This window comes from Cellulosimicrobium sp. TH-20 (assembly GCF_002105775.1).
Taxonomy (GTDB): domain Bacteria; phylum Actinomycetota; class Actinomycetes; order Actinomycetales; family Cellulomonadaceae; genus Cellulosimicrobium; species Cellulosimicrobium funkei.
In genome coordinates this window covers 2,231,323-2,288,993 of the sequence record NZ_CP020857.1, presented here as the reverse complement: position 1 = coordinate 2,288,993, position 57,671 = coordinate 2,231,323, and the positions used below count along the sequence as shown (strand labels likewise).

Genomic DNA, 57,671 nt, shown 5'->3' with positions numbered 1-57,671 from the left:
GTTCATGCCGAGGGAGATCCCGTTACGCCAGCCCTTGGCACCACGCTCAGTGACGGTTGAGTTGATGATGCTCTTCAAGCCGTCGCTCAGACGCAGCCCCCAGTGGACCTTCTTGACGGGGCAGTTGTTCTGGATGCTGAGCCGATTGTTGGCGTCGACGAACTCGCGGTCAGCCTTGCACTTGATCGAGACTGTCGCCGCGGTCTTCATCGCGGTGACGACACCCCCGCCGCCCTGGGGTGCGCCCGCCTCGCGCAGCGCCGCCCCGACTGTTGTGTCGAGCGCGAGCTGGCTCTCAGCCTCACCGGCGGGCAGCACCTGTGCGGTGGCGTCAGCGTCGAGCATGATCTCAAGGTCGCTCGCCACCTCGTGCTGCTCACGTTCGGTCAGGTCGTTGACGTCGACGACAAGGGTGCTCAGGTCTCCGGGCCCCTCACCGACGTCGATCACTAGGACCTCGGCCTGAGGATCGAGGCCATCAAGCACGGCCACGTCCGTGGTCGGGTCTTGTGTGGCGGTGCTCGATTCCTGCGCGGCAGCCGTGGGAATGGATGCGGCGCAGAGCGCCATCACGGTGACGAGTGCTGTGGTCGAGCGCCTCATCTGCTGCTTCATGCCTGGCGGTCTCCTTCGACTGAAGCGTCTGGCCCCCTGCGGGCCGACGCGCCCCACCGTGGCAGTCACCTCGGCCAGGTGCTCGCCCAGACACAAGATCGAGGACCTTTGTCACCCGTTCGGGGCTGAATGGCCTTCGGGCCGTCTTCCGGCCTCGTACCCCCGCTACGCGCCGCTGGCCGCGGGCTCCTCTCCTCCTCGTCAGGCCCGCGTCGACAACAACACCCTGGAGAACATCCGGGTGCGACGAGATGTGCGGGCTCAGCAGTTGCGTCGCCTACGTCGACGACGCCTTGGCGAGAACCCAATAGAACTGGTGTTCGACTACGATTGTGTCGTGGGTACTCGTCGACGTCCGCCTCCGGGCGGCTGACCGTCCGGCATCGAGACGGTCCCGATGCGCGACCACGCCGATGAAGCGCCCGAGCTCGCGCGGCGCGGCGAGCGGATCGTGCGACCGGCCGAGGGCATCCCGGTGCGCGCGTGGGTCACGCAGCGCCAGAGCGGCGAGGCCCGCGTCGACGGCGAGGCCGTCGCATGGGCGGGCCGCCAGGTCCACGTGCGCTACCTGTTAACCGGCTATCGGATCTGTTTGTGCAGGTCAGGTAGTTGAGTGGAGCCTCGAGTTGCCCGTAGCGACTGCTGCAGAGCCGGGCGGGCCGAGGTATCCCGAGACAAGGAACACGTTCGGGCGTACCGTCCCAGGCACCAGCAGGGGGCTGCAGGAGTTCGCGCACGCTCCCGACGAGAGAGGAGCGTGGAAATGAACGAATCGATCGCTTTGCGTACACGCAAGGGGTTGATCCCCCTTGCCGTGCTGGCAACGATCCTGGTTGCCCTACTTGTCGGCGCTCGCCCGGCAGCCGCAGCAGCGGCGTGCGCAGCTGCTGAGAACGCCCAGGCCGAGGTTGCCCAGCTTCACGTCGCCAGCGAGCTCCAGGGCATCGATGAGCGGGGCGCTGTCGACACTGATGACGGCGGGGTCATCGTCACGCCGCAGGTCATCACCTGGACGCCCTACGACGGTTTCCACATCACGTCGTCTGCGAACTGTCAGTCTCGTATGGCGTACCTGAAGAAGGTGGCACCGGACTTCAAGTCATGGAAGTGCCAGCGGTTCTACGTGCCGGGCTGCCCGACCGGGTACTACTACTGGATGGTCATGGTGGGGACGAACTACTGAGCGCCATCACCGTGATCGAAGGGCTGCAGCCGGGGTCACGAGTGGTGGCCGCCGGACTCCCCATTGTGGTCGAGGGCGAGACAGGCCTCGCCCTCGACCCGGAACATGCGCAGACTGCCCCTTACGACTCGCCATGGACGGTAAGGACCACGTGGCCCGATCCACCCGAGCCCACCCTTCGACCTGACGAGCTGCTGAAGGTGCACGGGATCTGGGACGGCTCCGGCATCGCCGTCTCCCGCGTGACCGTCACGCGCGAGGAACCCAAGCCCCTCCAGCAGAGAGCCTCTGCCGGCAGACCGATCGAGCCATCGCGCTACGCCATCCTGAGAAAGGCGCTCGACGCGCTCACGGCCGCAGACCTGCTCGCCGCAGCGCACACCACGCCAGGGAGCGACCTCGTCGGCGACTTGTGCGTGTTCGACGCCCCCACCGCCCAACGCGTGCTGCGCGCGGAGGGCATACCAATCACCCAGTTCCGGATCGTCCGGTGCCAATGGACCCGAACCGAGCTGGGGACGGCCCGAGGCCTGTACGCGCACGTCCCCGACGAACTGCTCAGCGCCTTCGGCGAAGCGGTAACAGAGCAGGTGCAGCCGCAGGTCCTCCTCGAGGTGAAACTCGTGACACCAGACCTTGCGCGAGCGGTCTCTGATCTTCCAACGGGCCTTGTCAAGGTGACGCCGTACATCCGACCTGATGCCTGAGGGCACGGGCGTGGCACCGACGCATGAGCCCGACGAGGACCGAATAGCCGGGGAATACGTCTCGCGCGAGGGAAGCGAGGGCTGGGCGTGGCTCTGGGCAGACGCCGTCGAGCGCCGCTGAGCCCAGACGCGACGAGCCCCGACCAGCTCAGGGGGTAGCCGGTAGGGGCGTCGCCGTGCGGGAGCGTATCGGCCCCCACCGACAGCGAGCGCCGAGGGCGTAGCGTGTGCGCGTGCGAACCCAGTTCAGCCACCACTACGAGCGGCCCGACGACGACGAGGTCAACACCGCCCTGCGTGAGGCGACGGTCGTGCTCGACACCAACGTGCTGCTCGGCCTCTACCGCGTCTCCCCTGACCCTGCGCGCCACGCGACTCAAGGTACTGAAGGCGATCGGCCCCCGGCTCTTCCTCCCCCACCAGGTGGGCATCGAGTTCCACCGCAACCGTCGCGAGGTCGCGGCCGGGATCGGCACCGCCTACGAGACGGTCCGCGCGGCGGCGGACGCGCTCCAGAAGTCCGTGAAGACCTTCGGCGGCGGCGAAGGCCGCTACGACGAGACGACCACCCGCGTGAAGGAGCTCATCAACCCGCTGGTCAAGGCGATCGTCGACGGACTCGATGAGCTCGAGAAGGACGACCCGCACCGCATCGACCAGAGCGACGACCCTGTCCTCGCCGAGCTCGAAACACTGCTCGACGACGACCAGGTCGGCCGAGCCCCTCGGGCGAAGAAGGTCGCGAAGCGTGCCCGCGACTTCGAGACGGTCCGCGTCCCCTTGCGCCTACCCCCGGGGTTCGACGACGCGCACAAGATCACTGGCCGCGGCGTGTCCGCGGCGGCGGGTGACTACCTGCTGTGGTGCGAGGTGCTCGCCCACGCCAGGAAGAACGGGACCGACGTCGTCCTCATCACCGACGACGCCAAGACGGATTGGTGGCAGAAGGTCCCGGGCGGGCGCGACGTGCCGCACCCGCTCCTGGTGTCGGAGTTCCAGCGCGAGACGGGACAGAGGTACTACCAGCTCTCCACGCGCGAGCTCTTGAGGAAGGCTGACGACGCCCTCGCCATCTCCGTCACGTCCCAGAACCTGGAGGAGGAGGACGAGCTCGCGGCGGCGGTCGAGGCCGAGCGGGCCCTGGAACGGATCACCGACTTCCGGGGCCGTCTCACCGTATCCGCGGCAGCGTCCGCCGTCGAGAACGATCTTCTCCGGACCTATGGCCCCAGTTGGAACCTCTCTGACAGCGACCGGGAGCGTCTGATCGCGGCAGCGAGCCGTGGGTTGAGCTCGCAGATCCACGAGGTGGGTCACCTCTTCGGCAGCCACTACAAGGTGCCGTTGACGCCCGAGATGGCGGAGGCACTCCGGGCGCTGCGCCAACAGCTCACGCACGCAGACTTCATCCGACACGAACGCTCAGAGCAAGAACCACCGCCCGAAGAACCGGATGACGAGGGCACAAGCTGAGCGAGATTCAGCAGCCCTCCAGTACACGCTCGATGGCGTCGGCCTCGGCCGCGGTGACCCACAGGCCGTACGCGCTCTTCACCGCGACCTGCGCAGCGACGTACTCACATCGGTAGCCCTTGGCCGGGGGGAGCCACGTGGCGGCGTCGCCCGCTCCCTTCTGCTGGTTCGTCGGTCCGTCGACCGCACGCAGGTTCAACGGGTCGTTGGCGAACTGCTCGCGGGTCTCAGCACTCCACTTCTGGGCGCCCTTCTGCCATGCGTCGGCGAGGGCGACAACGTGGTCGATCTGGACGGCCGAGGACGTGTCCTGCCCGCGCTCGAAGTTGATCGACTGCCCGGTGTAGGGGTCCTGGAGCGTCCCGCTCAGGACGACGCAGCCGTTCGTGCCCTGCTTGAAGGTGACGGCAGTGAGGTCGCGGCGCAGCACGTCGTTGCGGGTGTCGCATCCGTTGCGGTCGGTGTCGGCCCAGGCAGGCCCGAAGAGGTCTCGGTCGTAGCCGGCCTTGGGCGCGCGGCCCTTGACCTCGAGCTCATCGAGTAGCGCCCGAACCTCCTCGACGTCGACGGAGGGGTCGGGTGATGCGGTGGCGTCCGGCAGTTGCGCGGAGCTGCCCGCCGTCTCGCGGAGTTCGTCGAGCAGGGCTGGGAAGTCGTCGCGCGCCGTGGCGATGCCTGCGCACGCGAGCGCGGCGACGACGAGGGTCGAGATGGTGACGGTTCGTTTCCGTGGCACGCGTCCTCCTAGGGCTTCCCCGTGGGCTCTCGTACCCTGGGTGCGTGCCTGCGACCGCCACCGCGACCCACCGGACGACGCCCGTCGTCCGCCCCGTCGTGCTGCCTGTCGCGGAGTGGGCGGAGCTCGACCGCGCCCACGCCGAGCGCGCGGACGCGCTCACGGCCGGGTGGCGGCACCGCAAGCCGCTCGGGCAGAAGCACGCGATCGAGGACTTCCTCTTCACCTACTACCCCACGCGTCCGGCCCAGCTCCGGCGCTGGCACCCGGGGCCGGGCGTCGTGCTGGCTCCCCCGACCGCCGCGAGCGGTGCGGTACCGGGCACCGACGCGGCGCCCGACCCTTACGCCGACCGCGCCGGATGGCGCTGGTACCGGCGCACGCCCGACGGCCTCGCGCTCGACACCGACGCGTTCCTCGCCGACCGCGGCGACACCGTGCGGTACCTGCGCGCCCTGCTCGACGCCACCGCGTCGCGCCCGGGCCGGTTCGGCTGCTTCGGGCTCCACGAGTGGGCCATGGTCTACCGCGACAAGGCGGCCGGGCGCGACCACCGGCACCCGCTCCCCCTGCGGCTCGGGCACGAGGGGACGGACCGGGTCGTCGAGGACCACCCCGTGCAGTGCTCCCACTTCGACGCGTTCCGCTTCTTCACGCCCGAGGCCGGTCCGCTCAACCGCCTGCGGCCGACGCGCGAGACGCAGCCGGCCCTGGAGCAGCCGGGGTGCCTGCACGCGACGATGGACCTCTACAAGTGGGCGCTCAAGCTCACGCCGGCCGTCCCCGGGGACGTCGTGCTCGACGCCTTCGAGCTCGCGCGCGACGTCCGCGTCGTCGACATGCAGGCGTCGCCCTACGACGTGTCGTCGTACGGGCTGGAGCCGGTGGCGATCGAGACGCCCGAGGGCAAGGCCGAGTACGTGCGGCACCAGCGCGCGTTCGCCGCCCGCGGGGCGGCGCTGCGCGAGCGGCTCGTCGCCGCGTGCGACGCGCTGCTCCCGCCGGACGGCGTGGCCGCCCGCTCTCCCCGCTGACGCGCCGACGCGCAGACGAGACCGGCGTCGCGCCGGCGACGGCTGTGACCGGCGACCGGCCCGCGTGCGAGGATCGCCCGCGTGAGCCGCGCCGAGACCATCGCCGAGATCCCCACGGGCCCCGTGGCCGTCCCCGCCGTCGTCCGCGCGCTCGCGGGGGACGACGCCGTCACCCCGGTCTGGCGCAACACCGTCGGCGGGCTGACGTTCCGTCTCGACCCGCGCGGCGGCGAGGCCGCGCGACCGGTCCGGTACGCGAAGTGGGTCCCGGCGGGCGTCCCGGAGATCGACCTGGCGGGAGAGGCCGAGCGGCTCGCGTGGGTCGGCGACCGGACCCCCGTGCCGCGCGTCCTCGACCAGGGCGCGGACGACGACGGCTCGTGGCTCGTGACGCAGGCCGTCGCGGGGCGGTCGGCGGTCGAGGCGCGCTGGACAGGCGACCCGGCGGTCGCGGCGGTCGCGATCGGCCGCGGGCTGCGCGCGCTGCACGAGGCGCTCCCGGTCGCGTCGTGCCCCTTCACCTGGTCCGTCGCGCAGCGTGTCGCGAACGCCGACGACCGGCTCGCACGGGGGCACGGGCCCGACGAGTGGTTCCCCGAGCACCGCGGTCTGGCCGTCGCCGAGGCGCGCGCCCGGCTCGACGACGCTCCCCCGGTCGACCGCCTCGTCGTGTGCCACGGGGACGCGTGCGTGCCGAACACGCTCCTGCACGACGACGGCACGTTCGCCGCGCACGTCGACCTCGGGTCGCTCGGGGTCGCGGACCGCTGGGCGGACCTCGCCGTCGCGGCGTGGAGCACGGAGTGGAACTACGGCCCCGGGTACGACGGCCACGTCTACGCGGGCTACGGCATCGACCCCGACCCGGAGCGCATCGCGTACTACCGGCTGCTCTGGGACCTGTCCTGACGGCGGGGTGCGGCGCGCCGTGCGCCGTCAGCGACGCGGCTGGTGGGCGGCGACGCCCTGCTCGGCGAGCTCGGCGGTCTCCGCGATCCGGCGCGCCCGGGTGTCGGGCCGCTTCGCCTCGACGATCCAGCCGAGGATCGAGCGCCGCACGCCGGGCGTGAAGGCGTCGAAGCGGGCCCGCGCGTCGGGCCGCTCGCCGAGCGCCGCGGCGAGGTCGTCGGGGACGACGAGCGCCTCCGCGTCGTCGTGCCGGGTCCAGGACCCGTCCGCCCGGGCCGCTTCCACGACGGCGCGCCCCGCGTCCGTGAGGCGCCCGTCCGCCTCGACGCGCGCGACCCGCTCCTTGCTGAGGCGCGTCCACCGGGAGCCGGGGCGGCGGCGCGTGAACCACAGCGCATGCCGGTCCTGGTCGACGGTCGCGGCCTGCCCGTCGATCCAGCCGTAGGACAGCGCCTCCTCGATCCACGGCTCGTACCCGAACGTCGGCCGGCCGCTCTCGCGCCGCCACGTGAGGAGCCAGACCCCGGGCTCGGGGTCGTCGTGGTGCGCGGCGAGCCACGCCCGCCACTCCGCGGGGGTCTGCGCGTGGAACGCGGGCCGGCCCTGGTACTCCTCGGTCACGGTGGCGCCTCCGTCGTCGGTCGGGGCTCCAGCGTGCCCGGTCCGCCGCGGAGGCGCCAGGGTGCCGACCCGGAAGGCGCCCCGTCGGCGCCTCCCGGGTCGGTGGTGCGTCCTGCGGTCAGGAGCAGGACGGGACGGTGACGACCTGCTCGACGGTCTGCGTCCCGTCCGCTCCCGTCGCCGTGACGGTGACGTCCAGGTCGCCCGTCGCGGACCGCGCGGCGAACGACTGGTACGCGCTCGCCCCCGGCGCGACGCCGACGAACGACCTCGTGCCCAGTGACGACGCCAGCTCGACGTCGACGGCCGCGTCGGAGACGTTCACCGCGCGGACCGCGACGTAGGGCTTGCCGGCGAGGCAGCGCGGGCTGACCTCGACCTCGACGAGCACGACGTCGGCCGGCTCCTCCAGGGCGTCGACGGCGCCCTGGAGCGCGAGCCGCGCGTCGTGCAGCGCCTCGTCGGACGCCGCCGCGTCGTCGAGCGTCCCGGTCGCCGCGGCGAGAGCCGTGCGGAAGGCCTGCCAGGACTCGGGGCTGTACCCCTCGTCGGTCAGGGCCTCGGCGCTCGCCACGAGGTTCTCGAGCCGACGGCGCTCGGCGGGCACGAGCTGGTCGGTCGCCAGGCCGAGGCGCCGCGCCCGCTCGTCGGCCTGCGCCTGGGTGGCGCCGGCGTCGGCGAGCACGGACCGTGCCGCCGCGAGCTCGCGTGTGAAGACGCGCGCGTCGATCCGGCCGTACCGCGCGATCTCCGCCTCGGGCGTCCCGGCCGCGTCGACCACCGCCGCGAGCGCCGCGGTGTCGGTCGGCGGGACCTCGACGTCGTACGCGTCGGTGAAGAAGCGCATGCTGTCGAGGTTGGCGACGTACGGGTGGTCGGCGTACGCCTCGGTGGACAGGCGCACCCACACCTGGTGCTTGCCGCGCACCGTGCTCGGCAGGTCGACGACGGCGGTCCCGTCCGTGGTCCAGCTCGACCCGGTGTTCGCCAGCGGGACGGTGACGAACGGCTCGCCCGGGTTGGCCGGGTCGAACGCGTCGAGGTACACCGACAGGGCCGAGTTCTTCCCGGACCGGTTCGCGTTGTGCACGTAGCGCACGGAGAGCTGGTCGAGCGCGGCGGAGCCGAGGTCGATCTCGCCGTAGGCGAGCCAGTCGCCGTCCGCGGTGCCGCCGACGTTCGTCACCGGACCGCTCGTCCACGTCGAGCTCTCGTTCTTCAGCCCGCGGCCGGAGTTCGACGTCCAGGCCTCGGACTCGACGACGACCGACGTCGGGCCGCCCGGCGCGAACGTCAGGCTGTCGAGGTTCGCGACGTACGGGTGGTCGGCGTACGGCTCGGTCGACAGGCGCACGAACACCTCGTGCGTCCCCTGCACCGTCTCGGGCAGGACGACGGTCGCGGTCCCGTCCGCGGTCCAGCTCGACCCGGTCGTCGGCAGCGGCACGGTGACGAACGGCTCGCCCGGGTTCGCCGGGTCGAACGCGTCGAGGTACACCGACAGCGCGGAGTTGTTCCCGGACCGGTTGGCGTTGTGCACGTAGTGGACCGACAGCTCGCCGAGCGGGAGCTCACCCAGGTCGACCTCGCCGTAGGCGATCCAGTCGCCGTCCGCGGTGCCGCCGACGTTCGTCACCGGACCGCTCGTCCACGTCGAGGACTCCTTCTTGAGCCCGCGACCGGAGCTCGCGGTCCAGTCCTCGGCCTCGATCGTCACCGTCGGGGACTCGCCCGGCTGACCTGGGGCAGCCGGGTCCTCGGCGCTGAACCGGAACCAGTCGAAGTTGCCGACCCAGCTCCGCCCGGACGGCGCGAGCAGCTCGAACGTGACGACCTGCGCGTCGACGAGCGCCTGCACGTCGCCGAGCTCCGCCGTGACCTCGGTGTACTTGCCCCAGCCGCTCGTGCCCTTCAGGTCGACGGTCGCGACCACAGGGCCGCTCACGTCGCCCGCGTGCACGCGCACGGTGCTCGGCGTGTCCGTCGGGGCGAAGCTCGTGTCGTACCGGACCGTGAGGAAGCGCGGCGGGGTGTCCCCGGCGGCGGTCTCGAAGGTCATGTCGCGGTACTGCACCCACGACCCGGAGCGCACGCCGCCGAGGTTGCCGGACGAGCTGTTCGCCTCGTTCTTCAGCTCCCCGCCCGACCACGCCTCGGACTGCTCGGCCTCGAGCGTGCGGTACCCGCCGCCCGTGAGGTCGAGCGCGTCGGCCGCCGCACCGAGCCGGTCGGCCGCGAACCGCAGCGCGATGCTCGTCGCGGCCTCGTCACCGAGGGCCTCCTGCGCCTTCGTCAGCGCGGTGGAGAACCGGTCGAACGTCACCGAGGAGTAGTTCCCGTGCCGCACGAGCACGGCGTCGTCGACGAGCGCGGCGAGCGCGTCGCGCTCGGCGGACGCCACGGACAGCCGCAGGGGCGAGCGCACCGAGACGCCCTGTCCCTGGAGCGACGCCGCGGCGACGCCGTCGGCGAGCGCGGCGTCGCGCAGGTGCACGAAGAAGCGCGCGTCGGCGGACGCCGTCCCCGTCAGGGAGACGGTCAGCGCGGTCGGCGACGCGACCGTCACGGCCGCCGTGACGCCGTCGGGCAGCCCGACGACGCTCGCCGTCCCGCTCGTGACGAGGTCCGTGCCGGCGGGCGCGGCGAGGCGGGCGCCGTCGAGCGTGAGCGTCACGGTCGCGTCGAGCGCGCCGCCGTCGCCGGTCTGCACGGTGGTCGGTTCGGCGCTGACGCGCGGTCCCTCGGCCGGCTCGTCGGTCGCGGTACTCATCGAGAACGCGGGCGCGGTGTCCGTGCCCCAGTCGCTCGGCTGCTCGCCCATGCGGAACGCGAGGTCGGCTCCCCCGACCACGGTGGCGTAGTCGACCCACGTGTTGCCGAACGTCGCGCCGTCGAGCGTCGCGGACTGGACGTAGAACGCGTCCTCGGAGACGCCGTCGGCCGTGACCGTGAAGGCGCTGCCGTCGTCGTAGGTGATGGTCGTCGAGTCGAAGAACGGCGACCCGACCTGGAACTGGGACGAGCCCGCGGTCACCGGGAACAGCCCGACGGCCGCGGCGACGAACATCGTCGACATCGTCCCCGCGTCGTTGTCCATCGTGGGGAGCATCCCGCGCGGGTCGAGCCGGTAGACCTTCGTCCTCACGGGCGGCGTGAACTCGCCGCCGCCGCTCGGGACGGCGCTCGAGGAGCCGGTCGCGATGTACCGGTTCCAGGTCTCCTTCGTGTAGATCGCGCGCGCCCACTTCTGCGTGAGGCTCGGCTCGCCCGTGTAGTTGAACAGGTACGGCGCCTGCAGGTCGATCTCGTTGGCGTTCGAGTGGAGCATGGCCTTGCCGTCGTCCGGTGCGTGCTCCCCGAACATGTGGCGCATCGCGAGGCGGGCCGCCTCGGGGCCGCCCATCGCCTCGACGAGCGCGTCCATGTCGTACGCGTCGTACCAGTGGTACTGCCAGAGCGTGCCCTGGTAGAGGCTCGCGGCCTCGAAGCGCTCGTGGTCCGCGCTCTGCCACGAGCCGTCGGCGGCACGCGGGGTGAGGAGGCCGACCGGCGTGCCGTCGGCCGCGGTCCACGCGCCCGGCTTGGTGAGCTTCTCGATCGGCCACGACGCCTGCTCGCGCAGCGTCTGGGCCTCGTCGGTCAGCCCGAGCTCGTCCGCGATCACGGACAGGCCGTACTGGTCGTAGCCGCGCTGCACGGACGCGCCGGGGTTGCCCGCCACGTAGCCACGCCGGAGCTCGTCCGCGCTGTACTGCCCCACGAGGCGCTGCAGCGCCGGGTACGCCTCGTCGAGGCGGTCGAACCCGTCGAAGCCCTTGGCGATCGCGTCCGCGACCACGACCGACGACCGCTCCCAGCGCACCGTCGGGACGGAGTGCACGAACCCGCCGAGCCCGCCGCCGGTCCCCGTCGCCTCGGCGTCCGCGAACAGGTAGACCAGCGACTGCACCATGTCCCGGTACAGCGCCGGGTCGATGTACGCGATGACGGAGAACTTGCGGAAGTCGTCCCACGTGGCCCACGAGTCGTAGTACGTGAAGCCCTGCGCGGCGTGCACCGCGCCGTCGACGCCGCGGTACGTGCCCGAGGTGCTCGTCGCGTTCATCGGCATGGCGAACATGCGGTAGAGGTGCGTGTAGAAGAGCTGCTGGAGCTCGCCCGTCGGGTCCGTCGCCGTCGACGCGTCGATCGCGACCCGCCCGAGCGTCGCGTTCCACTCCGCGCGCGTGCGGTCGCGGATCGCGTCGAACGACAGGTCGCCGAGCTCGACCTGCTGGTCGATCCGCGCCTGCTCGACGCTCACCGGCGACAGGGTGACCTGGAGCCCGATCTCCCCGGCGTCCGCCGGGTCGAACGTGAGGATCGCGCCGGTGTCGACGCCGTCCTGGGCCGTCGCGTCGACGAGCCGGTCGTCGTCGCCCCAGGTCTGCACCGTCGCGGGCTGGAGCGTGCGCGCGGTGTAGTACAGCGTGTAGGCCGCGTTGTAGAAGTAGCCCGTGACCTGTCCGGACAGCTCCACGGTGCCGTCCGCGCGCGTCTCGACCTGCACCGAGGACGACCGGCGGCTCGTGTTGTTCGTCTCGAGGTCCACGACGAGGCTCGGCGTCGAGCCCGCGGGGAACGCGTAGCGGTGCACGCCCGAGCGGGTGGTGGCCGCGACCTCGGCCTCGATCGTGCCCGGCGCGCCAGTGATGGCGCCGTCCGTGCCCGCGACGTTGCCGAGTTCGACGGAGTAGAAGCCCGGTCCGGCGTCCTCGTCGTCGTGCGAGAACGGGTGCGCGTACGTGCCCGTGCCGGGGCGCGCCGTGTACGACCCGGACGTAGGCACCACGAGGAGGTCACCACCGCCGCCGGAGCCCCCGACCCCGTCGAGGTTGGTGTGCGTGAAGCCCGAGATCTTCGACTGCGCGTAGTCGTACCCGGTGTTGTTGCGGCCCGGGGTCGTGCGCGGGTTGACCTTCGCGAGGCCGTTCGGCGCCTGCGCGGCGGGCATGTCGTTGCCGTAGTCGCCCTCGGTGCCGACGAAGACGTCGACCAGGGACGCGTAGTCGGCCGACGGCGGCTCGGGGGCGGCGCTCGCGGCGGTCGTTGGCGCGAGGCCGACGACGGCGAGCGCCACGGCGAGCGCGCCCGCGACCAGCCGCGGGGCGGGTCGGCGCGGGCGGTCCGGGGTCGCGGGGGTCACGGGTCTGGGGTGCAGGGATCGGGGGGTCGGCAGGCTGGGGGCCATGGTGTCCTCGGGCAGAGGCCGCCGGCGGGGGCGCCGGGGCGGCAGGGTCGGTCAGGGGGTGGGATGGCGCGGAGGGCCGGGGCGGGCCCGCGCCACCCTGTCAGGGGCAGGTGACGAGCGGGTGATCTGCGGGTGACCGCAAGGGGTGCTCCCTCCGTCCCACGGCGGCGTGGGCTCGGTGGTCGTCGGTGACGCGGAGGCCGGACGCGCGTCCCGTGCACGTCCGGGGCTACCCTCGCACACGTTGACAGCGCTATCAACCCCCGTCTCGCTCCTCGCCTATCGCCCCGGGCTGCGGCCCGGCGACCCGCCTGCGCGACACCTGACAGACTCGTCCCGTGACCACCACGACCGGCCGCACCCCGGCTCTCCTCGCGCACGTGCCCGCCCCGACGGGCAAGGCCCCCGACCCGGACGCGCTCTACGAGGGGTTCACCACGTGGGCGACGGAGCAGGGCCTCGAGCTCTACCCGCACCAGAGCGAGGCGCTCATCGAGCTGGTCACCGGCTCGCACGTCATCCTCTCGACGCCCACCGGGTCGGGGAAGTCGCTCGTCGCGATGGGCGCCCAGTTCGCGGCGCTCGCCGCGCACCGCTCGGGCCGCGGCGGCCGCACCTACTACACCGCGCCGCTCAAGGCGCTCGTCAGCGAGAAGTTCTTCGCGCTCGTCGCGGCGTTCGGCTCCAAGAACGTGGGCATGACGACGGGCGACTCCGCCGTGAACCCCGACGCGCCGATCATCTGCTGCACGGCCGAGATCCTCGCGAACATCGCGCTGCGCCGCGGCGGCGAGAACGCCGGTGCGGACGACGAGGACGCGATCTCGCAGGTCGTCATGGACGAGTTCCACTTCTACGCCGACCCGCAGCGCGGCTGGGCGTGGCAGGTGCCGCTGCTCGAGCTGCCGAACACCCAGTTCCTGCTCATGTCCGCGACGCTCGGCGACACGACCCGGTTCGTCGAGGAGCTCGAGGAGCGCACCGGCCGGCCCGTCGCCGAGGTGACCACCGCGCAGCGGCCGGTCCCCCTGCACTTCAGCTACGTCGTCGAGCCGCTCACCGAGGTCATCGAGGAGCTCGTCAGCACGCGCCGCGCGCCCGTGTACGTCGTGCACTTCACGCAGAAGGACGCGGTCGAGCGCGCGCAGTCCCTGCTGTCGATGAACGTCGCGACGAAGTCCGAGAAAGAGGCGATCGCCGCCGAGCTCGGCGACTTCCGCTTCGGCACCGGGTTCGGCAAGACGCTCAGCAAGTTCCTGCGCCACGGCGTCGGCGTGCACCACGCGGGCATGCTGCCCAAGTACCGGCGCGTCGTCGAGCGCCTCACGCAGGCAGGTCTGCTCAAGGTGGTGTGCGGCACGGACACGCTCGGCGTCGGCATCAACGTGCCGATCCGCACCGTGCTGCTCACGAGCCTCGTGAAGTTCGACGGCGAGCGCATGCGCCACCTCACGGCACGCGAGTTCCACCAGATCGCGGGGCGCGCGGGCCGCGCCGGGTACGACACCGTGGGCGAGGTGCTCGTCATGGCACCCGAGCACGTCATCGAGAACCGCAAGATGCTCGCCAAGGCGGGCGACGACCCGAAGAAGCTCAAGAAGATCGTCCGCAAGAAGGCGCCGCAGGGTTCGGTCAACTGGACCGACGCGACGTTCGAGCGCCTGCGCGACGCCGAGCCCGAGCCGCTGACGAGCCACTTCACCGTCACGCACGCCATGGTGCTCAACGTCCTCGCGCGCACCGCGCAGCACGGTCGCGGCGGCCAGGCCGACGCGAGCGACCCGCGCCGCGACCCGGTCGAGGCCATGCGCCACCTCCTCCTCGCGAACCACGACACCGAGTCGCAGCGCCGCGAGCACGTGCGCCAGACGTTCCGCATCTACCGCTCGCTGCGCGTCGCGGGGATCGTCGAGCGCGTGCGCGTCCCCGACCCGTCGCGCCCTGCGGGCTACCGCCCGAGCGTGCGCCTTGTCGGCGACCTGCCGCGCGAGTTCGCGCTCAACCAGCCGCTGTCGCCGTTCGCGCTCGCCGCCCTGGACCTGCTCGACGTCGAGGGCGCGACCCACGCACTCGACGTCGTCTCCGTCATCGAGGCGACGCTCGACGACCCGCGCCAGGTCCTCTACGCCCAGCAGAACGCCGCCAAGGGCGAGGCCGTCGCCGCGATGAAGGCCGAGGGGTACGAGTACGAGGAGCGCATGGCGCTGCTCGAGGAGATCACGTGGCCCAAGCCGCTCGAGGAGCTGCTCGCGCCCGCGTTCGCGATGTACAAGCGGTCCAACCCGTGGGTCGCGGACGCCGAGCTCTCCCCCAAGTCCGTGGTCCGTGACATGGTCGAGCGCGCCATGACGTTCGCGGAGTTCGTGTCCGTCTACGGGCTCGAGCGCACGGAGGGCGTGGTGCTGCGCTACCTCGCGGACGCCTACCGTGCGCTGCGCCAGGTCGTCCCCGAGGAGCACCGCACCGAGGAGGTGCAGGAGATCGTCGAGTGGCTCGGCGAGCTGGTGCGCGGCGTCGACTCGTCGCTCCTCGACGAGTGGGAGCGCCTGGCGCACCCGGTCGACGACGACGCGGACACCGAGGTGGGCGACGGCCCGCTCTCCGGGGCGGGGGCCGAGGCGCCGACGCGTCCCGTCACGGGCAACCCGCGCTCGTTCCGCCGCCTCGTGCGCAACGCGCTGTTCAAGCGCGTGGAGCTCGCTGCGCGCGAGGACTACCGCGCGCTCGGCGCGCTCGACGGCGGCGCGGGCTGGGACGCGGACGCGTGGGGCGACGCGCTCGACCCGCTCTTCGAGGACCAGGGCGACGACGCGATCGGCATCGGGCCCGGGGCCCGCTCCGCGGCGCTGTTCCGCGTCGTCGAGGCGGGCGCCGAGCTGCCCGCGGGCCACGAGGGCCCGACGGCGGAGCACGCCCCCGGCGGCGTGGTGCCCGCGGGCACGTGGCTCGTGCGGCAGGTGCTCGACGACCCGGCGGGCGACCACGACTGGGCGATCACGGCGAGCGTCGACCTCGCGGCGAGCGACGAGGCGGGCGAGCCCGTGGTGACGGTGCTCGCCGTCGGGCCGCTGTAGGCCGGGCGAGACCGGAGGGCGCGCCGGCCCCCGCCCTCACTCGACCGGCAGGAGCCCGCGCCGCCCGAAGACCTCCTTCGCGACCGCGGTCGCGTTGAGCGCGCGCGGGAAGCCGCAGTACACGGCCGACTGCAGGAGCGCCTCGACGATCTCCCGGGGCGTCAGCCCGACGTCGAGCGCGGTCCCCACGTGGATGTCGAGCTGGGCCTCGCACCCGCCGAGCGCGGCGAGCATCCCGAGGGTGACGAGCTGGCGGTCCCGCGGTCCCAGGTGCGGGCGCGCGTACATCTCGCCGTACGCCCACGCCGAGATCTGGTGCTCGAGCTCGGGCGAGACGTCGGCGAGCGCCTCGGCGATGGCGGCGGGCGCCGCCTCGTTGACCGCGCCGAACACCGCCCGCCCGTGCTCGTAGCGCTCCGCGCGCGTCGTCGGCCGGTCGTCCGTGGAGTTCCCCTGCGTCACGCGGAGCAGGGTAGAGGACGCGCGGCGGTCGCGGTCGACGGTCTCGCGCCACCGGTCGCGCTCCGGCGGCGGCACCCTACGGTGAGACCATGAGCGACACGCCCCGTACCGGTCGGCACCCCGGCGAGCCCCACCACCCGGAGAGCACGGGCTCGCGGCTCAACCGGCTCCGGGCGGGGGTGCTCGGCGCGAACGACGGCATCGTCTCGACGGCGGGCGTCGTCGTGGGCGTCGCGGCGACGAGCACGTCGATCCCCGTCATCGCGACGGCGGGCGGCGCGGCACTGCTCGCGGGCGCGCTGTCCATGGCGGCGGGCGAGTACGTCTCGGTGAGCACGCAGCGCGACACCGAGAAGGCGCTGCTGGCGACCGAGCGCCGCGAGCTCGCGGAGATGCCGGACGCGGAGCTCGACGAGCTCGCCGGCATCTACGAGGCGAAGGGCCTGACGCCCGACCTCGCACGCCAGGTCGCCGTCCAGCTCACCGAGCGCGACCCGCTCGCCGCGCACGCCGACGCCGAGCTGCACATCGACCCCGACGAGCTCACGAGCCCGTGGGAGGCCGCGGTCGCCTCGATCGTGTCGTTCACCGTCGGCGGGCTGCTGCCGCTCGCGGCGATCCTCCTCGCCCCGGCGACCATCCGCATCCCGCTCACCTTCGTCGCCGTCGTGCTCGCGCTCGTCCTCACCGGCTGGGGGTCGGCACGCCTCGGCAACGCGCCGACGCGCCGCGCGACGGTCCGGACCGTCGTCGGCGGCGCGGTCGCGATGGGCGTGACGTACGCGATCGGCTCGTTGCTCGACGTGAACGTCTAGCGCGCCGCTGCGGCAGAATCGGGCCGTGGCCAAGAAGACGAAGTCCTCCGCGCACGCCGGCACGCCCGCGGTCGCCCTCCTCGAGCGCGAGGGGGTCGCGCACACGCTCCACCCGTACGAGCACGACCCGTCGAGCGAGCTGTCCTTCGGGCTCGAGGCGGCCGCGGCCATCGGGGTGCCCGCGGAGCAGGTGTTCAAGACGCTGCTCGCCGTGGTCGACGGCGGCCCGCTCGTGGTGGGGATCGTGCCGGTCGACCGACAGCTCGACCTGAAGGCGCTCGCCAAGGCCGCAGGCGGCAAGAAGGCGAGCATGGCCGAGCCCGCCGCGGCCGAGCGCGCGACGGGCTACGTCGTCGGCGGGATCTCGCCGCTGGGCCAGAAGCAGCCCCACCGCACGTTCCTCGACGACAGCGCGCTCGCGTTCGACGCCGTCTACGTCTCGGGCGGGCGCCGCGGGCTCGACCTGGGCCTGGCGCCCGCGGACCTGCTGCGCCTCACCGCGGGCACGGCCGCCCCGATCGCGAGGTAGTACAGCACTCCTGCGGCTCACCGCGCGTGTCGGGGGCGATGGCTACTCTCCCGACCAACACATGTGCCGATGGTCGGCCGTTCAGGAGCAGCAGGGGTGCACCGTGGAGTCTTCATCCAACGTGTCAGCGGGCTCGCGCGCGGTCGGGTATCAACGAGTCAGTCAGAGGCGTCAGGCAGCTCGCTTCGGCCTCGTTCGCCAGGAGAACGCAGTCCGTGCCTACGCGGACGACAGTTCCTGGCGCTACCTTCGATCCTTCGTCGACCTCGGTGTCTCACGACTCTCCGCGCCCTCCCGACGGCCTGGGTTCTCGGCGCTCGTGACCGCTGCCGAGCGACACGACTTCGAGGTCGTGGTGATCGACAGCATCGACCGGCTCGGTTCAGGACGAGACATCTGGGACACCGTGGACGCGTTGGCCGCCGCTGGGGTCGCGCTCGCCGTGTCGTCGCTGAGGGTCGACGACCTGTGCCGGTTGGGGCGCGCGGTGGTGGAGGTCCTCGCTGCACGCGCTGCTGCCGAGGTGGATGACATCCGCCGTCGGACGCAAGGTGGACTTCAGGCAAAGGCGCAATCGACCGGCGCCCCTCACATCGGCGGAAGACCGCCTTTCGGGTACCGCGTCGCCAGAGACCAGCTCTCGTCACCGCACCTCGAGATCGACCAGTCGGAGGCTCGGACGATCACCGAGACGGTCGACCTCGTTCTCCGCGACGGCGTGTCGTTCGCCGCGGCGGCAGCCAGGCTCAACATCGAGGGTCGACCAACCCGTTCGGGACGCCCCTGGACCGAGGGCAACCTGCGGAGCAGGGTCCTCTCCACCGCGACCATCGACGCCGTCATCCACTTCCGGGGGCGGCATGCTCTCCGTGGACGGGACGGCGAGCCGCTCTGGGGCGAGAGCGTCAGGATCTCTCTACCGAGAATCGTCAGCGAGAGCGACGCGGACGCGCTCGTAGCACGCTTTCGTCGAACAACCCCGTCGCGAAGGCGCTCGGCGTACCCACTCTCCGGGAGGATGACCTCTCCGTGCGGCAGGACGTACACGGGCGCCGACTCGAGCACACTCTCCTGGGGCTACCGTGGATATCGCTGCAGGGGCCGCTACCAGGCCGACGTTCCTCCGTGCGCATGCGCGTCACTCGATGCCGACCTCGTGGAAGACCACGTCTGGCTCTCAGTCTGCGACATGGTGGAAGCTCGTGGTGCCGACGACCTTGTTGAGCACGTGTCGAGTCTTGCAGCTGACGACGGGACGCTCGGGTCCTTGCGCGCGGTCAAGCGGCCCGAGCTCCGCCACGTCGCGTTGAACGTACTGGACGCCACCGTGGCGGTCCTCGAGGACCGCGAAGCCCGTCGCGGAGGAGCCCCGTGTGCCGCCGAGGTGTGGCACAGAGAGCACGGAATCGGCGTATTGCCCCGGGATCTGTCGGATGAGGAGTGGGGGGCCATCGCTCCTCTGTTCTCCCGAGGGCGAGGAGACCGCGCCCGCAGGAGCGTTGACGCGATCTTTGCCAAGGTCCGCACGGGCGCCTCCTGGCCGACGCTGCGCGCCGCCTACGGCTCGACGAGCACCGCGTCCCACCACTTCGCCGACTGGACGCGGGACGGGACATGGGAGAACGTCTGCCATGCACTCGGCGGAGCGCTGTGTGCGGACGTAGCGGCCTCTCGACAGCTACCCATACTCACCATCTCTCTCGGCGCGTGGAGGGAGGAGGGCTCGATCCAGTCGCTTGGCGATGCACGAGGAGTGACTACCTAGACTGGCCGCATGCCCCTCCCCGAGCCGTCGTCCGTGCTGCCCGCGCAGATCGCGCAGAACCTCGCCCGGGTGCGGACCCGGGTGGACGACGCCGCGCGCGCGGCCGGGCGTGCGGCGTCGGACTTGCGGCTGCTCGTGGCGACGAAGACCCAGCCTGCCGACGCGGTCCGCGCGGTCGTCGAGGCCGGTGCGGACCTGATCGGCGAGAACCGCGTGCAGGAGCTCGTCGCGAAGGCGCCTGAACTCGCCGGCCTCGTGGCGGCGGGGCGGGTCGAGGTCCACATGATCGGGCACCTCCAGCGCAACAAGGTGAACCAGGTCCTCGCCACCGCGACCGGGGTCGAGAGCGTGGACTCGCTCGCGCTCGCCGAGGCGCTCGCGGCGCGCTGCGCGCGCGACGGCCGCGTGCTCGACGTCCTGGTGCAGGTCAACGTCTCGGGCGAGGAGTCGAAGTCGGGCGTGCGGCCCGACGATGCGCCCGCCCTCGCGACGGCGGTCGCCGCGCTCGACGGACTGCGGCTCGCAGGCTTCATGACGATCGGCGCGAACTCGCCCGACGAGGCCGTGGTGCGCGCAGGCTTCGCGCGCCTGCGTGCGGTGCGCGACGCCGTCGTGGGGTCGGGCGCGCCCGGGACCGCGGACGCCCGCGCGCTGTCCATGGGCATGAGCGGCGACCTGGAGCTCGCGGTCGCCGAGGGCGCGACGATCGTCCGCGTCGGCACCGCCGTCTTCGGCCCTCGCCCCACCCCGCCGAGATAGAGCCCCGGTCAGCCGAGGGAGGGGCCCGGTTGACCGAGGTAGAGGCCTGGTCGCGACCAGGGTTCTACCTCGCGGTACCCGGCCTCTGCCTCGGCGGGGTGGTCATCGCGCGGGGAGTGCGCCCAGCCGGGCGAGCGCGCCGCGGACACCAGCCACGCCGTCGCCGGCCAGCGCCTCGCGTGCGGCGTCGGCCTCGACGCCCGCGAGGAGCATCACGAGCGCGACGTGCACCTCGCCGTCGGCCGCGCGCAGCACGTCCTCGCACTCCGCCGAGCCCAGCCCGGTCGCCTGCACGAGCATCCGGACGATGCGTGCGCGCAGCTTCTGGTTCGTCGGGCGCACGTCGATCATGAGGTTCGAGTACGTCTTGCCGAGGCGGATCATCGTCGCGGTCGAGAAGGTGTTGAGCACGAGCTTCTGGGCGGTCGCCGCCTTCATGCGCGTGGAGCCCGTGACGACCTCGGGGCCCGTGTCGACGAGGATCGCGACGTCCACCCCGGCCGCGAGCGGCGCGTCCGGGTTGGCCGAGACGAGCACCGTGCGCGCCCCCCGCTCGCGCGCGACGTCGAGCGCCCCGCGCACGTACGGCGTGCGGCCGCTCGCCGCGAGCCCGACGACGACGTCGCGCGGGCCGACCGCGTCGACGTCGGCGCGCCCGAGCGCCACGTCGTCCTCCGCCCCCTCGACGGCCAGCATCATCGCGCCCACGCCGCCCGCGAGGTGCGCGACGAACCACTCCTCGCCCACGCCGTACGTCGGCAGGAGCTCGACGGCGTCGAGCACGCCGAGGCGACCCGACGTGCCCGACCCCACGTAGTGCACGCGGCCGCCGGAGCGCAGCGCCTCCACGGCGAGGTCGACGGCCTGCGCGATGCGGCCGCGCTGGGCCCGCACCGCGTCCGCGACGACGGCGTCCTCCTCGGTGATGAGCCGGACGACGTCCGCCGTCGGGAGCAGGTCGACGTCGGTCGTGCGCGGGTTGCGCTCCTCGGTCGGCGAGGCGAGGCGCACCAGCTCCTGCCACTCGTCGGGGCTCGAGGTGGTGCTCGCAGCCCCGCTCGGAGTGCCGCTCGTGGCGACGGTCGGGTCGGTCATCGGGAGGTTCCCTTCGTCGGGTCCGGCAGCGGACCCTGGGTGCGCGGGCCCGGGTGCAGGCCGTGCGGGGTGTTGGCGAGCGCCAGACGGCGCACCGGGCCGCTCGCGGCGGGCCACGGCAGCGGCGTGGGCGGGGTGAGCGAGCCGAGGACGACCGCGCGGCGGGCCCCCGTCGCCCGACGGCGGTGCTCGCCGGCGGCGGTGCCCGGCAGCCCGTGGGCCGACAGGAAGCCGAGGAGCGCGAAGAGGTACGCCTCCTTCGCGTCGACCGGCAGGCCGAGCGCCTCGGACGTCACGACCTCGCACGCGTGCGGCACGCGCTCGGCGAGCGCCGCGCGCAGCCGGTCGAGGAGCACGGGGTTGCGCGCTCCCCCGCCGGACGCGACGACGCGGCGCACGTCGCGGCCCGCGAGCGCGTCGGCGACGCTGACCGCGGTCAGCTCGGTGAGCGTCGCGACGAGGTCGGGGCCGGTGAGCCCCGGGCGCACGGACGCGAGCCGGCGGGCCGTGTACGTCGTGTCGAAGAGCTCGCGGCCCGTCGACTTCGGGGCGGGCGCGGCGAAGTACGGGTCGTCGAGCAGGGCGGCGAGCGCCACCGGGTCGACCGTGCCCTGCGCGGCGAGCTCGCCGTCCTTGTCGTACGCGAGACGGCCGTCGGTGAGCTCCGCGACGGCCACGTCGAGCAGGCAGTTGCCCGGGCCCGTGTCCCAGCCGGTGACCGGGTCGTCGACGCGCCCCACGAGGGACACGTTCGCGATCCCCCCGATGTTGAGCGCCGCGGTGAGCCCGGCGTCCGCGGTCGCGTCGGCGCCCGCGTCCTCGCGCCCGAGCCAGAGCGCGTCGAGCACGCTGACGAGCGGCGCGCCGTGGCCGCCCGCCGCGACGTCGGCCACGCGGAAGTCGCTGATGACCGGGCGCTTGACGTGCTCGGCGACCCACGCGGCGTTGCCGAGCTGGAGCGTGCCGCGGGCCCGCGCCCCGACGACCCAGTGGTAGATCGTCTGGCCGTGGGACGCGACGAGGTCGACGTCGCCGCCGGCGACGTCGTCGATCGCGCGCCGACCGGCACGGCCGAGCTCCTGCCCGATGAGGGTGTCGAGCTGGGCCACCTCGGCCACGTCGACGGCGGCGGGCGGCAGCGCCTTGAGGATGCGCTCGCGCAGGGCGCGCGGCCACGCGTACTCCGTGTGGCCGAGGGGCCGCATGCGCAGCACGCCGTCGTCGCCGAGCGTGAGGTCGGCCGCGGCCGCGTCGATCGCGTCGACCGACGTGCCGGAGGACAGTCCGAGGACGATCATCGCTCTCCCTCCCGTTGCACGCCGACGGTCGGGTCGACTCGAGGTGTCTCCGTACCGGTGCGCGCGCGGGGGCCCGTCGTCCCCCGCAGGAGCGCGACGGCGGCGCGCGCGTTGGCGCGCCCCGTCCCGCACGCGACCACGACCGTGCGGCCCGCGCCGAACCACGAGCCGACGGCGCCGGGGAACCCGGTGTGCACGACGGCGGCGTCCGGCCGCGCGACGAGCAGCTCCGTGAGCCGCTCGTGCTCGCCCGAGCCGGGCACCGGCTCGCGCGTGAGGACGACGAGCGGGCGGTCGCCCGCGCGCACGGCGTCGAGCGTGCGCGCCCACGCCTCGGCGTCGGCCGGGCGCAGGTGCCGCACGTCGGGGCCGAACGCGTCGTCGAGCGCGCGCTGGACGTGCTGCGCGGTGCGGCCCGCGGCGTGGTCGAACCGCAGGCGCAGGTCGACGACGTCGGGTGCCGTGGGGACGGGCGGATCCTGCGGCGCGGGCCCGGCGAACCGGACGGCGCGCGCCGCGACGCGGGCGCCCACCTGGTCGAGGGCGTCGAGCGCGGCGCGCGCGGACTCCGGCGAGGGGACGACGCCGCTCGCGGCCTGGCGCGCGCGCACCGCGGCGAGGGTGCGCGCCGTGCGCGCGGCGGACGCGTGCAGGCGCTCGACCGTGACCCGGCCGGACGCGACGGCGTCCACGAGCGCGCGCTGCGCCTGGCGGAACAGGACCTCGTCGTCGCGACCGACGGTCGTGCCCAGGCACAGCAGGTCGGCGCCGGCCTCCACCGCGCGGACCGCGACCTCGCCGATGCCGTGCGGCGCGGCGTCGTCGGCACGGGACGAGGAGCCCGCGCCGTCCGCCGCGAACGTCGCGACCGCGCCCATGTCGAGCGCGTCGGTGACGATCGGGCCGTCGAACCCGAGCTCGCGCACGAGCGCGCCGACGGCGGGCTCGAGCGTCGCGGGCAGCGCGCCGAGCGCGGCGACGACGACGTGCGCCGTCATCACGGCGTCGAGCAGCACGTCGCCGGGTCCGGCGTCCGGGGCCATGGTCGCGACGAACGGGGGCAGGTCGCGCGCGCGGAGCTCGTCGAGGCTCGCGTCCACGACCGGGAGGGCGAGGTGCGAGTCGACGTTTGTCGCGCCGTGCCCTGGGAAGTGCTTGCCGCACGCACCCGCGCCGCCCGCGTGCAGTCCGCGGACGAACGCCGCGCCGTGGCGGGCGACGAGCGCGGGGTCCGCGCCGAACGAGCGCACGCCGATCACGGGATTGTCGGGGTCGGAGTTCACGTCGAGGTCGGGCGCGAGGTCGAGGTCGACACCGGTCGCGGTGAGCAGACGACCGAGCGCGGCGCCGACCTCCTCGGTGACCGCGACGTCGTCGACCAGCCCGAGGGCCGCGTTGCCGGGCAGGCTCGAGCCGGTCGCGGCCTCGAGCCGGGACACGTCCCCGCCCTCCTCGTCGACCGCGACGAGCAGGTCGGGCGACGCGCCGCGCAGGCGCGCGGTGAGCCGCGCGGTGGTCGCGACGTCGGGCGTGTTGTGCCCGAACAGCACGACCCCGGCCAGGCCGTCGCGCGCCGCGTCGACGAGCCACGCCGGCAGGTCGTCCGTGCCGGTGAACCCGGGCAGGAGCACGCCGTTCACGGCGCGCACCACGTCGGCCGCGCGCTGCGCCCCGGTCGGGGCCGCGGCCGGAGGCGTCGCGCCGCTCATCCCTTCACCGACCCGGCGGTGAGGCCCGAGGACAGGTTGCGCTGCACGAGGACGAAGAACACGAGCACGGGCAGCGTGATGATCGTCGACGCGGCCATGACGGCGCCCCAGTCGGTCGTGTTCTCGCCGAAGAACTTCTGCAGCCCGATCGGCACGGTGTACTTGCTCGACTGCTGGAGGAACGTCAGCGCGAAGATGAACTCGTTCCACGCGGTGATGAAGGAGAAGACGCTCGTCGCGACGACCCCGGGCGCGACGAGCGGCACCAGGACCTTCCAGAACATGCGCCCCCACGACGCGCCGTCGAGGAACGCCGCCTCCTCGAGCTCGACCGGCACCGCGGCGACGAAGCCGCGCAGCGTCCAGATCGCGAAGGGCAGCGCGAACGCGAGGTACACGACCGCCAGGCCCAGGAGCGAGTTGAGCATGTTGAGGTTGCGCATCTGGATGAACAGCGGGATGACGAGCGCCTCGAGCGGCACCATCTGCACCATGAGGATGAGCACGAGCATCGACTTGCGGAACCGGAAGCGGAACCGGCTCACCGCGACGGCGGCGAGCAGCGCCACGACCGACGACGCGAGCACCGTGCCGAGCGCGACGAGCACCGAGTTGCGCAGGTAGTGGCCGAACCCGCCGTCGTCGATCACGGTGACGAAGTTGTCCCACGTGACGCCGGCGGGAAGGAGCCGGGCGCCGCGCGTCGCGGCCTCCGGGTCGATCGCCGAGGAGAACATCCAGTAGGCGGGGAAGAGCGAGAAGACGAGGAGGGCGACGATCCCCACCGTCTTGGCCGCCGCGACGCCGGGACGACGGCGGCGGGCGCGCAGCACCTGCTCGGTGCGGGCGCCGGGCCCGGGGGTGGCGCGAGTGTCGACGACGGCGGCGCTCACAGCTCCTCCTCCTTGAACAGGGTGCGCATGTACACGAGCGTGATGCCGAGCAGGATGAGCGTGAGCAGGACCGCGATCGCCGCGCCCATGCCGTACTTGCCCTGCGCGAACGACTGGATGTACGACCACACGCCGAGGTTGAAGACGTCCTTGTTCCCGCCGTTGCCGCCGGGCATGAGGTAGATCTGCGTGAAGACCTTGAAGTCCCAGATGGTCGACAGGATCGTCACGACCGCGAACACGGGGCGCAGGATGGGCGCGGTGATGGCCCAGAACCGGCGCCACGCCGTCGCGCCGTCGACCTTGGCGGCCTCGTGCAGCTCGTGCGGGATCGTCATGAGCCCCGCGAGCACGGTGATCGCGACGAACGGGAACCCGTGGTGCACCACGTTGAGCGTCGCGATGGCGTAGAACGACAGGCGCTCCGTGAACCAGTTGACCGTGCCGGGCTCGATCGCGCCCACGCCCTCGAGCACCGAGGCGACGAGGCCGTTCAGCGGGTCGAAGATCCACACCCACACGTACGTGCCCGTGATCGCCGGGACCGCCCAGGCGACCATGATCGCCGTCGCGCCGACGCCCCGCCAGAACCCGCCGAGCGTGTTGAGGAACAGCGCGACCGCCGTCCCGAGCGCGACCGTGAGCACGACGCACGCGAGCGCGAACAGCACGGTGTTGGGCAGGACCGTGGTCCACAGGTAGCTGTCGCCGAGCAGGTCGGCGTAGTTCTGGAGCCCGATCCAGTTCGACTCGCCGCTCGCGATCTGCCGCAGGCCGTAGTCCTGCAGCGAGAGCAGCACGACGCGCACGAGCGGCCACAGGAGCAGGACGCCGAGGACGACGAGTCCCGGGGCCAGCAGCAGCCAGGGGCGCAGCGGGGAACGGTGGCCGAGGCCCGTGCGGCGCCGTCGTGCGGCGGTCGGCACGGTGCTCGACGGCGGCCGGTCGGCCGGGGCGGCCGGGGCCGGCGAGGCGCCGGGCGCGGCTCGAAGGTCTGCCATGGGAGAAGTCCTGTCGCGGGGTGCGGGGCGTGGTGCGGGCGCCGGCGGTCGGGTGCCGGCGGAGGCGGCGTCCGGCCGCGGGCGGGCTGCCCGCGGCCGGACGCGTCAGGTCAGGAGCCGAACGTCTCGTCCATGTCGGCGGCCGCGGTGTCGGCGGCCTCCTGGACGGTCGCGCTGCCCGACAGGACGGACTGGAGCATCGTCTCCAGCGTCTTCTTGCCCTGGATCTGGCCGTAGAGCGGCGTGACCGGGACCGAGCGGCCGGCCTCGACCATCTGCTGGGCGAACGGCGCGACGATCGGGTCGTCCTCCTCGATGACCTTCTCGAGGAGCGACGTCTGGCCCGGGAAGTAGCCGGACTGCTCGCCCCACGCCTGCGCGAACTCGCCGGTCGTCATCATCTCGACGAACTTCCACGCGAGGTCCTGCTTCTCGCTGGCCTCGAAGACGCCGAGGTGCGAGCCGCCGAGGAACGAGTCGGACAGGCCCTCGGTCTGGCCGGGGATCGGGAAGGCGCCGATCTTGCCCTCCATGTCCGGGACGTCGGCGAGGATCTTGCCCGGCGTCCAGCTGCCGGAGATCATCATGCCGACCTGGCCCTGCTCGAACGCGGCGAGGAGGTCCGTCTCCTTCCACGTCGTCGCGGCGGCGGTCGAGAAGCCGTGCTCGGTCGCGAGGCCGGTGTAGAACTCGAGGCCCTCGACCGACTCCGGCGAGCTGATCTCCGACGTCCAGGTGTCGCCGTCCTTCACCGCGAGGTCACCGCCCGCGCCCCAGACGAACGGCATGGCGCCGTACTGGCTGTCGCCCGCGACGGGGAACGGGATGATCTCCGGGTTCGCCGCCTTGAGCGCGTCCGCCGCGGCGACGAGCTCGTCCCACGACGTCGGGGTCTCGATGCCCGCGGCCTCGAAGAGGTCGGCGCGGTAGACGACCGAGCGCACGCCCGCGTACCACGGCATGCCGTAGACGCCGCCGTCGAGGGTCGCGGACTCGACGAGCCCGGGGACGAGGTCGTCCTCGAGGCCGGCGTCCGCGATGCGGTCGGAGAGGTCGGCGAGCGCGCCGACGTCCGCGAACTCGCCCGTCCAGGTGGTGCCCACCTCGGCGACGTCCGGCGTCGTGCCGCCGGCGATGGCGGTCGTGAACTTGTCGTGGGCGCTGGCCCACGGCTGGAACTCGATCTGGAGGTCGGCGCCGGTCTCGTCCTTGAACGCGGTCGTCACCTCGTCGAAGAACGCGTCCGCGTCGGGGTTGGTGCCCTCCATGATCCAGACGGTGAGGGTCTCGCCCGAGAAGTCGGTCGCGTCGTCGCCACCGGTCCCCTCGGAGCCGGACCCGCCGCCGGAGCTGCACGCGGCCAGGCCGAGCGCGAGGACGAGGGTGCCCGTGACGGCCACCGTGCTGCGTCGCTGCATGCCGTGACACTTCCTTTCTGGTCGGCCGTCGGGGGAACGGCCGGGTCGTGTGTCCTGACGGTCCCGCGCGGCCGGTCGGCTCCCGCGGTGTGAAACTTACTTCCATCAGTGGACGTATGTGTGGAGATTACTGCCACGCGTGCGCGAACGGAAGCCACGGCGGCAGATGTTGCACGTTCTTAACAATCGCCGGGCGTCGCCCGGCTCTGGCGACCGCTCAGGCCGCGGGGCCCTGCCCGCGGGCGGGCGTCACACTCCCGCGCCGGCCGCGCACGTCCCCGCGCAGCACCCCGCGCGTCACGGGACGCGCGCGGTCCACTCCGGCGTGGAGAACTTCGTCCGCGCGAGCTCCTGCGCGCGCTCGCGCTCCTCGGGGGTGACCGCACCCTCGACCGTGCGGTACCGCGAGCGGAAGTGGTCCTTGAACGCCTCGATGACGTCCTCGCGCGCCATGCCCGTCTGCGAGCGCACCGGGTCGACGCGCTTGTTGGCGCTCGTGGTGCCCTTGTCCGAGAGCTTCTCGCGCCCGATGCGCAGCACCTCGGTCATCTTGTCGGCGTCGATGTCGTACGCCATGGTCACGTGGTGGAGCACCGCACCCCCGCGCAGGCGCTTCTGCGCCGCGCCCGCGATCTTGCCGGCCGGCGACGCGATGTCGTTGAGCGGCTTGTACGTCGACTCCACGCCCAGGTCGGCGAGGGCGCCCAGCACCCAGTCGTCGAGGAACGCGTACGAGCGCTCGAAGCTGAGCCCCTCGACGAGCGACCCCGGCACGTACAGCGAGTAGGTGATGGTGTTCCCGGGCTCGACGAACATCGCACCCCCGCCCGAGATCCGCCGCACGACCGTCACCCCGTGCCTCTCCGCGCCCTCCGGGTCGACCTCGTTGCGCAGCGACTGGAACGAGCCGATGATCACCGCGGGCGACGCCCACTCCCAGATCCGCAGCGTGGGGCCGCGACGGCCCTCGTCGAGCTCCTCCGTGAGCACCTGGTCGAGCGCGAGGTGCATCGCCGGCTCCTCGGGCCCCTCGTGCACGATCTCGAACGTGTGGTCGCCCCACCCCGTCGCCCGGCCGAGCGCCCGGCGCACCGCGATCGCGACCGCCTCGGGCGAGAACCCGACCATCGTCACGTCGGGGCCGAGCGCGGCCTGCACGGCGCTCGCGAGCTGCGCGACCGTCGCCGTCTCCGGCATCCCCGTCAGGGCGCCGTCGATGTCCTCGAGCGCGCCGTCCGGCTCGAGGAAGAAGTCGCCGCTGACCGCGACCCGGGCGAGCCGCCCGGCCTCCACCTCGACGTCGACCGCCACGAGCTTGCCACCGGGGACCTTGTACTCACCACGCACGCGTCCACCCTAAGCCCGACGCGCGCACCTCCGGCTCAGCGCGGCTCGACGCCCGCGTGGACCAACCCGTAGATCGCCGAGTCGGTGAGCGCCTCCCAGGCCGCCTCGATGAGGTTGGGCCCGACGCCGACCGTCGACCACGACGTCGAGCCGTCGGTCGTCTCGATTAGCACGCGCGTGATGGCGTCCGTGCCCTGCTCGGTGTCGAGGATGCGCACCTTGAAGTCGATGAGCTCGAACACCTCGATCTCCGGGTAGACGCGCCCGAGCGCGAGCCGCAGCGCGTGGTCGAGCGCGTTGACGGGGCCGTTGCCCTCGCCCGTGGAGACGATGCGCTCGCCCCCGGCGTGCAGCTTGACGGTCGCCTCCGCCGTCGCCTCGGTGCCGCGCGACCCGGCGCGCTCGACGATCGTGCGCCAGCTCTCGACCCGGAAGTACGGCGGGCGCTCCCCCGCGATCTCCTCGCGCAGCAGCAGCTCGAACGACGCGTCGGCGGCCTCGTACGTGTAGCCGCGCGCCTCGTCGTCCTTGACCCGGTTCGTCACGCGGGTGAGGAGGTCGCCCTGGCCCGACAGGTCGAACCCGAGCTCGCGCCCCTTGAGCTCGATCGACGCCCGGCCCGCCATGTCGGAGACGAGCATGCGGATGTCGTTGCCCACCGCCGTCGGGTCGATGTGCTGGTACAGGTCCGGGTCGACCTTGATGGCGCTCGCGTGCAGGCCCGCCTTGTGCGCGAAGGCGCTCGCCCCGACGTACGGCTGGCGCGCGTACGGGGAGATGTTCGTGATCTCGCTGATCGCGTGCGAGATGCGCGTCGCCTCCTCCAGGCCCTCGCCCGTGAGCGTGCGCACCCCGTGCTTGAGCTCGAGGTTCGCCACGACCGTGAGCAGGTCGACGTTGCCCGTGCGCTCCCCGTACCCGTTCACCGTGCCCTGCACGTGCGCGGCGCCCGCCTCGACGGCGGCGAGCGTGTTCGCGACGGCGCAGCCCGAGTCGTTGTGCGCGTGCATCCCGAGCAGCGCGTCCCCCGGCAGCGCGTCGCGCCCGTGCGGGAGCCCGACGGCGTCGCGCAGCTCCGCGACGGTCTCGGCGACCCACGTGGGCAGCATGCCGCCGTTCGTGTCGCACAGCGCGACGACCTCGGCGCCCGCCTCGAACGCGGCCTGCACGGCCGCGCGCGTGAACGCGGCGTCGTACCGGTAGCCGTCGAAGAAGTGCTCGGCGTCGACGACGACCCGGCGCCCCTCGCCCACGAGGAACGACACCGTGTCGGTGATCATCGCGAGACCCTCGTCGGGCGTCGTGCGCAGCGCGCGCTCGACGTGCCGGACGTCGGACTTCGCGACCAGCGTGACCACCGGCGCCTCGGAGTCGACGAGCGCCCGCACCTGCGGGTCGTCCCAGGCCCGCAGCCCGGCCTTGCGCGTCGCGCCGAACGCTGCGAGCACCGCCCGGCGCAGGTCGAGCTCCTTGGCCGCGCGGCGGAAGAACTCGGTGTCCTTGGGCACAGCGCCCGGCCAGCCGCCCTCGATGAAACCGACGCCGAGCTCGTCGAGCAGCGGGGCGATGGCGAGCTTGTCGGCGACGGAGAGGTTCATGCCCTCCTGCTGCGCGCCGTCGCGCAGGGTCGTGTCGTAGACGTGGAAGACCCGGGGCTCGTGGGGACCGGTCCCGGGGGTCGTCGCCGAGGTCATGGTGCCTCTTCCTGCCGTTCGTCGTGTCGCGGGCGTCGCTGCGCCCGCCCCTGCGGTGCGTCTCCCGACGCCGGGCGGGGCCCTCGTGAGGCGGTGGGCCCGGCGTCCGTGCCGCCGGGCGGAGGTGGTGCCCAGCAACAAAAAAACCCCCCGAGGGTGCGGGAGGTCTGCGCGTCCGGTGGGTGCTACCGGGCGCGCTACTCGATAATGAGCTGGGAGACGAGGTGTGTCACAGGGCACATGGTGCCACAGGTTCCGCCAGGATGGACCAGAGCGTCCATCCACTGAGCCGCCCGCCGCCCGTCGGCGCGACGGCGACCGAGCGAGGAGTGACGATGAGCGACCCGACCCCGGGCGGTTACGACCCGCAGAACCCTCCGACGCGGCGCTACGGCCAGCCGCCGGTCCCCCCGCAGTCCCCGCCCCCGGCGATCCGCCCGACGGACCCGCAGGCCCAGTTCCCCGAGCCCCGCACCCCCGTGAGCCCGGCGGACCCGCGCCTCACGGTCGAGGCCGGCCGGTTCTGGGCGGGAGCCGCCGCGACCGCGCTCGTCGCCGCACTCATCGGGCTGCTCGGCGTGATCATCTTCGAGCGCATCTTCGCGATCACCCTCGTCCCGCCGCCCGACCTCTTCGCCACGGGGTCGCGCCAGGCGGCGTGGGCGATCGACGGCGCGATCCTCGCGCTGCTCGCCGCCGGGGTGCTGCACCTGCTCATCCTCAGCACGCCCCGGCCGCGCGCGTTCTTCGGCTGGATCATGGCGCTCGTCGTGGTGGCGATCGCGGTCCTCCCGTTCGCGTGGTCGAGCGACGTCACCGCGGCGGCGCTGTCCGGGCTCATCAACCTGCTCATCGGCGTCGCGGTGTGGTCGCTGCTCGCGGGCGTCGCGGGGCGGACGATCGTCGCGCGGCCCGCGCCCGTCGTCTGACCCGGAGCACCCGGGCAGACCCACCGCGCCGCAGTCCGTACGACGACGGGGCGCCCCTCCCGCGGAGGGGCGCCCCGTGTCGTGCGGGGGGGCTCGGGCGAGCCGACGCAGCCGGCGCTCAGGCGAGCCGGCGCAGCCAGCCGTGGCGGTCGGCGGCGCGACCGGTCTGGATGTCCGTGAGCTCGGTGCGGATCGTCCTGGTCAGCGAGCCCGCCTCGCCGGTGCCGATCGTGTGGTCGAAGTCCGAGCCGGCGAGCCGGCCGATCGGCGTGATCACGGCGGCCGTGCCGCACGCGAAGACCTCCGTGACGGAGCCGTCCCGGATCCCGGCGAGGACGTCGGTCAGCGGGATGCGGCGCTCGACGACCTCGTGCCCGCGGTCGGTGAGGAGGCGGATGATCGACGAGCGCGTCACGCCCTCGAGGATCGAGCCGCTGAGCTCCGGCGTCTCGACCGAGCCGTCCGCCTTGACGACGAACACGTTCATCCCACCGAGCTCCTCGAGGAACGTGCGCGTCGCGGAGTCGAGGAAGCACACCTGCTCGCACCCGTGCTGCTGCGCGACCACCTGCGGGAGCAGGCTCGAGGCGTAGTTGCCGCCGCACTTCGCGTCGCCGGTGCCGCCCGCGCCGGCGCGGCTGTACTCGCGGTCCACCCAGATGGACACGGGCTTCACGCCGCCCGAGAAGTAGGGGCCGACGGGCGACGCGATGACGAGGTACTCCGCCTCGAGCGACGGGCGCACGCCGAGGAACGCCTCCGAGGCGTACATGAACGGGCGCAGGTAGAGGCTCGCCTCCTCGCCCGACGGGACCCAGTCCACGTCCGTGCGCACGAGCGCGGTGATCGAGCCGACGAAGTCGTCCACCGACAGCGCGGGCAGCGCGAGGCGGTGCGCCGAGCGGGCGAAGCGCGCCGCGTTGGCCTCGGGCCGGAACGTCCACACGGAACCGTCCGCGTGGCGGTACGCCTTCATGCCCTCGAAGATCTCCTGCGCGTAGTGCAGGACGGCGGTCGCCGGGTCCAGGAGGAGCGGGCCGTACCTCTCGACGCGGCGGTCGACCCACCCGTCGGTCGAGTTCCAGCTGATCCGCGCCATGTGGTCCGTGAAGACGGTGCCGAACTTCGGGGCCGCGATGGCGGCCTCGCGCTCGGCGGGCGGCGTCGGGGAGTCCGTGGGGCGGACGTCGAACAGGGCGACGAGGTCCTCCGCCGAGGAGGACGGCTGGTGCTGCGCTGCGAGGGTGCTCATCATGAGGCCTTTCACCTGGCGACCCGGGTGGTCTCCGCCTAGTTTTCCACGCCGGTGCGGCTCGTGCGGGGATCCGCGCGAGGGCACGACGACGCGGGGCGCCACCGGGTCAGAACGGGAGGGATCCGGTCCTGGGGCGATGACGACCGAGGTGCGGGGACTGCGGCGAACCGGTGCCCGGGCCTGCGAGGGGCCCGTGACGGCGTGTCAGCCGGCGACGCGAGCGGCGAGCTCGCGGCCCACCTCGGCCGTCGAGCGTACTCGGCTCCCCCGCTCGGCGAGGTCGGCGGCGACGGCCGCCTCGACGCGCTGCGCCTCGTCGCCGAGGCCCAGGTGGTCGAGGAGCAGCGCGACCGACAGCACCGTGGCGGTCGGGTCGGCCTTGCCCTGCCCGGCGATGTCCGGTGCCGAGCCGTGCACGGGCTCGAACATCGACGGCGCGGTGCGGTCGGGGTTGATGTTCGCGGACGCGGCGAGGCCGATCCCGCCCGTGATCGCGGCGGCCTGGTCAGTGAGGATGTCGCCGAACAGGTTGTCGGTGACGATCACGTCGAAGCGCGAGGGCTTCGTCGTGAGGAAGATCGTCGCGGCGTCGACGTGCAGGTAGTCGGTCGTGACGTCGGGGAACTCCGCGTTGACGGCCTCCACCGTGCGGCGCCACAGGTGACCCGCGTGCACGAGGACGTTGTGCTTGTGCACGAGCGTGAGGTGCTTGCGCGGACGCGCCTGGGCGCGGGCGAACGCGTCGCGCACGACCCGCTCGACGCCGAACGCCGTGTTGAGGGAGACCTCGGTCGCGATCTCGTGCGGCGTGCCGGTGCGCAGCGAGCCGCCGTTGCCGACGTACGGGCCCTCGGTGCCCTCGCGCACGACGACGAAGTCGATCTCGCCAGGGTCGGCGAGCGGCGACGTGACGCCCGGGTACAGCTTGCCCGGGCGGAGGTTGACGTAGTGGTCGAGCGCGAAGCGCAGCTTGAGCAGCAGGCCGCGCTCGAGGACGCCGGACGGGACGCTCGGGTCGCCGATCGCGCCCAGGAGGATCGCGTCGTGCCCGCGGATCGCGTCGAGGTCCGCGTCGGTGAGCGTCTCCCCCGTCGCGTGCCAGCGGCGCGCACCCAGGTCGAACGGCGTCGTGGAGACCTTCACGTCCGAGCCGGCCACGGCGGCCTCGAGCACGGCGAGCCCCTGCTCGACGACCTCGGTCCCGATGCCGTCGCCGGCCACGACTGCCAGATCAATGGTGCGCGTCATGTCGGCGAGCCTACGCCGTGCCGCCACCCTTCGGGACGGTGGTCTCACGTCTCGGACGGGCGTCGAGTTGCGTTCCGCGCTCAGGCGGTCCACTATTAGTAAACTTTCCTAAAGCCCGTCGAAGGACCGACCATGACCGCGCCCGCCACGTCGAGGGTCCCCGGTACCCCGGGGCTCCTGCGCACCATCAACGACCGCGCGGCCCTGGAGCTCCTCCTCGACGTCGGGCCGCTGACCCGGTCCCAGATCGGTGACCGCACCGGCGTCTCGCGACCGACCGCCTCGCAGATCGTCGCACGGCTCGAGCAGTCGGGGCTCATCGAGCCCACGGGCTCCGTGCAGGGGGCGCGCGGCCCCCAGGCCACGCAGTACGCCGCCCGGACGGACGTCGTCGTGGGACTCGCGCTCGACGTCGTGCCCGGCGGGGTGCGCGCCAGCGTCGTCGACGCGCTCGGCCGCACGCTCGGCGAGACGACCGTCGCCGCCGGTCCCGAGCGCTCGGCGGCCGCCGATGTCCTCGCCGCGCGCGACGAGGCCTGCGCCGACGCCGGCATCCCCGTCTCCCGTGTCGCGACCGCGGTCGTCGGCGTGCAGGCCGCCGTCGCGCCGCGCACCGGCGACATCGCCCTCGTCGGAGAGCTCCCCGGCTGGCCGCGTCGCGGGCTGCGCGCACACCTCGAGGACGCGCTCGGCATCGACGTCCACGTCGAGAACGACGTCAACCTCGCCGCGATCGCCGAGCGCGACGCCGGCCGCGACGAGGAGAGCTTCGCGCTGCTGTGGCTGGGCGAGGGCATCGGCATGGGCGCGTGGCTCGAGGGCCGCGTGCACCACGGCACCGCGGGTGGCGCCGGTGAGATCGGCTACCTCCCCGTGCCCGCCGCCGGCATCGACGACTCGGTCAACGTGCAGGACCTCGTCGGCGGTCTCCGCCTCGTCGAGCTCTGCGCCGGCGCGGGGGTCCCCGGCATCACCGAGGAGGGCTCCGCCTACGGCGACGCCGTCGCCGCCCTCGCCGCGCACCGCGACAGCACCGCGGTGCACGACCTCGTGCAGGACCTCGCGCTCCGCGTCGCGATCGTCCTCCAGCCCGTCGTCGCCATCCTCGAGCCCGACGCCGTCGTGCTCGGCGGGCCCACGGGCGTCGCGTGCGGCGCGCCGCTCGCCGAGGCGACCGCCGCCGTCCTGCGCGGCACCGACCAGCGGACGGGAGCGGTCGTCGCGAGCGCCGTCCCCGAGCTCGCCGTCCTGCGCGGCGCGCGCTCCGTCGTCGCCGAGGACGTGCGCACCCTCCTGCTCGCCGCCGCGGGACGACCGGACCATCCGGTCGTCGCGCCCTCCGTCCCGGGGTAGTCCTCTTCACCTACCTCGCGAGCGGTGGCCGGCCGACCGTGGCACGGCCGGCCACCGCTCATCCTCGCCGCGCTCAGCGCGGGTAGCGCAGCTCGAACCGCTCGCACACCAGCGGCATGTCCCGCGCGAACTCGCGCGACAGGACGCGACGGAAGTACTTCTCGTGCTCGACGCGCCACGACTCCAGCGACCGGTCGTCCTCGCCCTCCGCGTGCGCGAAGTCCGCGTCGACGTCCTCGAACGCGACCACCTCGACCAACGTCGTGCGGATCAGCGCGCGCGGGTGGCCCGCGCCGTCGAGCAGGATCGACAGCTCACCGACGCGCGGCACCGCCTCGCCCGTCTCCTCGTACTCCCACAGGGCCGACGACGTCGCCGTCTTCTCCCCCGTGAGCACCGCCATGAGCAGGTCGTCCGCCAGCGCCGGGTTGTCCCCGAACGACCACGCGGGAGGCGGCACGCTCTCGGACACCGTGGTGCCCGTGACGACGCCGAGCCGCGCCATGCCCGCGCTGGGCCGCGCCAGCTCCCAGAACGCCAGGATCTCCGCCGCCCGCTCGTCCACCGTCACGTCGTCCGTCACCGGGTCTCCCTCGTCCGCCTGTCGGGTCATGCCCCCCATCCTGGCGCACGGGGCCGCGCACCACCCGCACCGCCCGCCCACCGGTCGTCGGCCGGTCGCGACGCGACGACGAACGGCCGGCCTGGGCCGGTGGGACGACGAAGGGGTGGGTGACCCCTGTCGCGCGACAGGGGTCACCCACCCCCAGAGGTGAGCCGAGCTCAGAGGTCGAGGATCAGCGCGCGGCGCTGCCCTCGGTGTAGTCGGCGTCCTGCTGCTTCCACGCGAACAGCGACCGCAGCTCCTTGCCGACCTTCTCGATCGGGTGCTGCGCGGCCTTCTCGCGGAGTGCCGTGAACTCCGGCGCGCCGGCGTCCTGGTCGTCGATGAAGCGCTTGGCGAACGCGCCCGACTGGATGTCGGCGAGGACGCCCTGCATGTTCTCCTTGACGCGGGCGTCGATGACGCGCGGGCCGGAGACGTAGTCGCCGTACTCGGCGGTGTCGGAGACGGACCAGCGCTGCTTGGCGATGCCGCCCTCCCACATGAGGTCGACGATGAGCTTGAGCTCGTGCAGCACCTCGAAGTACGCGATCTCCGGCTGGTAGCCGGCCTCGGTCAGCGTCTCGAAGCCGTACTGGACGAGCTGCGACACACCGCCGCAGAGCACGGCCTGCTCGCCGAACAGGTCGGTCTCGGTCTCCTCGGTGAACGTCGTCTTGATGACGCCCGCGCGGGTGCCGCCGATCGCCTTCGCGTACGACAGCGCGACGTCCCAGGCCTGGCCCGACGCGTCCTTCTCGACGGCGATGATGTCCGGGATGCCACGGCCCGCGACGAACTCGCGGCGCACCGTGTGGCCCGGCGCCTTCGGGGCGACGAGGATGACGTCGACGCCCTCGGGGGCCTCGATGTAGCCGAAGCGGATGTTGAACCCGTGCGCGAACGCGAGCGTCTTGCCCGTGGCGAGGTTCGGCTTGATCTCGTCGTTGTAGATCGAGCGCTGGTGCTGGTCCGGCGCGAGGATCATGATCAGGTCGGCCCACGCGGCGGCGTCCGCCACGGACTTGACCTCGAAGCCCTCGTCCTGGGCCTTCGCGACGGACTTGGAGCCCTCGCGCAGGGCGACGACGACCTCGACGCCCGAGTCGCGCAGGTTCTGGGCGTGCGCGTGGCCCTGGCTCCCGTAGCCGACGATCGCGACCTTCTTGCTCTGGATGATGGACAGGTCGGCGTCGTCGTCGTAGAACAGCTCAGCCACGATGGATCTCCTCGGTTCTTCGTTGCGGTGCAGGGGTCTGTTGCGGTGTCGCGCGGAACGGCGACCGGTGCGCGCCGACGCCCACGGGGGTCTCGGTGCGAGGGTAGGCGATGGTCAGGCGGAGCGGACGACTCGTTCCAGCGCACGGTCCGTGATGGAGCGGGAACCGCGCCCGACGGCGACGGTCCCCGACTTCACGATCTCGCGCACGCCGTAGGGCTCGAGGGCCCCGAGCAGCGCGTCGAGCTTCTCCCCCGTGCCCGTCGCCTCGATGGTCACGGCGTCGGGGACGACGTCGACCACCTTCGCGCGGAACAGGTTGACGACCTCGAGGACGCCGGTGCGGTGGGCGCCGTCGGCACGCACCTTGACGAGCAGGAGCTCGCGCTGCACCGACGCGGACGAGTCGAGCTCGACGATCTTGATGACGTTGACCAGCTTGTTGAGCTGCTTCGTCACCTGCTCGAGCGGGCGCTCCTCCACGTCGACGACCACGGTGATGCGCGAGATCTCCTCGTGCTCGGTGGGGCCGACGGCGAGGGAGTGGATGTTGAAGGCACGGCGGGCGAACAGGCCCGCGACGCGCGTCAGCACGCCGGGCTTGTTCTCGACGAGCACGGAGAGGGTGTGGCGGGACATCGGTCAGTCCTCCAGGGACAGGGGTCGGATCGAGGCTGCATTGCGCTGCAGCCGAGTGCCTTGCTTCACTGCGGCCCTCAACCTCCGCTGCATTTCGCTCAGTCCTCCCGGTCCCAGGCGGGCGAGATGCCCCGCGCGTACTGGATGTCGTCGTTGCTCACGCCGGCGGCGACCATCGGCCACACCATCGCGTCGCGCGAGACGTTGAAGTCGATGACGACCGGGCGGTCGTCGATCTCCATCGCGCGCTTGATCGCGGCGTCCACCTCGCCCATCGACTCGACGCGGATGCCCTCGCACCCGTACGCGTCGGCGAGCTTGACGAAGTCGGGCACGCGCGCCGTGCCGTGGCCGGTGTGCAGGTCCGTGTTCGAGTAGCGCTGGTCGTAGAACAGCGTCTGCCACTGGCGCACCATGCCGAGCGAGCTGTTGTTGATCAGCGCGACCTTGATGGGGATCTCGTTGATCGTGCAGGTGGCGAGCTCCTGGTTGGTCATCTGGAAGCAGCCGTCGCCGTCGATCGCCCACACCGTGGCGTCGGGGCGGCCGACCTTCGCGCCCATGGCCGCCGGGATCGAGAAGCCCATGGTGCCGAGGCCGCCGGAGTTGAGCCACGTCCGCGGGTGCTCGTAGCGGATGAACTGGGCCGCCCACATCTGGTGCTGCCCGACGCCCGCGACGTAGATCGACTCGGGGCCCGAGATCTCGCCCAGGCGGGAGATGACGTGCTGCGGGGCGAGGTGGCCGTCGTCGGGCTCCGTGTAGCCGAGCGGGTACGTCTCGCGCCAGTCGTCGATCTGGCGCCACCAGGCCTCGACGTCCGGCTTGCCCTTGGCCTCGTGCTCGCGCTCGAGCTCCGGCAGCAGGTCGGTGATGACCTCCTTGAGGTCGCCGACGATCGGCACGTCCACGTCGCGGTTCTTGCCGATCTCCGCGGGGTCGATGTCGGCGTGCACCACCTGCGCGTGCGGGGCGAAGCTGGACAGCGCACCGGTGACGCGGTCGTCGAAGCGGGCGCCGAGCGACACCACGAGGTCGGCCTTCTGCAGCGCCGCCACGGCCGGCACGGTCCCGTGCATGCCGGGCATGCCGAGGTTCTGGGGGTGCGTGTCGGGCACCGCGCCGCGCGCCATGAGCGTCGTCACGACGGGCGCGCCCGACAGGTCGACGAGGCGGCGCAGCTCGGCCGACGCGTTCGCGCGGATCACGCCGCCGCCCACGTACAGGACCGGGCGGCGGGCCGTCGCGAGCAGGCGCGCGGCCTCCTTGATCTGCTTGCTGTGCGGCTTCGTCACCGGGTGGTAGCCGGGCAGCTGCACGTCCTGCGGCCAGGAGAACGTGGTGCGGGACTGCATCGCCGACTTCGCGATGTCGACGAGCACCGGGCCCGGGCGGCCGGTCGAGGCGATGTGGAACGCCTCGGCGATGGTGCGCGGGATGTCGTCCGGGTCGGTGACCAGGTAGGAGTGCTTGGTGATCGGCATCGTGATGCCGACGATGTCCGCCTCCTGGAAGCCGTCGGTGCCGATCATCGACTCGGCGACCTGGCCGGTGATCGCGACGAGCGGGATCGAGTCCATGTTCGCGTCGGCGATCGGGGTCACGAGGTTCGTCGCGCCCGGGCCCGACGTCGCCATGGTGACGCCGACGCGGCCGGTCGCGTGGGCGTAGCCCTGCGCCGCGTGGCCGCCGCCCTGCTCGTGGCGCACGAGGATGTGGCGCAGGCGCTGGGAGTCCATGAGCGGGTCGTACGTCGGGAGGATCGCACCACCCGGGATGCCGAAGACGACCTCGGCACCGGCCTCCTCGAGCGAGCGGACGATCGACTGCGCGCCCGTCATCTCCTCGCCCGTCGAGGCGCCGTTCGAGGCGGTGGCCGGGCGAGCCGTGGCTGCGCGCCGGACGTCGCCGCGCGGGGCGACCGACGCGGGTGTCGGGGCGGGCTTCGGCGCCGCGGCGGCGGGCGCCGGGGCGCCCTGTCGCGGAGGTGCCGGGGTGGGACCCTGGGCCATGGTGTCTCCTGCGTGTCGTGGCCTCGGCCCGGCGGGCGCCCCGTGGGGCGCTCCGCCGGGAGCCGGAGCCGACCGTGGTGGTGCGGTCGTGCTGGTCGCGGTGTGCGGGTGCCGGTCCTCGCGGGTCTCGCGGGTGCGGCGCTCGCGGTGGCCGGGTAGGCCTGCCGCGGTCTGTCTGCCGTGCTGATGGCGTTGTGGTGGCAACAAAAAACCCCTCGAACCCGGGATGCCGGGCTGGACGAGGGGTGAGCGCGCTGACGAAGCCTGGTGGCGTGGCCTCAGCGGGCGCGCTCAGGAAGTACTACAAGGAGGATCGTCTGCACGTCTGGGACTGTACGCCCATGTCCCGGTGATGTCACGTGTCGAGGCGGCCGTCTCACGCACTGGGACGTGCGGGGCGCGGCCCGGTGCGCCGGAGCACCCGTCCCTCCCACGGCTCCAGGTGCCCGACGGCGCCCGGCCGGGCGCCGTCGTCGGCCCGCCCGGGGTGCGTGGTCACGAGGACCGACGCCGCCTCCCAGCCCGCGAGCGTCCCGACCGGGACGTCCTGCGGGACGCCGCCGACGTTGACGAGCACGAGGAGCTCGTCCCGGACGGTCGTGCCGTCGGGCCCGGGAGCGTCGAGGGCGCGCGTGAACGCGTAGACCGCCTCGTGGTCGGGCAGCAGCATGCGGAAGTCGCCGAGCGCGACGACCGGCTCCTCCCGGCGCAGCGCGACGAGCCGCCGGTAGAAGTGCACCACGGAGTCCTCGTCGGCCCAGGCGGCCTCCGCGTTGATCGTCGTGTGGTTCGGGTTGACCTCGAGCCACGGCGTCCCCGTCGTGAAGCCGGCGTTCGCGCTCGCGTCCCACTGCACGGGCGTGCGGGCGTGGTCGCGGCTCGCGTGCGCGAGCACGGCGAGCATCTCCCCGTCGGTCCGCAGGCGCGGGGCGCCCGTGCGACCGGTGAGCTCGCGGAAGTACCCGAGCGACTCGACGTCCTGGTACTGCTCGATCCGCGTGAACGGCGCGTTCGTCATGGCGAGCTCCTCGCCCTGGTAGACGTAGGGCGTCCCGCGGTGCAGGTGCAGCAGGAGGGCGAGCGCCTTCGCCGAGGCGACGCGGTGCTCCGGGGAGTCGTCGCCGAACCGCGAGACGACGCGCGGCTGGTCGTGGTTGTCCCAGTAGAGGGCGTTCCAGCCCCGGTGGGCGAGGCCCGCCTGCCACCGGCCGAGGGTCGCCTTGAGGTCGGCGAGGTTCCACCGGACCGGGTCGTACCGGGTCGCGCCGTGGTCGATGCCCATGTGCTCGAACTGGAACACCATGTCGACCTCGCGACGGTCCGGGTCGGTGTACCGCACGCCGTGCTCGACCGTCACGCCCGGCGTCTCCCCCACCGTGAGGATCTCCCGGCCCCGGGCGAGGTACGGCGCGAACACCTCTCGGTGCATCTCGGCGAGGAACTCGTGCACGCGCGGGCCGTCCGTGTAGTGCGGGCTCCCGTCCCCGTACGTGCCCCAGTGCACCTCGCCGTCGGGCAGCGAGCCGTCGGGCGCGACGTCCTTGGAGATGAGGTTGATGACGTCCATGCGGAAGCCGTCGACGCCGCGGTCGAGCCACCGCCGCATCATCGCGTAGACCGCCTCGCGGACGTCGGGGTTCTCCCAGTTGAGGTCCGGCTGCTTGGTGTCGAACAGGTGCAGGTAGTACTCGCCCGAGGCCTCGTCGAACCGCCACGCGCTGCCCCCGAAGAACGAGCGCCAGTTCGTCGGCTCGGCGCCCGGGGCGCCGGGCTCCATGCCCTCGCGCGCGGGACGCCACCAGTACCAGTCGCGCCGCGGGCTCTGCGCGGACGAGCGCGACTCGACGAACCACGGGTGCTCGTCGCTCGTGTGGTTGACGACGAGGTCCATGACGAGCTTCATCCCGCGCGCGTGCAGCCCCTCGATCAGGGTGTCGAGGTCCGCGAGCGACCCGAACAGCGGGTCGACGTCCTCGTAGTCGCTGATGTCGTAGCCGTTGTCCGCCTGCGGCGACCGGTACACCGGGGACAGCCACACGACGTCGACGCCCAGCCGCTCCAGGTGATCGAGGCGTCGCGTGATCCCGGGGAGGTCCCCGATGCCGTCGCCGTCGGTGTCCTGGAACGAGCGCGGGTACACCTGGTAGACGACCGAGCGCGTCCACCAGGGGGCCTCCGCCGGCGTCTCGGCGCCGGGCCACCCCCCGCGGCGTGCGTCCTCGGCCTCGGTCCGGGCGTGCTGCGACATCGTCGGTCCTCTCTGCTCCAGGTCTCGTCCCTCACCCTGCCCGACCGTGCCGCGGGGCGCGCGTCCGGCACGCCGGGCGGACGTCCCCCACGACCGGGTCGAAGGACGGGGCGAGCACCGGTGCATCGCTCACCACGCGTGCGCCCCGGCGAACGACGTCGGGGGCGGGTCGACGCCCAGGACGTCGCGCAGGACCGCGAGGTCGTAGGTGCGTTCCATCGCGAGGTGGCTCAGCGCGTACCGGGTCAGGCGCGGCGGCTCGCGGCGACGCAGCCGCCGGGCGACCGTCTCGACCGCGCCCGCGAGCGCCCAGGCGGGGCGGACCGGGACGGCGACGACCCGCACGGCGGTACCGCGGCGGCGCAGCGCGGCGGCGAGCGCGTCGCGCAGCACCACCGGCTCGGCGTCGGCGACGTTCACGACGAGCGGGCCTCCAGCCGCGCCGTCCCCCGCGGCGGGCGCGCGGGCCGCGGTGTCGGGCAGCACGACGGCGGCGCGTACCGCGGCGAGCAGCGTGCCCACGTGGGTCAGGGACTGGAGCACGCGTCCGCCGCCGGGCAGGACGAGCCGTCCGCCCCGTACGGCGGCCTCGACGCGCGGCAGGAGCGTCGTGTCGCCCGGCCCGTAGACGGCGTGCGGGCGCAGCACGACGACAGCGCCTCGGTCCGGGTGCCGCGCGACGTCGCGGGCGAGCGCGCGTTCGGCCTCTGCCTTCGTCGTGCCGTAGGCGTCGAGGTACCGGGCGACCGGCGCCTCGTCCTCGCGGGCGCGGACGCTCGGGCGGTACGGGTCGTACACGCTGCCGGACGAGACGTGCACGAACCGGGCGTCGGGGAACGTGTCGCGGACTGCGAGCGTCCCGGCGACGTTCGTGGCGCGCGCGACGTCGAGCGCGCACCAGTCGGACACGGCGGCGCCCGCGTGCACGACGGCGTCCACCGTGGGCGGGTCGGCGAGCGGACCGGTGGTGAGGTCCCAGGCGAGGTGCCGGGCGCCGTCGACCGCCGGGTCGCGGCGGGAGGACGTCCAGACCTCGTGGCCGTCGGCGACCAGCCCGCGCGCGACCGCTCCGCCGACGAACCCCGACGCCCCGGTGACGACGACCCTCACGCGCGGGTGCCGGGCGTGTCTCGGCCGACGGCGGTCGACGCGGCGGCTACCACCGGCTCGACGGGTCCGGCCGGAGCGGCGGGCACGGTCGGCGCGGCGCTCCCGAGCGGCGCGGCGGCCACCAACTGCGCGGCGGCGCGCGAGAGCGCGGCCCGGTCGGGCTTGCGCGAGCGACCGGCGAGCGGCACGCGGTCGGCGTGCAGCACGACGTCGGGCAGCGCGTCGTGGTCGAGAACGCTCGGCAGCGCGGTGCGCACCCGGTCCACGAGCGGGTGGTGCGGGTCCAGATGCACCGCCGCACCGGCGTCGGGCCGAGGGTCGGTCCCGGTGCCCGCGTCCGGCCGAGAGTCTTCCGACGCCGAGGTGACGACGAGCGCGACCCGCTCGTCGCCGTCCACCTGGGGCACCCCCACGAGCAGCGCCTCGCCGACGCCGTCGAGCGCCGCGACGCGCGGCTCGTAGAGGCCGGGGTAGATGTTCGTCGTGCCGCGGATGATCATGTCCCGCGTGCGGCCGACGAGGACGAGCCGCCCCGCGTCGTCGAGGCGCGCGAGGTCGCCGGTGCGGTGCTCTGCGGCCCGTGCGCCCGCGCCCCGGGCGGGGGCGTCGAGGTCGTGCAGGTAGCCCGCCATGAGCGACGGCCCGGACAGCACGAGCTCCCCGACGCCGTCCTCGTGCCCGGGCTCCCCGACGCCGTCGTCGCGGCCGTCCTCGGGTTCCTCGTCCTCGACCGGGTCGAGCCGCGCGACCGTGCCGGGCAGCGGCGCGCCGACGAGGTCGCCGTCGCCCGCGTACGCGAGCTTCGCGCGGGCCTCGACCACCGCGACCGGCAGGATCTCGGTCATCCCGTACACCGCGACCCACCGCGTGCCGGGCAGCACGCGCGTCGCGCGCTCCAGGAGCGCGCGGGTCACGGGAGCGCCGCCGACGAGCGCGACGCGCGGCCCGTGCGCGGGCACCGCCCCGGCCTCGATCGCGTCGAGCAGCGCCGTGACGTCCGCGGGCACGAGGTACGTGCCTGCGGCGCCGTCGAGCTGGCGCGCGAAGGTCGTGATGTCGCGGCCCGGCGGGTCGGCCGGCACGGACCACGTGGCGCCCGCCAGCAGCGCCGGGACGCCGAGCAGCATCTGGTCGGTGTGCACGACGTCGCCCGGCGCGAGCGCGAACACGTCGCGCAGCAGGTCGCACCCGGCGAGCAGCGACCCGGCCGTGTGCACGACGGCCTTCGGCTGCGCCGTCGTGCCGGACGTGAAGACGGTGAGCGCCTCACGGTCCGGATCGAGCGGCGGCAGCGCCGCGCGGTCGACCGGGCTCGCGGCGAGGCGGCGGGCGGCGCGCGAGCCGCGCGGCACCCCGGGGAGCCACGGGCCGGCGTGCACGTGCCGCAGCGGGAGGCTCGCGTAGTCGGGCAGGAGCAGGCCCCGTGACCGGGCCAGACGGCGCAGCGGCCCGCGCGAGACGGCGTAGAGGAGCGACTCGGTCGTCGCTAGCGACGGCCCGGCCGCACCCACGCGCGCGGCGAAGAGCTCCGGCGTCGAGCCGGGGTCGACGAAGACGACGGTCCCGCCCGCCCGGACCACCCCGAACGCGAGCACGACGCCCTCCGGCCGGGGCCGCACCGAGAACAGGGCGCGGTCGCCCGGCGCGAGGCCGTCGGCCGCGAGCGCCGTCGCGGTCGCCTCGACGCGCCGCGCGAGGTCGGCGTACGTGACCTCCTCGCGCACGCGCGCACCGCGGCGGCCCGGCCGCGTCCAGCGCCGGAGCGCGACCGCGTCGGCGGACGCGTGCCCGGCGGCCCCGCGGGCGAGGATCGGGGCGAGCAGGTGGCGGGGGACGGCGTCGGGCACGGTCACGCCGCCTCCCCCGCCGACGACGCGGCCGACTCGGCGACCGGACCCGGCGCGCGCACCTCGCCGCCGACCGCCCGCACGACGAGCGAGCGGTACGCCGGGATGAGCACCCCGCGCGCGACGGCGCGGTCGACGACCTCGATGCTCCGCCCCGCGGTGACGACGGGACGCAGCGCGTCCAGCACCGCGTCCACCTGCGCGACGGCGAGCGGCATGCCGAGGCAGAAGTGCGGTCCGGCGCCGAACCACAGGTGCCGCACCGCCGGGTCGACGGGGGCGTCCGGGTCGAAGGGGCCGGCGTCCTTGCAGCAGGAGATCGTCGCGATCACGACCCGGTCCCCCGCGCGGACGCGGACGTCGCCCACGGTCGCGTCGGTGCGCACCGAGCGCAGCATCGCGGGGGTCGGTGCCGTGACGCGCAGCGCCTCCTCGACGACGCGGCCGCGCAGCGCGGCGGCCTCCGGCCCTGCGCCGGGGTCGGCCGCGAGGAGCCGGTCGAGCCAGCCGGTGTCCGCGGTGAGCGCCACGAGGCGCGGCACGAACGACTGGATGGTCTCGGTGCCCGTGAGGACGAACGCGCCGACGGCGCCGAGCGCCTCGTCCTCCGAGAGCCCGAGCTCGCGCATGCGCCCGGGGACGGTCGCGGGGTCCCCCGCGCGGTACGCGTCGCGCGCCGGCGCGGACAGCCGTGCGAGGACGGCGCGCGCGTGCCGCACCTGGCTGGGCGTGAGGCTGCGCCGGTGCAGGCGCACGAGCCCGACCACGGACTGCGCGGCGGTCATCGCCTCACGGACGGCGGCGTCCGTCGGGGGCAGCCCGGTCATCGCGCAGACGACCGTCCCGGCCATGGTCGCCGTCTCCGCCACGAGGTCGACTCGTTCGCCCGCGAGCAGCCGCGGAGCGAGGCCTGCGAGGACGTCGGGCACGCTCACCGCGACGAGGTCGCGCACCGCTCGGGGCGTGAAGAGACCCGACAGCGCCCGGCGCAGGCGCGCGTGGTCGGCCCCCTCCATGTTGAGGAGCACGGACGGGCCGAGCACGGGCGTCCACAGGTCCGACGGCGACCCCGGGCCCACCTTGGAGAAGTGCTCGCTGTCGAGCAGCACGGCGCGCGCCGTCGCGGCGTCGGACACGACCACCCCGATCCCGGGGACGCGCACGACCGGGCCGCGGTGCCGCAGGGCCCGGATCGCCGGGTAGACGAGCGGGTGCGCCCCGCGCTGGACCCTCTCCTCCCAACGCATCGCCGCGGCGAGCCCGGCGGGCGCGGGGGCCAGCGCCGTGCCGGTCATCGGATGTCCACGAGCTCGGGCCGGTAGCGGTGGTCGGCATACCAGCCGAGCGTGCGGACGAGGCCCCACGCGTGCGCCCGGCGCGTGGAGGCCCGCACGACGACGTCGCGGTGCGCGCCGTACCGCCGCGTGAGGCGGCGCACCGCGTTGACGAGCGCCCGGTCCTCGTGGACGTCCTCGATCGCGGTGCGCGGGAACCCGCCCGCCGCCTCGTACAGCGCCGCCGTGATCGCCATGTTGCAGCCCGGCGCCATGACGTAGGGCCCGAGGTAGGACGGGTCCTGGTTGCCGGGGCGGAAGCGCCCGAACGTGCTCGCGACGCTCACCGCCGCGGAGAGCACGCCCTGCTGGACGCGCGAGACCGGGCGGTCGTCGGTGCGCGGCACGAGCCGTCCCGCGACGAGGTCGTGCCCGCTCGCGAACGCGGCGCGCACGCGTCGGGTCCAGTCGGGCAGCGGCAGGCAGTCGGCGTCGGTGCGCGCGAGGTGCGTCGCGCCCTGCGCGATCGCCGCCCGCATCCCCGTGTCGGCCGCCGCGCCCGTGCCCTTCTGCGGCTCGTCGACGACGCGCCACCGCGTCATGCCCCACGCCGCCGCGGTCGCGCGCGCCAGGTCGCCCGTGCCGTCCGACGACCCGTTGTCCACGACGACGAGGTCGAAGTCCGTGTCCTGCTGGTCGCGCAGCGCCTCCAGCGTCGCGACGATCCCGTGCGCCTCGTCGCGCGCGGGCACCACGACGGCGAGCCGCTGCGTGCTCGCCACTCCTCGCGTGAACCGCCGGGTGCTCACAGCCGCACCACCGTCGCGCCGATGCTGATGCCGCCCGCGAGGCCGACGAGCACGACGACGTCGCCCGGCCCGACCCGGCCCGTCTCGAGCGCGGTCGCGAGCTGGAGCGGGAGCGTCGCGGAGGCGACGTTGCCGTGGTCGGCGACGGTGACGAGCGTGCGGCCGGTCGGCAGGCCGAGCGCGGCGTGCACGTCGTCGAGGTAGGCGACGGCGACCTGGTGCACGGCGACGAGCGCGACGTCGTCCCACGTGAGCCCCGCACGGCCGAGCGCGTCGAGGACGACCCCCGGCCCGAGCGCGAGGAACGCGTCCCGGAGCCGCGACCCGTCGATCTCGAAGTAGGTGCGCTCGAGGTCGCGGGGGTGCGCGGTGCCGCCCCCGGGGAGCATGCCGACGTCCCAGTGCGTCGACTCGGCGCCGAACGCGCTCGCGAGGATGCCGCGGGGCGCGGGGGCGCCGGAGCCGTCGCGCGCGTCGGCCTCCGCCGCGGTGGTGCGGCGCACGAGGACGGCGGCCCCGGCGTCGGACATGGTGTAGCCCGGGGCGGAGAGCAGGTAGGTCGCGCGGTCGGGGACGTCCCAGCGCACGGCGCGCGACGGCGCCTCCCCGCACGCGACGAGCACGGTGCCGTACCGGCCCGTCGCGACGAGCGCCTCGGCGACCTCGATGGCGTTGAGCACGGAGTTGCACGCGTTCTTGACGTCCATGACGGGCGCCCGGACCCCGAGCTTCGCGGCGACGATGTGGCTCGTCGCGGGCTCGACCATGTCCTGGCTCGCCGACGCGAAGAGCAGCAGGTCGACGTCGTCGGGCGCGAGGCCCTGGGTCGCGAGCAGCTTCTCCGCGGCCGCGACGGCGAGGTCGGAGGCGTCCCAGTCGTCGGGGAGCACGCGGACCTGCCGCACGCCCGTGAGGCGCGAGACCATCGGCACGCGCGGCGCCGCGCCCGGGTTGCGCTCCGCGAGCGCGCGCTCCGCCTCGCGCACGTCGACCACGCGCTCGGGCAGGTGGACCCCGACGGCGGCGATCACCGCCGCGGGACGCATGGGAGCGGACCCGGGGGCTACCGGGCGGGGTGGGTTCTCTGGCACGCGCGACACAGTAGCCAAGCAGACCCCCTCGGACGGCGGTCGTCCACAGGTTCCGATGGGGTGAAGTGCCCATCCCCGGACGGCGGCGCGGCCGCCCCGTGGCCTCCCCGGTGCGCCACACTGACCCCGTGACTGCGACCACGACCGCCCCCGTGCCCGCCCGCGAACGACGTCGCGCCCTGCCCACGACCCGGCACGAGCTGCAGGTCCTCACCGCCGCACGCCCCGCGATGGCCGGTGTGCTGCTCGTGGGCGGCGCGCTCACCGGGCCGCGTCCGGGCGGAGGGCTGCGCCGGGTCCCGGGCCTCGGGTGGGTGACGGCCGACCCGACCGTGGGTCGCCGCATCCTCACCGACCACCGGCACTTCACGATCGTCGGCGAGGGCGGGGTCGGGCACCTCTGGGCCCAGATCCTCGGCGACTGGGTCCTCGACCTGTTCGACGGCCCAGGCCACCACGACCTGCGCACCCGCTCGCGCGAGCTCTTCACCGAGGCGAGCGCCGCGGCGCTGGTCGACGGCGCGTGGTCGCTCGCGCTCGACGACGCGCGCCGCACCCTCGCCGCGGGCGGGACGGTCGACGTCGGCCGGCTCGCGCGCGTGCTCGTCGGCCGGATGATGATCTCGCTGCTCGGCATCCCGTCCCCGGCGGCCACCGGGGCGGGCTCAGGGCCGGGCTCAGCGGCGGTCGCCGGGACCGGCGCGACGCCGGAGGCCGTTCCGACGGACGACGACGCGCTCGCGGCCTTCGCGACGGGCGAGCGCCTCGCGTCGATCGCGCTCGGGAGCGCAGGCTCGACGTACCTCGCGCCGGGCCAGGTCGCCGCGGCGCGGGAGATCGTCGCCGAGCTGACCCAGGGCGTCCCGGACGGGTGGCGGCACGCGCCGGCCGACCGCCTGCTCGGCCGGTGCCGCGAGCTCGGCCTCGGGCTGGAGGAGACGACCGGGCTCGCGAGCCTGCTCATGGTCGCGGGCACCGAGACGTCGGCGTCCGCGATGGCCCGCACCACCGCGCTCCTGATCGACACGGGCGAGCAGCACCGCCTGCTCCGGCTCCTGGCCGACGAGCGCGCCCACCCCGTCACGCGCGCAGCCGGCGAGCCGGACGCCGTCGAGAACGCAGTGCGCGAGGGTCTGCGCGTGACGAGCCCGGCGTCGGTGATCGGCCGGGGCGTGTCGGCCGACGTCGAGGTCGCGGGCCGCACCCTGCGCGCCGGGGAGCGCGTCATGATCCTCACGTGGGCGGCGAACACAGCGGCCGGGCCGTTCCGCGCCGACCGCCCCTACGTGCGCGAGACGCGCCAGCTCTGGTTCGGCGCGGGGCGCCACCTGTGCCTCGGCGCCGCGCTCGCCCGCGCCGAGATCGCCGCGCTCCTGCACGCGCTGTTCGACGACGGCGCACCCCTGCGCGTCGTCTCGCGCCGCGCCAAGCGGCGGGTGCTGGTGCCCGGCTACGACGAGCTGGTCGTCGCGCGCGCCTGACCTCCGGCCGGGGGCCACGCCGCCGTCGGGCCGGGAGCGACGGCTCGCGTCAGTCGCGCGCCTGCCAGGTGCACACGCACGCCTCGTTGCCCTCGGCGTCGGCCAGGACCCAGAACGCGGGCGCGCGACGGTCGGACACGAGGTGCCCGCCCGCGGCGATGGCGGCGGTGACGCGCGCCTCCGCGACGTCGTGCGGGACCGTCACGTCCACGTGGATGCGGTTGCGCTGCTCGCGCGGCGCATCCATCTGCTGGAACCAGAACGCCGGGGCGCGCCCGCTCGGGTCGCGGAGCTCGGGCGCGGGCAGCTCCGGGGCGCCCTCGTCGAACCCGAGAACCGCGCGCCAGAACGGCTGCACCGCCGTCCCGACGAGGGTGTCGACCGCGATCTCGAGGTCCTGCACCGCCGTCGGGTCCGCGACGAGGTCGAGCTCGCGTGCCGCCGCGGAGATCTGCCGGGCGAGGGCCACGTCGCGCTCGCTGACGCCCCCGACGTCGTGCGAGGTCAGCCGGACCGTCACCGACCCGTACCGCAGGTCGACGTCGGGGTGGTGGTTCGCCGCCTCGGCGAGCTCGCCGATCGCGTCGACCAGCTCCACCCCCGCGGTGAACGACCCCGTGCGGAACAGCGTCTGCACGGTCCTCAGGATGAACCGCCAGTCCTCGACGCCGTCGCTGTCGTGGAACTGGCGCGCGGTGATGCGGTCGTCCGCCGTCTGGGTCATGGCCGTCCTCCGGGGTCCGTCGCTGCGGCGAGGTGCGACACCACGCTAGTGCGCGCCTCCGACGCCCGCGCGCTCCGCGGTCACTCGAGGATCGCGCCGCGCGACGCCGACTGGACGAGCTTGGCGTACTTTGCCAGCACGCCGCGCGTGAACGTCGGGGGCAGCGGCGCCCACCCGTCGCGGCGCGCGGCGAGAGTGTCGGCGTCGACGAGCAGGTCGAGCGTCTTGTTCGCGACGTCGAGCCGGATCGGGTCGCCGTCGCGCACGAACGCGATGGGGCCCCCGTCGACCGCCTCGGGCGCCACGTGCCCGACGCACAGGCCGGTCGTCCCGCCGGAGAAGCGGCCGTCCGTGAGCAGCAGGACCGTCTTGCCGAGCCCCGCGCCCTTGATCGCGCCCGTGATGGCGAGCATCTCGCGCATCCCCGGGCCGCCCTTGGGCCCCTCGTACCGGATGACGACGACGTCCCCGTCCGTGATCGTGCCGTCCTCCAGGGCGTCGAGCGCCGCGCGCTCGCGCTCGAAGACGCGGGCGGTGCCTTCGAACACGTCCTCGTCGAACCCGGCGGACTTCACGACGGCGCCCTCGGGCGCGAGCGACCCGTGCAGGATCGTGATGCCCCCGGTGTGGTGGATCGGGTCGTCGAGCGCGCGCAGGATCTTGCCGTCCGGGTCCGGCGGGTCGATCTCGGCGAGGTTCTCCGCGACGGTGCGGCCCGTCACGGTGAGCGCGTCGCCGTGCAGCAGGTCGGCGTCGAGCAGGGCCTTCATGACGACGGGCACGCCGCCGATGCGGTCGACGTCGTTCATCACGTAGCGCCCGAACGGCTTGAGGTCGCCGAGGTGCGGCACGCGGCTCGCGACGCGGTCGAAGTCGGCGAGCGTGAGGTCGACCTCGGCCTCGTGCGCGATGGCGAGCAGGTGCAGCACGGCGTTGGTGGAGCCACCGAACGCCATGACGACGGCGATCGCGTTCTCGAACGCCTCCTTCGTCATGATGTCGCGCGCCGTGATGCCGCGCCGCAGCAGGTTGACGACGGCCTCGCCCGAGCGGTGCGCGAACGCGTCCCGGCGCCGGTCCGCCGACGGCGGCGCCGCCGAGCCGGGCAGCGACATGCCCATCGCCTCGGCGACCGACGCCATCGTGTTCGCCGTGTACATGCCGCCGCACGCGCCCTCGCCGGGGCAGATGGCGCGCTCGATGCGGTCCACGTCCTCGCGGCTCATGAGCCCGCGCGCGCACGCGCCGACCGCCTCGAACGCGTCGATGAGCGTGACGTCCTTCTCCGTGCCGTCGGAGAGCTTGACCCAGCCGGGCATGATCGAGCCCGCGTAGAGGAACACGCTCGCCAGGTCCAGCCGCGCGGCCGCCATGAGCATCCCCGGCAGGGACTTGTCGCACCCGGCGAGGAGGACCGTCCCGTCGAGGCGCTCCGCCTGGACGACCGTCTCGACCGAGTCCGCGATGATGTCGCGGCTCACGAGCGAGAAGTGCATCCCCTCGTGGCCCATGGAGATGCCGTCGGAGACGGAGATCGTCCCGAACTGCAGCGGGTACCCGCCGCCCGCGTGCACGCCCTCCTTCGCGCCCTGCGCGAGCCGGTCGAGCGACAGGTTGCACGGCGTGATCTCGTTCCACGAGCTCGCGATGCCGATCTGCGGCTTGGCGAAGTCCTCGTCGCCCATGCCGACGGCGCGCAGCATGCCGCGCGACGCCGTCGCCTCCAGGCCGTCGGTGACCTGGCGGGAGCGCGGCTTGAGGTCGGGTCCGGCGTCGGACCCCGAGGTGTGCCCAGTCATGACCCCACTCTAGGAACGGCACCGGCGCGGGGCGCGGCGGGACGCGCCGGACGCGCCGCGGCACGGACGCCCGCCCGGCCGGGCAGGCCCGAGACGGGCCGACCGCGGTGCGAGGCGCACGGCATCATGGGGCCGTGCACACACGCCCCGGAGCCGTCCGAGCCCTCCTGCCCGTCCTCGCCCTGGCCGCGACCGCCGCGTGCGCGGCTCCCGCGCCGTCGGGCACGAGCCCCGGCTCTCCCACCTCCGCGGCGTCCGCCCCCGCACCGGACGCGACGACCGGGACGCCCGACGACACCGCGACCGCGACGGCGACCGCGAGCGCCGAGGAGGCTCCCGAGGGGCAGGTCGAGACGCCCGAGGAGTCGTTCCGCGCGTGGCTGGCCGCGAGCCGCGCGCCGGAGGTCGAGGTCGCGTGCGGGTACCTCGCACCGGAGCTCGTCGACCGGATGGTCGCCGAGATGACGGCACAGGGGTGGCCGGGCATCACGGACTGCGCGTCGATGACCACGACCACCGCCGGTCTCTACGCGGCCGTGGGCGACGTGCCGGAGGTCGAGGTCGGCGTCCGCGAGGAGCGCGCCGACGCGACGGTGCTGTCCGTCGTCTACGACGGCGGCGACTGCGGCACCGCCGTCATGGTGCCGCAGGGCGCGCGGTGGGTCGTCACGGAGCAGTCCGAGGAGGAGTGCTGACCCTCGCCGCGGGGGGCTCCGCGCCCGCGCACGACGACGGGCCCGCACCTCGGGAGGTGCGGGCCCGTCGTCGTCGGGTCAGCGGCGCTTGATGAGCGACACGTCGCGGACGGCGCCGCGGTCGGCGGACGTCGCCATGGCGGCGTAGGCCTGGAGGGCCGGCGAGACGTAGCGGTCGCGGTCGACCGGCTGCCACGGGTTCTCGCGCGCCTCCATCTTGGCGCGACGCTCGGCGAGCACGTCGTCGGGCACGTTGAGGCGGATGAGGCGGGTGTCGACGTCGATCTCGATCTCGTCGCCGTCCTCGACGAGGCCGATGACGCCGCCCGCGGCGGCCTCGGGCGAGACGTGGCCGACCGAGATGCCCGACGACCCGCCGGAGAAGCGGCCGTCGGTGATGAGCGCGGTGACCTTGCCGAGGCCGCGGCCCTTGATGAACGACGTCGGATACAGCATCTCCTGCATGCCGGGGCCGCCCGCGGGGCCCTCGTAGCGCACGACGACGACGTGGCCGGGCTGGACCTGCTTGGTGAGGATCTTCTCGACGGCCTCGTCCTGCGACTCGCAGACGAGCGCCTTCCCGACGAAGTGGAAGACGTCCGGGTCGACCCCGGCGGTCTTGAACACGGCGCCGTCCTCGGCGAGGTTGCCGCGCAGCACGGCGAGCCCGCCCTCGACGGTGTACGCGTGCTCGAGGTCACGGATGCAGCCCTCGGCCGCGTCGGTGTCGAGCGACTCCCAGCGGTTCGACGTCGAGAACGCCTGCGTGGTGCGCACTCCCCCGGGCGCCGCGTGGAACAGCTCGACGGCCCGCTCGGTCGCCTTGCCGCCCCGGACGTCCCAGTCGTCGAGCCACTCGCGCAGCGTCGGCGTGTGCACGCTCGTGACGTCGTGGTCGAGCAGGCCCGCGCGGTCGAGCTCGCCCAGGAGGGCGGGGATGCCGCCGGCGCGGTGCACGTCCTCCATGTGGAAGTTCGGGTGGTTCGGCGCGACCTTGGACAGGCACGGCACCTGGCGGCTGATGCGCTCGATGTCGGTGAGGTCGAAGTCGACGCCCCCCTCCTGCGCGGCGGCGAGGATGTGCAGCACGGTGTTCGTCGAGCCGCCCATCGCGACGTCGAGCGCCATGGCGTTCGAGAACGCGGCCTTGGTCGCGATCGAGCGGGGCGCGACGGAGTCGTCCTCGTCCTCGTAGTAGCGCTTCGCGAGCCCGACGATCGTGCGGCCGGCCTCGAGGAAGAGCTCCTTGCGCGCGGCGTGCGTCGCGAGGGTCGAGCCGTTGCCGGGGAGCGACAGGCCGAGCGCCTCGGTGAGGCAGTTCATCGAGTTCGCGGTGAACATGCCGGAGCACGACCCGCACGTGGGGCACGCGTTCTCCTCGACCTGGGCGAGCGCGGCGTCGGACACCGCGTCGTCGGCCGAGTAGTTGATCGCGTTGACGAGGTTGAGCGGGGTCTTCGCGACGCCGTCGGCGACGACCGCCTTGCCGGCCTCCATGGGCCCGCCGGACACGAAGATCACCGGGATGTTGAGCCGCAGCGCGGCGTTGAGCATGCCGGGCGTGATCTTGTCGCAGTTCGAGATGCACACGAGGGCGTCGGCGCAGTGCGCGTTGACCATGTACTCGACCGAGTCGGCGATGAGGTCGCGGCTCGGGAGCGAGTAGAGCATGCCGCCGTGGCCCATGGCGATGCCGTCGTCGACGGCGATGGTGTTGAACTCCTTGGAGACGCCGCCGGCCTCGCGGATCGCGGACGCGACGAGGTCGCCCATGTCCTTGAGGTGGACGTGGCCGGGGACGAACTGCGTGTACGAGTTGGCGATCGCGATGATCGGCTTGCCGAAGTCCTCCGCGCCCATGCCGGTCGCGCGCCAGAGGGCGCGGGCGCCGGCCATGTTGCGGCCGTGGGTGGACGTCCGAGAGCGCAGGGGGCGGCTCATTCCGGGTCAGCTCCTTCGACGGGGTGCTGCGACCGATCCTCCGGCCGCCGGGTCACATTACGCCTCGTCCGGGCGGTCCGGCCGAGGCGTCCGTCTCGTGGTCGTGCGGCCTACGTACGTAGCCCCGAGGGACTTACGGGATGTCCACGCGATCCGGACGTAAGGGTTGAACCGCCTCCCGTACCCCTGCCACCGTGGGCGAGCACGTCACGGCCGGACGACCACCGCGACGCCTCGACGGGGAGCGGCACACCGCTCGGGTCGGGGTGGGTCCTCGCCGGCCCCGACCCGACCACTTCTCTCCCCGAGGGGGCACCTCCATGTCCACGTCCACCACGTCCGCGCCGCCCGGCGCCACCCCGGGGGCCGCAGCGCGCACCACCGGCCCCGTCACCCAGGACGACGTCGTCACGCGCTCGTCGGCCCGCCACGCCCTCGCGCTCACGCGGATCGGCACGGCCGTCGTCTTCCTGTGGCCGTTCACCGACAAGCTCGTCGGCCTCGGGTACGCGACCCCGCGCGAGCGCGCGTGGCTCGCGGGGGGCGCACCCACGCAGGGCTACCTGGAGAACGGCGCCCAGGGCCCGCTCGCGAGCACGTTCGCCGCGATGGCGAGCCCCGTCACCGACTGGCTCTTCATGCTCGGGCTGCTGGGCGTCGGCCTCGCGCTCCTGCTGGGGATCGGCCTGCGCGTCGCTGCGGTGAGCGGCACGGTCCTCTTCGCGATGCTGTGGCTCTCGCAGTGGCCGCTCGCGGCCGGTTCGACCAACCCGGTCGTCGACGACCACGTCCTCGTGATCCTGCTCCTCGCCGTCCTCGCGACGACGCTCGCGGGCGACACGTGGGGCCTCGGCCGCCGCTGGGCGGCCCTCCCCCTCGTGCGCCGGGCGGCCTGGCTGCGCTGACGCGCCGCGGGACGGGCACCACCACGGCGCAGCACCGGAGCGGGGCCGCGACGTCGCGGCCCCGCTCCGTCGTCGGGCGTCGCGCTCAGGCCCCGGCGGTGTGCGCGCCCTCGAGCTCGTCGGCGTGGCGGATGTGCCGCGTGACCCACGGCGCGAGCGCGAACAGCGCGAGCGCGAACACGAGGGTGATGGCGCCGATGCCGCCGAAGTACGCGGTGTCGGAGGCACCCTCGGTGACCTGCACGACCTGCGCGGTGATGGCCTGCCCGGCGGCGGGCGCGAGGAACCACAGGGCCATCGCCTGGGACCGGAACGCCTTCGGCGCGAGCAGGGTCGTCGCGGCGAGGCCGACCGGCGACAGGCACAGCTCGCCGAGCGTCTGGATCACGTAGACGAGCACGAGCACCCACGACGGCGCCTTGCCGTCGCCGACGACGGCCGACGCGGCCGCGAGGAAGAGGAACGACACCGACGCGAGGGTGAGGCCGATCGCGAACTTGTTGGCCGTCGTCGGGCGGTCGCCCGTCTTAAGCCAGATCCACGCGAACACGGGCGCGAGGACGATGATCGACAGCGGGTTCACCGACTGGAAGAACTCGGGGCTGATGCCCACGCCGAAGAACGTCAGGTCGGTGCGGTCCTTCGCGAACGCCGAGAGCGTCGTGGCCGCCTGCTCGAAGATCATCCAGAAGAGCATCGCCGCGACGAACAGCGGGATGTACGCGATGACGCGCGGCCGCTCGGCGTCCGTCACGCGCGGCGAGCGGTACATGACGATGAAGTAGGCGATCGGCGCGAGGAACGCCAGGTAGGACATCGTGTCGATGAAGGTCGAGATCTCGAACCCGCCGGCGACGAGGACGGCGACCAGACCGACGAGCACCACGCCGCCCGCGATGAGGAGGAAGATCCGCGCGATCTTCGCGCGCTCCTCGGGGCGGACGGGGTTGGGCACGTGCGCCCCCGCCTCGCCGAGGTAGCGCCGGCCCGCGACGAAGAACACGAGCGCGACCGCCATGCCCACCGCCGCGACGGCGAAGCCCGCGTGGTACCCGCCCCAGGCGCGCGCGGCGCCCACGAGGAACGGCGCGACGAACGAGCCGAGGTTGATGCCCATGTAGAAGATCGAGAAGCCCGAGTCGCGGCGCGGGTCGTCGCGCGCGTACAGCTCGCCGACCATCGACGACACGTTCGGCTTGAGCAGGCCGGTGCCGAGCGCGACGAGCGCGATGCCCACCATCGAGAAGCCCGCGCCGGGGACCGTGAGGCTCACGTGCCCGGCCGCGATGATGATGCCGCCGTACAGGACGGAGCGCCGGGACCCGATCACGCGGTCCGCGAGCCAGCCGCCCACGACGGACAGCAGGTACACGCTGGTGCCGTAGATCGACACGAGCGCGAGGCCCGTCGTCTCCCCGATGCCCAGGCCGCCGTTCGCCACGGTGTCCGTGAGGTAGAACAGCAGGATCGCGCGCATCCCGTAGTAGCTGAACCGCTCCCACAGCTCGGTGGTGAAGAGCGTCAGCAGCCCGCGCGGGTGCCCGAAGAACGCGTGGTCCCCGACGATGGCCCCCGCCGCGGGGCCCTCGGCGGCCCCTACACCGGCCGCGGTACCCGGCCCGAGGGGCGGCGCCCCGGCCTCCGGCTCGGTGCGCGCCTCGCGTTCGAGGGCGCGGCGTCGCGCGTCGTCCTGCTCTCGTCGGTCGTCACCACCCATCCTGCGATGCTCCCACCGGCGTGCACCGCCTGCGACCGTTAGCGTGGCCGGATGCCGACGCTCTGGTGGTGCCGCCGCGACCTCCGCCTCGCCGACAACCCGGCCCTCGTCGCGGCGGTGCAGGCCGCCCGGGACGCGGACGACGAGGTCGTCGCGCTCTACGTGCTCGATCCCCGCCTGTGGGGCGCCGCGGGCGACCCGCGCCGCGCCTACCTCGCGCGCAGCCTCGCCGCGCTCGACGAGGCGACGGGCGGCCGGCTCGTCGTCCGGCACGGCGACCCGCGCGCCGTCGTGCCCGCCGTCGCGCGCGAGGTCGAGGCGCGCGAGGTGCACGTCGCGGCGTCGTTCGAGCCCTACGGCGTCGCCCGCGACGTCGCGGTCGAGGAGGCGCTGCCCGACGCCGA

The 57,671-nt window shown here is 73.7% G+C and carries 46 protein-coding genes (2 of these 46 only partly in view); 17 read left to right on the top strand and 29 right to left on the bottom strand.

All coding sequences use genetic code 11. The annotated features are described in order from the left end of the window. Positions 1 to 615, bottom strand: the 5' portion of a protein-coding gene (locus tag B8281_RS10015) for a hypothetical protein (protein ID WP_034654492.1). The gene continues 171 nt to the left of window position 1, outside the view; only the first 615 of its 786 coding nucleotides appear in the window; its start codon is at positions 613 to 615; the stop codon falls past the left edge of the window. 397 nt (positions 616 to 1,012) lie between these two features. Here B8281_RS10015 and B8281_RS10010 point away from each other — a divergent pair, with 397 nt between their 5' ends. The 4 genes from B8281_RS10010 to B8281_RS09995 all read left to right on the top strand — a co-directional run bounded on the left by B8281_RS10010 (position 1,013) and on the right by B8281_RS09995 (position 3,978). Continuing rightward, a complete protein-coding gene (locus tag B8281_RS10010; RefSeq protein WP_043655110.1) occupies positions 1,013 to 1,228 on the top strand; it encodes a hypothetical protein in 216 nt (71 codons plus the stop codon). Positions 1,229 to 1,378: 150 nt separating this feature from the next. Then, positions 1,379 to 1,798 (top strand): hypothetical protein, encoded by a 420-nt coding sequence (locus B8281_RS10005; protein WP_034654486.1) that lies wholly within the window; start codon positions 1,379 to 1,381, stop codon positions 1,796 to 1,798. A gap of 11 nt (positions 1,799 to 1,809) precedes the next feature. Then, positions 1,810 to 2,505, top strand: coding sequence for a hypothetical protein (locus B8281_RS10000; RefSeq protein WP_085387631.1), 696 nt, complete (start codon positions 1,810 to 1,812; stop codon positions 2,503 to 2,505). Positions 2,506 to 2,928: 423 nt separating this feature from the next. Continuing rightward, the gene (locus B8281_RS09995) at positions 2,929 to 3,978 is read left to right on the top strand and encodes a PIN-like domain-containing protein (RefSeq protein ID WP_157446611.1); all 1,050 of its coding nucleotides are present in this window, start codon (positions 2,929 to 2,931) and stop codon (positions 3,976 to 3,978) included. A gap of 7 nt (positions 3,979 to 3,985) precedes the next feature. Here B8281_RS09995 and B8281_RS09990 read toward each other — a convergent pair whose 3' ends face one another. Further along, a complete protein-coding gene (locus tag B8281_RS09990) occupies positions 3,986 to 4,714 on the bottom strand; it encodes an HNH endonuclease family protein (protein WP_081895958.1) in 729 nt (242 codons plus the stop codon). A gap of 44 nt (positions 4,715 to 4,758) precedes the next feature. Between B8281_RS09990 and B8281_RS09985 the strand changes: the two genes are divergently transcribed. After that, positions 4,759 to 5,748 carry a 3-methyladenine DNA glycosylase gene (locus B8281_RS09985; protein WP_369824886.1) on the top strand — a complete coding sequence of 330 codons (990 nt, stop codon included), beginning with the start codon at positions 4,759 to 4,761 and terminating at the stop codon, positions 5,746 to 5,748. Positions 5,749 to 5,829: 81 nt separating this feature from the next. Continuing rightward, complete coding sequence (locus B8281_RS09980; RefSeq protein WP_085387629.1) at positions 5,830 to 6,657, top strand: aminoglycoside 3'-phosphotransferase; 828 nt, start codon at positions 5,830 to 5,832, stop codon at positions 6,655 to 6,657. Positions 6,658 to 6,684: 27 nt separating this feature from the next. Here the strand turns inward: B8281_RS09980 and B8281_RS09975 are convergent, their stop codons facing one another. Together B8281_RS09975 and B8281_RS09970 are read right to left on the bottom strand one after the other, a co-directional pair. Next, positions 6,685 to 7,278, bottom strand: a complete 594-nt coding sequence (locus B8281_RS09975) for a YdeI family protein (protein WP_043655099.1) — start codon at positions 7,276 to 7,278, stop codon at positions 6,685 to 6,687. Positions 7,279 to 7,396: 118 nt separating this feature from the next. Further along, positions 7,397 to 12,463 carry a glycoside hydrolase domain-containing protein gene (locus B8281_RS09970; protein ID WP_198163046.1) on the bottom strand — a complete coding sequence of 1,689 codons (5,067 nt, stop codon included), beginning with the start codon at positions 12,461 to 12,463 and terminating at the stop codon, positions 7,397 to 7,399. Between the two features lie 383 nt (positions 12,464 to 12,846). Between B8281_RS09970 and B8281_RS09965 the strand changes: the two genes are divergently transcribed. Then, positions 12,847 to 15,582: an RNA helicase gene (locus B8281_RS09965; protein WP_085387627.1), complete on the top strand. Its 2,736-nt coding sequence runs from the start codon at positions 12,847 to 12,849 to the stop codon at positions 15,580 to 15,582. Between the two features lie 36 nt (positions 15,583 to 15,618). Here B8281_RS09965 and B8281_RS09960 read toward each other — a convergent pair whose 3' ends face one another. Continuing rightward, on the bottom strand, positions 15,619 to 16,044 hold the full coding sequence (locus B8281_RS09960; RefSeq protein WP_085388710.1) for a carboxymuconolactone decarboxylase family protein: 426 nt from the start codon (positions 16,042 to 16,044) through the stop codon (positions 15,619 to 15,621). An 89-nt stretch (positions 16,045 to 16,133) separates the two neighbouring features. Here B8281_RS09960 and B8281_RS09955 point away from each other — a divergent pair, with 89 nt between their 5' ends. The 4 genes from B8281_RS09955 (at position 16,134) to B8281_RS09940 (ending at position 19,912) form a co-directional block, all read left to right on the top strand. After that, positions 16,134 to 16,859, top strand: coding sequence for a VIT family protein (locus tag B8281_RS09955; RefSeq protein ID WP_031316729.1), 726 nt, complete (start codon positions 16,134 to 16,136; stop codon positions 16,857 to 16,859). Positions 16,860 to 16,884: 25 nt separating this feature from the next. After that, positions 16,885 to 17,388 carry a Cys-tRNA(Pro) deacylase gene (gene ybaK / locus B8281_RS09950; protein WP_085387626.1) on the top strand — a complete coding sequence of 168 codons (504 nt, stop codon included), beginning with the start codon at positions 16,885 to 16,887 and terminating at the stop codon, positions 17,386 to 17,388. A 61-nt stretch (positions 17,389 to 17,449) separates the two neighbouring features. Then, a complete protein-coding gene (locus B8281_RS09945) occupies positions 17,450 to 19,153 on the top strand; it encodes a recombinase family protein (RefSeq protein WP_081600202.1) in 1,704 nt (567 codons plus the stop codon). Between the two features lie 9 nt (positions 19,154 to 19,162). After that, positions 19,163 to 19,912 carry a YggS family pyridoxal phosphate-dependent enzyme gene (locus tag B8281_RS09940; RefSeq protein WP_085387625.1) on the top strand — a complete coding sequence of 250 codons (750 nt, stop codon included), beginning with the start codon at positions 19,163 to 19,165 and terminating at the stop codon, positions 19,910 to 19,912. A 102-nt stretch (positions 19,913 to 20,014) separates the two neighbouring features. On the opposite strand, the gene B8281_RS09935 is transcribed toward B8281_RS09940, so the two are convergent. The 8 genes from B8281_RS09935 to cimA all read right to left on the bottom strand — a co-directional run bounded on the left by B8281_RS09935 (position 20,015) and on the right by cimA (position 30,367). Then, entirely contained in the window at positions 20,015 to 21,007 is a 993-nt protein-coding gene (locus tag B8281_RS09935) for an N-acetylmuramic acid 6-phosphate etherase (RefSeq protein ID WP_083711907.1), read from the bottom strand. Beyond that, positions 21,004 to 22,305: an anhydro-N-acetylmuramic acid kinase gene (locus B8281_RS09930; protein WP_085387624.1), complete on the bottom strand. Its 1,302-nt coding sequence runs from the start codon at positions 22,303 to 22,305 to the stop codon at positions 21,004 to 21,006. The genes B8281_RS09935 and B8281_RS09930 overlap by 4 nt, the downstream gene beginning before the upstream one ends. After that, positions 22,302 to 24,014 (bottom strand): glycoside hydrolase family 3 N-terminal domain-containing protein, encoded by a 1,713-nt coding sequence (locus B8281_RS09925; protein ID WP_085387623.1) that lies wholly within the window; start codon positions 24,012 to 24,014, stop codon positions 22,302 to 22,304. Before B8281_RS09925 ends, B8281_RS09930 begins: the two co-directional genes overlap by 4 nt. Next, positions 24,011 to 24,847 carry a carbohydrate ABC transporter permease gene (locus B8281_RS09920; RefSeq protein ID WP_369824971.1) on the bottom strand — a complete coding sequence of 279 codons (837 nt, stop codon included), beginning with the start codon at positions 24,845 to 24,847 and terminating at the stop codon, positions 24,011 to 24,013. The genes B8281_RS09925 and B8281_RS09920 overlap by 4 nt, the downstream gene beginning before the upstream one ends. A gap of 56 nt (positions 24,848 to 24,903) precedes the next feature. Then, positions 24,904 to 25,908, bottom strand: a complete 1,005-nt coding sequence (locus B8281_RS09915; protein ID WP_085387622.1) for a carbohydrate ABC transporter permease — start codon at positions 25,906 to 25,908, stop codon at positions 24,904 to 24,906. 110 nt (positions 25,909 to 26,018) lie between these two features. Further along, positions 26,019 to 27,326, bottom strand: a complete 1,308-nt coding sequence (locus B8281_RS09910) for a sugar ABC transporter substrate-binding protein (RefSeq protein ID WP_034654404.1) — start codon at positions 27,324 to 27,326, stop codon at positions 26,019 to 26,021. A gap of 297 nt (positions 27,327 to 27,623) precedes the next feature. Further along, positions 27,624 to 28,673 (bottom strand): biotin/lipoate A/B protein ligase family protein, encoded by a 1,050-nt coding sequence (locus B8281_RS09905; RefSeq protein ID WP_085387621.1) that lies wholly within the window; start codon positions 28,671 to 28,673, stop codon positions 27,624 to 27,626. A gap of 35 nt (positions 28,674 to 28,708) precedes the next feature. Continuing rightward, complete coding sequence (gene cimA, locus B8281_RS09900) at positions 28,709 to 30,367, bottom strand: citramalate synthase (protein ID WP_076405729.1); 1,659 nt, start codon at positions 30,365 to 30,367, stop codon at positions 28,709 to 28,711. Between the two features lie 335 nt (positions 30,368 to 30,702). Between cimA and B8281_RS09895 the strand changes: the two genes are divergently transcribed. After that, complete coding sequence (locus B8281_RS09895) at positions 30,703 to 31,296, top strand: hypothetical protein (RefSeq protein ID WP_051028087.1); 594 nt, start codon at positions 30,703 to 30,705, stop codon at positions 31,294 to 31,296. Positions 31,297 to 31,414: 118 nt separating this feature from the next. On the opposite strand, the gene B8281_RS09890 is transcribed toward B8281_RS09895, so the two are convergent. After that, complete coding sequence (locus B8281_RS09890) at positions 31,415 to 32,548, bottom strand: branched-chain amino acid aminotransferase (protein ID WP_085388709.1); 1,134 nt, start codon at positions 32,546 to 32,548, stop codon at positions 31,415 to 31,417. A 207-nt stretch (positions 32,549 to 32,755) separates the two neighbouring features. Further along, complete coding sequence (locus tag B8281_RS09885) at positions 32,756 to 33,799, bottom strand: 3-isopropylmalate dehydrogenase (protein ID WP_034654425.1); 1,044 nt, start codon at positions 33,797 to 33,799, stop codon at positions 32,756 to 32,758. A gap of 132 nt (positions 33,800 to 33,931) precedes the next feature. Here B8281_RS09885 and B8281_RS09880 point away from each other — a divergent pair, with 132 nt between their 5' ends. Further along, the gene (locus tag B8281_RS09880; protein WP_085387620.1) at positions 33,932 to 35,152 is read left to right on the top strand and encodes an ROK family transcriptional regulator; all 1,221 of its coding nucleotides are present in this window, start codon (positions 33,932 to 33,934) and stop codon (positions 35,150 to 35,152) included. A gap of 73 nt (positions 35,153 to 35,225) precedes the next feature. Here the strand turns inward: B8281_RS09880 and B8281_RS09875 are convergent, their stop codons facing one another. From B8281_RS09875 to B8281_RS09830, 10 genes are all read right to left on the bottom strand, one after another. Beyond that, entirely contained in the window at positions 35,226 to 35,765 is a 540-nt protein-coding gene (locus tag B8281_RS09875) for an ASCH domain-containing protein (protein WP_085387619.1), read from the bottom strand. A gap of 184 nt (positions 35,766 to 35,949) precedes the next feature. Beyond that, complete coding sequence (ilvC, locus tag B8281_RS09870) at positions 35,950 to 36,975, bottom strand: ketol-acid reductoisomerase (RefSeq protein WP_021481959.1); 1,026 nt, start codon at positions 36,973 to 36,975, stop codon at positions 35,950 to 35,952. 114 nt (positions 36,976 to 37,089) lie between these two features. Beyond that, positions 37,090 to 37,614 (bottom strand): acetolactate synthase small subunit, encoded by a 525-nt coding sequence (gene ilvN, locus B8281_RS09865; protein ID WP_021481958.1) that lies wholly within the window; start codon positions 37,612 to 37,614, stop codon positions 37,090 to 37,092. 98 nt (positions 37,615 to 37,712) lie between these two features. Then, positions 37,713 to 39,626, bottom strand: coding sequence for an acetolactate synthase large subunit (locus B8281_RS09860; RefSeq protein WP_085387618.1), 1,914 nt, complete (start codon positions 39,624 to 39,626; stop codon positions 37,713 to 37,715). Between the two features lie 376 nt (positions 39,627 to 40,002). Next, positions 40,003 to 41,874 carry an alpha-glucosidase gene (locus tag B8281_RS09855; RefSeq protein ID WP_085387617.1) on the bottom strand — a complete coding sequence of 624 codons (1,872 nt, stop codon included), beginning with the start codon at positions 41,872 to 41,874 and terminating at the stop codon, positions 40,003 to 40,005. A gap of 129 nt (positions 41,875 to 42,003) precedes the next feature. After that, positions 42,004 to 42,984, bottom strand: a complete 981-nt coding sequence (locus B8281_RS09850) for an NAD(P)-dependent oxidoreductase (RefSeq protein WP_085387616.1) — start codon at positions 42,982 to 42,984, stop codon at positions 42,004 to 42,006. Continuing rightward, positions 42,981 to 44,837, bottom strand: a complete 1,857-nt coding sequence (locus B8281_RS09845) for a class I adenylate-forming enzyme family protein (RefSeq protein WP_198163045.1) — start codon at positions 44,835 to 44,837, stop codon at positions 42,981 to 42,983. The genes B8281_RS09850 and B8281_RS09845 overlap by 4 nt, the downstream gene beginning before the upstream one ends. After that, positions 44,834 to 46,126: a cytochrome P450 gene (locus B8281_RS09840; RefSeq protein ID WP_198163044.1), complete on the bottom strand. Its 1,293-nt coding sequence runs from the start codon at positions 46,124 to 46,126 to the stop codon at positions 44,834 to 44,836. The genes B8281_RS09845 and B8281_RS09840 overlap by 4 nt, the downstream gene beginning before the upstream one ends. After that, positions 46,123 to 46,914 carry a glycosyltransferase family 2 protein gene (locus B8281_RS09835; RefSeq protein ID WP_232322531.1) on the bottom strand — a complete coding sequence of 264 codons (792 nt, stop codon included), beginning with the start codon at positions 46,912 to 46,914 and terminating at the stop codon, positions 46,123 to 46,125. Before B8281_RS09835 ends, B8281_RS09840 begins: the two co-directional genes overlap by 4 nt. Further along, complete coding sequence (locus B8281_RS09830) at positions 46,911 to 47,945, bottom strand: 3-oxoacyl-ACP synthase III family protein (RefSeq protein ID WP_232322530.1); 1,035 nt, start codon at positions 47,943 to 47,945, stop codon at positions 46,911 to 46,913. Before B8281_RS09830 ends, B8281_RS09835 begins: the two co-directional genes overlap by 4 nt. A 188-nt stretch (positions 47,946 to 48,133) precedes the next feature. Here B8281_RS09830 and B8281_RS09825 point away from each other — a divergent pair, with 188 nt between their 5' ends. Further along, positions 48,134 to 49,486 carry a cytochrome P450 gene (locus B8281_RS09825; protein WP_232322529.1) on the top strand — a complete coding sequence of 451 codons (1,353 nt, stop codon included), beginning with the start codon at positions 48,134 to 48,136 and terminating at the stop codon, positions 49,484 to 49,486. Positions 49,487 to 49,535: 49 nt separating this feature from the next. Here B8281_RS09825 and B8281_RS09820 read toward each other — a convergent pair whose 3' ends face one another. Beyond that, positions 49,536 to 50,210, bottom strand: a complete 675-nt coding sequence (locus tag B8281_RS09820) for a 4a-hydroxytetrahydrobiopterin dehydratase (protein WP_043656695.1) — start codon at positions 50,208 to 50,210, stop codon at positions 49,536 to 49,538. 80 nt (positions 50,211 to 50,290) lie between these two features. Next, positions 50,291 to 52,009, bottom strand: a complete 1,719-nt coding sequence (ilvD, locus tag B8281_RS09815) for a dihydroxy-acid dehydratase (RefSeq protein ID WP_085387614.1) — start codon at positions 52,007 to 52,009, stop codon at positions 50,291 to 50,293. A gap of 134 nt (positions 52,010 to 52,143) precedes the next feature. On the opposite strand from ilvD (B8281_RS09815), the gene B8281_RS09810 reads away from it, so the two are divergent. Then, positions 52,144 to 52,704, top strand: a complete 561-nt coding sequence (locus tag B8281_RS09810) for a hypothetical protein (protein ID WP_085387613.1) — start codon at positions 52,144 to 52,146, stop codon at positions 52,702 to 52,704. A 78-nt stretch (positions 52,705 to 52,782) separates the two neighbouring features. On the opposite strand, the gene ilvD (B8281_RS09805) is transcribed toward B8281_RS09810, so the two are convergent. Further along, on the bottom strand, positions 52,783 to 54,645 hold the full coding sequence (ilvD, locus tag B8281_RS09805; RefSeq protein ID WP_085387612.1) for a dihydroxy-acid dehydratase: 1,863 nt from the start codon (positions 54,643 to 54,645) through the stop codon (positions 52,783 to 52,785). A 320-nt stretch (positions 54,646 to 54,965) separates the two neighbouring features. Between ilvD (B8281_RS09805) and B8281_RS09800 the strand changes: the two genes are divergently transcribed. Beyond that, a complete protein-coding gene (locus B8281_RS09800) occupies positions 54,966 to 55,550 on the top strand; it encodes a DoxX family protein (RefSeq protein ID WP_085387611.1) in 585 nt (194 codons plus the stop codon). An 85-nt stretch (positions 55,551 to 55,635) separates the two neighbouring features. Here the strand turns inward: B8281_RS09800 and B8281_RS09795 are convergent, their stop codons facing one another. Next, positions 55,636 to 57,267: a peptide MFS transporter gene (locus B8281_RS09795; RefSeq protein WP_081600138.1), complete on the bottom strand. Its 1,632-nt coding sequence runs from the start codon at positions 57,265 to 57,267 to the stop codon at positions 55,636 to 55,638. Between the two features lie 51 nt (positions 57,268 to 57,318). On the opposite strand from B8281_RS09795, the gene B8281_RS09790 reads away from it, so the two are divergent. Then, positions 57,319 to 57,671, top strand: partial view of a deoxyribodipyrimidine photo-lyase gene (locus B8281_RS09790; protein WP_034652238.1) — the 5' end (the start) only. Its footprint extends 1,027 nt past the window's final position; 353 of the gene's 1,380 nt are visible here — the first part of the coding sequence; its start codon is at positions 57,319 to 57,321; its stop codon lies off the right edge, out of view.

Excerpts from the sequence above, each read along its gene's own strand:
- B8281_RS10010 (WP_043655110.1), top strand. The coding sequence starts at position 1,013 with ATGCGCGACCACGCCGATGAAGCGCCCGAGCTCGCGCGGCGCGGCGAG.
- B8281_RS10005 (WP_034654486.1), top strand. The coding sequence starts at position 1,379 with ATGAACGAATCGATCGCTTTGCGTACACGCAAGGGGTTGATCCCCCTT.
- B8281_RS09955 (WP_031316729.1), top strand. The coding sequence starts at position 16,134 with ATGAGCGACACGCCCCGTACCGGTCGGCACCCCGGCGAGCCCCACCAC.
- B8281_RS09945 (WP_081600202.1), top strand. The coding sequence starts at position 17,450 with ATGTGCCGATGGTCGGCCGTTCAGGAGCAGCAGGGGTGCACCGTGGAG.
- B8281_RS09940 (WP_085387625.1), top strand. The coding sequence starts at position 19,163 with ATGCCCCTCCCCGAGCCGTCGTCCGTGCTGCCCGCGCAGATCGCGCAG.
- B8281_RS09935 (WP_083711907.1), bottom strand. The coding sequence starts at position 21,007 with ATGACCGACCCGACCGTCGCCACGAGCGGCACTCCGAGCGGGGCTGCG.
- B8281_RS09930 (WP_085387624.1), bottom strand. The coding sequence starts at position 22,305 with ATGATCGTCCTCGGACTGTCCTCCGGCACGTCGGTCGACGCGATCGAC.
- B8281_RS09925 (WP_085387623.1), bottom strand. The coding sequence starts at position 24,014 with ATGAGCGGCGCGACGCCTCCGGCCGCGGCCCCGACCGGGGCGCAGCGC.
- B8281_RS09915 (WP_085387622.1), bottom strand. The coding sequence starts at position 25,908 with ATGGCAGACCTTCGAGCCGCGCCCGGCGCCTCGCCGGCCCCGGCCGCC.
- B8281_RS09910 (WP_034654404.1), bottom strand. The coding sequence starts at position 27,326 with ATGCAGCGACGCAGCACGGTGGCCGTCACGGGCACCCTCGTCCTCGCG.
- cimA (WP_076405729.1), bottom strand. The coding sequence starts at position 30,367 with ATGACCTCGGCGACGACCCCCGGGACCGGTCCCCACGAGCCCCGGGTC.
- B8281_RS09895 (WP_051028087.1), top strand. The coding sequence starts at position 30,703 with ATGAGCGACCCGACCCCGGGCGGTTACGACCCGCAGAACCCTCCGACG.
- B8281_RS09890 (WP_085388709.1), bottom strand. The coding sequence starts at position 32,548 with ATGAGCACCCTCGCAGCGCAGCACCAGCCGTCCTCCTCGGCGGAGGAC.
- B8281_RS09885 (WP_034654425.1), bottom strand. The coding sequence starts at position 33,799 with ATGACGCGCACCATTGATCTGGCAGTCGTGGCCGGCGACGGCATCGGG.
- B8281_RS09880 (WP_085387620.1), top strand. The coding sequence starts at position 33,932 with ATGACCGCGCCCGCCACGTCGAGGGTCCCCGGTACCCCGGGGCTCCTG.
- B8281_RS09875 (WP_085387619.1), bottom strand. The coding sequence starts at position 35,765 with ATGACCCGACAGGCGGACGAGGGAGACCCGGTGACGGACGACGTGACG.
- ilvN (WP_021481958.1), bottom strand. The coding sequence starts at position 37,614 with ATGTCCCGCCACACCCTCTCCGTGCTCGTCGAGAACAAGCCCGGCGTG.
- B8281_RS09860 (WP_085387618.1), bottom strand. The coding sequence starts at position 39,626 with ATGGCCCAGGGTCCCACCCCGGCACCTCCGCGACAGGGCGCCCCGGCG.
- B8281_RS09855 (WP_085387617.1), bottom strand. The coding sequence starts at position 41,874 with ATGTCGCAGCACGCCCGGACCGAGGCCGAGGACGCACGCCGCGGGGGG.
- B8281_RS09840 (WP_198163044.1), bottom strand. The coding sequence starts at position 46,126 with ATGACCGGCACGGCGCTGGCCCCCGCGCCCGCCGGGCTCGCCGCGGCG.
- B8281_RS09820 (WP_043656695.1), bottom strand. The coding sequence starts at position 50,210 with ATGACCCAGACGGCGGACGACCGCATCACCGCGCGCCAGTTCCACGAC.
- ilvD (WP_085387614.1), bottom strand. The coding sequence starts at position 52,009 with ATGACTGGGCACACCTCGGGGTCCGACGCCGGACCCGACCTCAAGCCG.
- ilvD (WP_085387612.1), bottom strand. The coding sequence starts at position 54,645 with ATGAGCCGCCCCCTGCGCTCTCGGACGTCCACCCACGGCCGCAACATG.
- B8281_RS09800 (WP_085387611.1), top strand. The coding sequence starts at position 54,966 with ATGTCCACGTCCACCACGTCCGCGCCGCCCGGCGCCACCCCGGGGGCC.
- B8281_RS09795 (WP_081600138.1), bottom strand. The coding sequence starts at position 57,267 with ATGGGTGGTGACGACCGACGAGAGCAGGACGACGCGCGACGCCGCGCC.